At 70.1% G+C, this 57,671-nt stretch carries 43 protein-coding genes and 1 pseudogene (1 of these 44 only partly in view); 10 read left to right on the forward strand and 34 right to left on the reverse strand.

All coding sequences use genetic code 11. The features are described from left to right. From ABZ898_RS11300 to hypE, 6 genes are all read left to right on the forward strand, one after another. Positions 1 to 198, forward strand: partial view of a hydrogenase maturation protease gene (locus ABZ898_RS11300; protein WP_361655821.1) — the end only. Its footprint begins 405 nt before the window's first position; only the last 198 of its 603 coding nucleotides appear in the window; its start codon lies beyond the left edge, outside the window; the stop codon is at positions 196 to 198. A gap of 65 nt (positions 199 to 263) precedes the next feature. Further along, the gene (gene hypB / locus ABZ898_RS11305) at positions 264 to 1,067 is read left to right on the forward strand and encodes a hydrogenase nickel incorporation protein HypB (RefSeq protein ID WP_361655824.1); all 804 of its coding nucleotides are present in this window, start codon (positions 264 to 266) and stop codon (positions 1,065 to 1,067) included. Continuing rightward, entirely contained in the window at positions 1,064 to 3,415 is a 2,352-nt protein-coding gene (gene hypF, locus ABZ898_RS11310) for a carbamoyltransferase HypF (RefSeq protein WP_361655827.1), read from the forward strand. The genes hypB and hypF overlap by 4 nt, the downstream gene beginning before the upstream one ends. Before the next feature lie 47 nt (positions 3,416 to 3,462). Continuing rightward, on the forward strand, positions 3,463 to 3,753 hold the full coding sequence (locus tag ABZ898_RS11315; RefSeq protein WP_361655829.1) for a HypC/HybG/HupF family hydrogenase formation chaperone: 291 nt from the start codon (positions 3,463 to 3,465) through the stop codon (positions 3,751 to 3,753). Then, a complete protein-coding gene (hypD, locus tag ABZ898_RS11320) occupies positions 3,750 to 4,895 on the forward strand; it encodes a hydrogenase formation protein HypD (protein WP_361655832.1) in 1,146 nt (381 codons plus the stop codon). Before ABZ898_RS11315 ends, hypD begins: the two co-directional genes overlap by 4 nt. Next, a complete protein-coding gene (gene hypE / locus ABZ898_RS11325) occupies positions 4,888 to 5,958 on the forward strand; it encodes a hydrogenase expression/formation protein HypE (protein ID WP_361655834.1) in 1,071 nt (356 codons plus the stop codon). The genes hypD and hypE overlap by 8 nt, the downstream gene beginning before the upstream one ends. Positions 5,959 to 6,030: 72 nt before the next feature. Here hypE and ABZ898_RS11330 read toward each other — a convergent pair whose 3' ends face one another. The 9 genes from ABZ898_RS11330 to ABZ898_RS11370 form a co-directional block, all read right to left on the reverse strand. Next, positions 6,031 to 6,369, reverse strand: a complete 339-nt coding sequence (locus ABZ898_RS11330) for a hydrogenase maturation nickel metallochaperone HypA (protein WP_361655837.1) — start codon at positions 6,367 to 6,369, stop codon at positions 6,031 to 6,033. 7 nt (positions 6,370 to 6,376) lie between these two features. After that, entirely contained in the window at positions 6,377 to 6,568 is a 192-nt protein-coding gene (locus tag ABZ898_RS11335) for a hypothetical protein (RefSeq protein ID WP_361655840.1), read from the reverse strand. Positions 6,569 to 6,603: 35 nt separating this feature from the next. After that, complete coding sequence (locus tag ABZ898_RS11340) at positions 6,604 to 6,810, reverse strand: hypothetical protein (protein WP_361655843.1); 207 nt, start codon at positions 6,808 to 6,810, stop codon at positions 6,604 to 6,606. Between the two features lie 20 nt (positions 6,811 to 6,830). Continuing rightward, positions 6,831 to 7,421, reverse strand: a complete 591-nt coding sequence (locus ABZ898_RS11345) for a DUF5947 family protein (protein WP_361655846.1) — start codon at positions 7,419 to 7,421, stop codon at positions 6,831 to 6,833. Further along, positions 7,418 to 7,984 (reverse strand): NifU family protein, encoded by a 567-nt coding sequence (locus tag ABZ898_RS11350; protein WP_361655848.1) that lies wholly within the window; start codon positions 7,982 to 7,984, stop codon positions 7,418 to 7,420. Before ABZ898_RS11350 ends, ABZ898_RS11345 begins: the two co-directional genes overlap by 4 nt. Next, the gene (locus tag ABZ898_RS11355; protein WP_361655850.1) at positions 7,977 to 9,770 is read right to left on the reverse strand and encodes a nickel-dependent hydrogenase large subunit; all 1,794 of its coding nucleotides are present in this window, start codon (positions 9,768 to 9,770) and stop codon (positions 7,977 to 7,979) included. Before ABZ898_RS11355 ends, ABZ898_RS11350 begins: the two co-directional genes overlap by 8 nt. A gap of 69 nt (positions 9,771 to 9,839) precedes the next feature. Continuing rightward, on the reverse strand, positions 9,840 to 10,865 hold the full coding sequence (locus tag ABZ898_RS11360; protein ID WP_361656300.1) for a hydrogenase expression protein HypE: 1,026 nt from the start codon (positions 10,863 to 10,865) through the stop codon (positions 9,840 to 9,842). 152 nt (positions 10,866 to 11,017) lie between these two features. Continuing rightward, positions 11,018 to 12,487: a hypothetical protein gene (locus ABZ898_RS11365; protein WP_361655853.1), complete on the reverse strand. Its 1,470-nt coding sequence runs from the start codon at positions 12,485 to 12,487 to the stop codon at positions 11,018 to 11,020. 123 nt (positions 12,488 to 12,610) lie between these two features. Then, positions 12,611 to 13,267, reverse strand: a complete 657-nt coding sequence (locus tag ABZ898_RS11370; protein WP_361655855.1) for a DedA family protein — start codon at positions 13,265 to 13,267, stop codon at positions 12,611 to 12,613. 167 nt (positions 13,268 to 13,434) lie between these two features. On the opposite strand from ABZ898_RS11370, the gene ABZ898_RS11375 reads away from it, so the two are divergent. Beyond that, positions 13,435 to 14,994 (forward strand): hypothetical protein, encoded by a 1,560-nt coding sequence (locus tag ABZ898_RS11375; protein ID WP_361655858.1) that lies wholly within the window; start codon positions 13,435 to 13,437, stop codon positions 14,992 to 14,994. Here the strand turns inward: ABZ898_RS11375 and ABZ898_RS11380 are convergent. After that, positions 14,961 to 15,989, reverse strand: coding sequence for a LysR family transcriptional regulator (locus ABZ898_RS11380; protein ID WP_361655860.1), 1,029 nt, complete (start codon positions 15,987 to 15,989; stop codon positions 14,961 to 14,963). The genes ABZ898_RS11375 and ABZ898_RS11380 overlap by 34 nt on opposite strands. Positions 15,990 to 16,197: 208 nt before the next feature. Here ABZ898_RS11380 and snpA (ABZ898_RS11385) point away from each other — a divergent pair, with 208 nt between their 5' ends. Together snpA (ABZ898_RS11385) and snpA (ABZ898_RS11390) are read left to right on the forward strand one after the other, a co-directional pair. Continuing rightward, the gene (gene snpA / locus ABZ898_RS11385; protein WP_361655863.1) at positions 16,198 to 16,866 is read left to right on the forward strand and encodes a snapalysin; all 669 of its coding nucleotides are present in this window, start codon (positions 16,198 to 16,200) and stop codon (positions 16,864 to 16,866) included. A 271-nt stretch (positions 16,867 to 17,137) separates the two neighbouring features. Then, the gene (snpA, locus tag ABZ898_RS11390) at positions 17,138 to 17,809 is read left to right on the forward strand and encodes a snapalysin (RefSeq protein WP_361655866.1); all 672 of its coding nucleotides are present in this window, start codon (positions 17,138 to 17,140) and stop codon (positions 17,807 to 17,809) included. A gap of 70 nt (positions 17,810 to 17,879) precedes the next feature. Here snpA (ABZ898_RS11390) and ABZ898_RS11395 read toward each other — a convergent pair whose 3' ends face one another. Continuing rightward, a complete protein-coding gene (locus ABZ898_RS11395) occupies positions 17,880 to 18,749 on the reverse strand; it encodes a DMT family transporter (RefSeq protein WP_361655869.1) in 870 nt (289 codons plus the stop codon). A 218-nt stretch (positions 18,750 to 18,967) separates the two neighbouring features. Here ABZ898_RS11395 and ABZ898_RS11400 point away from each other — a divergent pair, with 218 nt between their 5' ends. Continuing rightward, positions 18,968 to 19,741 carry a beta-glucanase gene (locus ABZ898_RS11400; protein ID WP_361655872.1) on the forward strand — a complete coding sequence of 258 codons (774 nt, stop codon included), beginning with the start codon at positions 18,968 to 18,970 and terminating at the stop codon, positions 19,739 to 19,741. A gap of 117 nt (positions 19,742 to 19,858) precedes the next feature. Here the strand turns inward: ABZ898_RS11400 and ABZ898_RS11405 are convergent, their stop codons facing one another. From ABZ898_RS11405 to ABZ898_RS11515, 23 genes and pseudogenes are all read right to left on the reverse strand, one after another. Further along, a complete protein-coding gene (locus ABZ898_RS11405; protein WP_361655875.1) occupies positions 19,859 to 21,205 on the reverse strand; it encodes a site-specific integrase in 1,347 nt (448 codons plus the stop codon). A gap of 110 nt (positions 21,206 to 21,315) precedes the next feature. Beyond that, positions 21,316 to 21,585 (reverse strand): helix-turn-helix domain-containing protein, encoded by a 270-nt coding sequence (locus tag ABZ898_RS11410; RefSeq protein ID WP_361655878.1) that lies wholly within the window; start codon positions 21,583 to 21,585, stop codon positions 21,316 to 21,318. Between the two features lie 634 nt (positions 21,586 to 22,219). After that, positions 22,220 to 22,369, reverse strand: coding sequence for a hypothetical protein (locus ABZ898_RS11415; RefSeq protein ID WP_361655881.1), 150 nt, complete (start codon positions 22,367 to 22,369; stop codon positions 22,220 to 22,222). A 365-nt stretch (positions 22,370 to 22,734) separates the two neighbouring features. Then, positions 22,735 to 23,889: a TIGR02391 family protein gene (locus ABZ898_RS11420; RefSeq protein ID WP_361655884.1), complete on the reverse strand. Its 1,155-nt coding sequence runs from the start codon at positions 23,887 to 23,889 to the stop codon at positions 22,735 to 22,737. Positions 23,890 to 24,358: 469 nt separating this feature from the next. Beyond that, positions 24,359 to 24,685 carry a DUF6087 family protein gene (locus ABZ898_RS11425; protein ID WP_361655887.1) on the reverse strand — a complete coding sequence of 109 codons (327 nt, stop codon included), beginning with the start codon at positions 24,683 to 24,685 and terminating at the stop codon, positions 24,359 to 24,361. A 69-nt stretch (positions 24,686 to 24,754) separates the two neighbouring features. Then, complete coding sequence (locus ABZ898_RS11430) at positions 24,755 to 24,898, reverse strand: hypothetical protein (protein ID WP_361655889.1); 144 nt, start codon at positions 24,896 to 24,898, stop codon at positions 24,755 to 24,757. A gap of 5 nt (positions 24,899 to 24,903) precedes the next feature. Then, positions 24,904 to 25,884: a thiopeptide-type bacteriocin biosynthesis protein gene (locus tag ABZ898_RS11435; protein WP_361655891.1), complete on the reverse strand. Its 981-nt coding sequence runs from the start codon at positions 25,882 to 25,884 to the stop codon at positions 24,904 to 24,906. Continuing rightward, entirely contained in the window at positions 25,866 to 27,098 is a 1,233-nt protein-coding gene (locus tag ABZ898_RS11440) for a lanthionine synthetase C family protein (RefSeq protein ID WP_361655894.1), read from the reverse strand. The genes ABZ898_RS11435 and ABZ898_RS11440 overlap by 19 nt, the downstream gene beginning before the upstream one ends. Further along, the gene (locus ABZ898_RS11445; protein ID WP_361655897.1) at positions 27,095 to 29,827 is read right to left on the reverse strand and encodes a lantibiotic dehydratase; all 2,733 of its coding nucleotides are present in this window, start codon (positions 29,825 to 29,827) and stop codon (positions 27,095 to 27,097) included. Before ABZ898_RS11445 ends, ABZ898_RS11440 begins: the two co-directional genes overlap by 4 nt. After that, positions 29,824 to 30,159, reverse strand: coding sequence for a lantibiotic dehydratase (locus tag ABZ898_RS11450; protein ID WP_361655900.1), 336 nt, complete (start codon positions 30,157 to 30,159; stop codon positions 29,824 to 29,826). Before ABZ898_RS11450 ends, ABZ898_RS11445 begins: the two co-directional genes overlap by 4 nt. 93 nt (positions 30,160 to 30,252) lie before the next feature. Continuing rightward, positions 30,253 to 30,450: an FxLD family lanthipeptide gene (gene fxlA, locus ABZ898_RS11455; protein WP_361655903.1), complete on the reverse strand. Its 198-nt coding sequence runs from the start codon at positions 30,448 to 30,450 to the stop codon at positions 30,253 to 30,255. Positions 30,451 to 30,501: 51 nt separating this feature from the next. Then, positions 30,502 to 31,440 (reverse strand): annotated as a pseudogene (fxlM, locus tag ABZ898_RS11460) (methyltransferase, FxLD system); the annotation flags it as partial. A 238-nt stretch (positions 31,441 to 31,678) separates the two neighbouring features. Next, complete coding sequence (locus ABZ898_RS11465; protein WP_361655906.1) at positions 31,679 to 32,452, reverse strand: alpha/beta hydrolase; 774 nt, start codon at positions 32,450 to 32,452, stop codon at positions 31,679 to 31,681. A gap of 115 nt (positions 32,453 to 32,567) precedes the next feature. After that, complete coding sequence (locus tag ABZ898_RS11470) at positions 32,568 to 33,509, reverse strand: ornithine carbamoyltransferase (protein WP_361655909.1); 942 nt, start codon at positions 33,507 to 33,509, stop codon at positions 32,568 to 32,570. Between the two features lie 29 nt (positions 33,510 to 33,538). Then, positions 33,539 to 34,543, reverse strand: coding sequence for a 2,3-diaminopropionate biosynthesis protein SbnB (sbnB, locus tag ABZ898_RS11475; RefSeq protein ID WP_361655911.1), 1,005 nt, complete (start codon positions 34,541 to 34,543; stop codon positions 33,539 to 33,541). Beyond that, positions 34,537 to 35,568, reverse strand: coding sequence for a 2,3-diaminopropionate biosynthesis protein SbnA (gene sbnA, locus ABZ898_RS11480; RefSeq protein WP_361655912.1), 1,032 nt, complete (start codon positions 35,566 to 35,568; stop codon positions 34,537 to 34,539). Before sbnA ends, sbnB begins: the two co-directional genes overlap by 7 nt. Then, on the reverse strand, positions 35,561 to 36,772 hold the full coding sequence (locus tag ABZ898_RS11485) for an ATP-grasp domain-containing protein (protein ID WP_361655914.1): 1,212 nt from the start codon (positions 36,770 to 36,772) through the stop codon (positions 35,561 to 35,563). Before ABZ898_RS11485 ends, sbnA begins: the two co-directional genes overlap by 8 nt. A 93-nt stretch (positions 36,773 to 36,865) precedes the next feature. Then, the gene (locus ABZ898_RS11490) at positions 36,866 to 41,845 is read right to left on the reverse strand and encodes an amino acid adenylation domain-containing protein (RefSeq protein ID WP_361655916.1); all 4,980 of its coding nucleotides are present in this window, start codon (positions 41,843 to 41,845) and stop codon (positions 36,866 to 36,868) included. A gap of 10 nt (positions 41,846 to 41,855) precedes the next feature. Beyond that, the gene (locus ABZ898_RS11495) at positions 41,856 to 42,605 is read right to left on the reverse strand and encodes an alpha/beta fold hydrolase (protein ID WP_361655919.1); all 750 of its coding nucleotides are present in this window, start codon (positions 42,603 to 42,605) and stop codon (positions 41,856 to 41,858) included. Beyond that, entirely contained in the window at positions 42,592 to 43,926 is a 1,335-nt protein-coding gene (locus ABZ898_RS11500) for an MFS transporter (RefSeq protein ID WP_361655922.1), read from the reverse strand. Before ABZ898_RS11500 ends, ABZ898_RS11495 begins: the two co-directional genes overlap by 14 nt. Then, complete coding sequence (locus ABZ898_RS11505) at positions 43,859 to 48,247, reverse strand: amino acid adenylation domain-containing protein (protein WP_361655925.1); 4,389 nt, start codon at positions 48,245 to 48,247, stop codon at positions 43,859 to 43,861. Before ABZ898_RS11505 ends, ABZ898_RS11500 begins: the two co-directional genes overlap by 68 nt. Further along, the gene (locus ABZ898_RS11510) at positions 48,244 to 54,099 is read right to left on the reverse strand and encodes an amino acid adenylation domain-containing protein (protein WP_361655928.1); all 5,856 of its coding nucleotides are present in this window, start codon (positions 54,097 to 54,099) and stop codon (positions 48,244 to 48,246) included. Before ABZ898_RS11510 ends, ABZ898_RS11505 begins: the two co-directional genes overlap by 4 nt. 37 nt (positions 54,100 to 54,136) lie before the next feature. After that, complete coding sequence (locus ABZ898_RS11515) at positions 54,137 to 57,148, reverse strand: type I polyketide synthase (protein ID WP_361655930.1); 3,012 nt, start codon at positions 57,146 to 57,148, stop codon at positions 54,137 to 54,139. Positions 57,149 to 57,671: the final 523 nt, after the last annotated feature.

Consider the following 57,671-nt stretch of genomic DNA (forward strand, 5'->3'; position numbering starts at 1 on the left):
GAGGACATCGCCCCCGGACTCAGCGAAGCGGTGCGCGAGGCCGTCGGACGGGCCGTCGACACCCTGCACGCCCTCGTCCCCGTACTGCTGGCCGATCCGGCCGCGGTCCCGCCCGCGTTGGGCCGCCCGATGGAATCACGGCACCCGCACGCGGCTGCGCTGCCCGGCCCCGGCGGGGGCGCAGCCGAAGATCGGTGAGATCCCCGGGCCGTGCCCGGCACGGCCCGGGGCCCAGGCCCCCGATCTTCCGAGGAGCTGTGCCCATGTGCCGGTCCGACGTCAAGCAGGCCGTCCTGGCCAAGAACGACGACCTCGCCGCCCGCCTGCGTGAGGACCTCACGGAGCGGGGCGTCACGGTGGTCAACCTCCTGTCCAGCCCCGGCAGCGGCAAGACCGAACTCCTCGGCCGCGTCCTGGCCCGCGCCGTCCAGCGCGGTGTCCCCGTCGCCGCCCTCACCGCCGACCTGGCCACCGAGAACGACGCCCAGCGCCTCGCCCGCTCCGGCGCCCCCGTCCAGCAGCTCCTCACCGACGGCCTGTGCCACCTGGAGGCCGGCCAGGTCCGCGACCGGCTCGACGGCTGGCTCCCCGCCGGCACCGAGGTGCTGTTCGTCGAGAACGTCGGCAACCTCGTCTGCCCGGCCTCCTACGACCTCGGCGAGACCCTGAGGATCTCCCTGATGGCCGTCACCGAGGGCGAGGACAAGCCGCTGAAGTACCCCACCGCCTTCGGCTCCGCCCATCTGGTCGCCATCACCAAGACCGACCTCGCCCAGGCCGCCGGCTTCGACGAGGCCGCCTTCCGCGCCAACGTCCAGCGGGTCAACCCCGGCGTGGAGACCGTACGGACCTGCGCCCGCAGCGGCGACGGCGTCGACGCCCTGCTGGAGCGCGCCCTCGCCGTCCGCCACGCACCCCCCGCCCACCGCCCGCCGCTGGCCCCCGGCCCGCACAGCCACGACCACGGCCACGGCGGCCACAGCCACGACGACGGCCACGGCGGCCACAGCCACGACGACGGCGGCCACAGCCACGACCACGACCCGGCCGCAGCCCCCCTCGCATGACGGCCCCCGCGACGGGCCGGGTCCGCCGCCGCCTCACCGTGCGGGGCACGGTGCAGGGGGTCGGCTTCCGGCCCCATGTGCACCGGCTCGCCGCCGAGCACGGGCTCGCCGGGTTCGTCGGCAACACCGCCGACGGCGTCCTCGTCGAGGTCGAGGGCCCGCTGCCCGACGTGGAGCGGTTCTGCGCGCTGCTCGCCGAACGCCCGCCCCCGCTCGCCTCGGTCACCGGCATCACCCACGAGGACCTGCCGCCCACCGGAGCCCGCGGTGAGTTCGCCATCCAGGCCACCGAACACACCACCGGCCGGACCCAGTTGCCGCCCGACACCGCCCCCTGCGTGGACTGCCTGCGTGAACTCGCCGACCCCGCCGACCGCCGCCACCGGCACCCGTTCGTCACCTGCACCCACTGCGGCCCCCGCTTCACCATCGCCACCGCGATGCCCTACGACCGCACGGCCACCACCATGGCCCGCTTCCCGCTGTGCCCCGCCTGCGCCCGCGAGTACGCCGACCCGCTCGACCGTCGTTTCCACGCCCAGCCCGTCGCCTGCCCCGGCTGCGGCCCCGGTCTGAGCCTCATCCCCGCCGAGGGCACCGGAGCCCGGCCGGCCCGCGACGCCGACGCCCTCACCGCCGCGCGGGCCCTGCTCGCCCAGGGCCGGATCGTCGCCGTCAAGGGACTCGGCGGCTACCACCTGGCCTGCGACGCCACGGACCCGCGTGCCGTCGCCGCCCTGCGCGCCCGCAAGGAACGCGGCGGCAAGGCGTTCGCCGTGATGTGCGCCGACCTCGCCACCGCGGGACAGCTCGCCCACCTCACGGACGCCGGACGCGCCGCCCTCACCGGCCCCGACCGCCCCATCGTCCTGTTGCGCGCCCGTACCACCGGCGACGGACCACGCCTGGCCGCCGAGGTGGCGCCCGGCAGTCCGCACCTCGGCGTCATGCTGCCCTACACCCCCGTGCACACCCTGCTGTTCGGCCTGCCCGGCGATCCGCCGGGGCCCCGCGTGCTCGTCATGACCAGCGGCAACCGCTCCGGCGAGCCCATCGTCACCGACGACGCCGAGGCGCTGATCCGGCTCGCCGGTCTCGCCGACGCCTGGCTCACCCACGACCGGGAGATCGCCGCCCCCTGCGACGACTCCCTGCTGCGGGTCCGCGCCGACGGCACCACCCAGGTCCTGCGCCGCTCCCGCGGACACGTACCCCGCCCGCTGCCCCTCCCGGTGCCGGTGCGGGCGGCGCTCGCCGTCGGCGGCGACCTGAAGAACGCGCTCTGCCTCGGCGAGGACGACCAGGCGTGGCTCGGCCCGCACATCGGGGACATGGGCGACCTCGCCACCCTGGACGCCGCCCGCCGCGCCGAGACCCACCTCGGCAGCCTCACCGGCGTCACCCCCGGCCTGATCGCCGCCGACCGGCACCCCGGCTACCACTCCACGGCGTACGCCCGCCGCCGCGCCGCCGAAGCCGCCCTGCCCGAACCGGTGCTGGTCCAGCACCACCACGCCCACATCGCCTCCGCCATGGCCGAACACGGCCTCGACGGCACCACCCCCGTCATCGGCGTCGCCTTCGACGGCACCGGGTACGGCGACGACGGCACCGTCTGGGGCGGCGAGATCCTGCTCGCCGACCACACCGCGTACCGCCGCTTCGCCCACCTCAGCCCCGCCCCGCTGCCCGGCGGGGACGCGGGCGTCGCCAACCCCTGCCGCCAGGCGCTCGCCCGGCTCTGGGCGGCCGGCCTCGACTGGACACCCGGACTGCCCAGTGTCGCCGCCTGCACCGCCACGGAACTCTCGCTGCTCAAAGCCCAGTTGACCCGGCAGACCGCCTGCGTCCCCACCAGCAGCATGGGCCGCCTCTTCGACGCCGTGGCCTCCCTCACCGGCGTCTGCCACCGCGCGGGCCACGAGGCCGAGGCGGCGCTCGCCCTGGAGGCGCTGGCGCTCGAAGCACGGGACGCGGACACCGGCACGTATGCCTTCGGCCTCGGGACCGGACCGCTGGCCGACCCGGCCCCGGTGCTGCGCGCCCTCCTCGCCGACCAGCGTCGGGGCGTCCCCCCGGCCGTCCTCGCCGCCCGCTTCCACCGGGGCGTCGCCGACGCGGTCGCCGGGCTGTGCCGGCGCGCCCGCGAGGCCACCGGCCTGACCACCGTGGCCCTCACCGGCGGCGTCTTCGCCAACGCCCTGCTGGAGGACGACAGCACCGCGAGGCTCACCGCCGACGGCTTCACCGTGCTGCGCCACCACCAGGTACCGCCCAACGACGGCGGGCTGGCCCTCGGACAGCTCATGGTCGCCGCCCGCGCGCCGCGGCCGCCCCGAGCCCGCTGATCCGCCGACCCGGCCCTCAGCGCACCGACGACGAGACGGAGTGACCCATGTGTCTTGCAGTGCCCGGCAAGGTCGTGGCCATCGACGATGGCGCCGACCCGCGCACCGGGCTCATCGACTTCGGCGGAGTGCGGAAACAGGCGTGCCTGGAGTACCTGCCCGACGTCCACGTGGGGGAGTACGTCATCGTCCACGTCGGCTTCGCCCTCCAGAAGCTCGACGAGGAGTCGGCCCGCGCCTCGCTGGAACTGTTCGAGCAACTCGGACTGCTGGAGGAGGAGTTCGGCGACGCCTGGGAGCAGGCCGAGCGGCAGGGAAGCGGGAGCGAGAACCGGTGAAGTACATCGACGAGTTCAACGACCCCGCGCTGGCCCGCCGCCTGCTCGACGAGATCGGCGCCACCGCCACCCGGCCCTGGGCGCTGATGGAGGTCTGCGGCGGCCAGACCCACTCCATCATCCGGCACGGCATCGACCAGCTCCTGCCCGATGAGGTCGAGCTGATCCACGGCCCCGGCTGTCCGGTGTGCGTCACCCCCCTCGACGTCATCGACAAGGCGCTCGACATCGCCGCCCGGCCCGAGGTGATCTTCTGCTCCTTCGGCGACATGCTCCGGGTCCCCGGCACCGACCGCGACCTCTTCCGGGTCAAGGGCGAGGGCGGCGACGTACGCGTCGTGTACTCCCCGCTCGACGCGCTCGACCTGGCGCGCAAGAACCCCGACAAGCAGGTGGTGTTCTTCGCCATCGGCTTCGAGACCACCGCCCCCGCCAACGCCATGGCCGTCCACCAGGCCCGGCGGCTCGGCCTGGACAACTTCAGCCTGCTGGTCAGCCACGTCCGCGTGCCTCCGGCGATCGACGCCATCATGACCGCCCCCGAATGCCGCGTGCAGGGCTTCCTCGCCGCCGGGCACGTGTGCAGCGTGATGGGCACCGCCGAGTACCCGGAGCTCGCGGAACGGCACCGGGTGCCCATGGTGGTCACCGGGTTCGAACCGCTGGACATCCTGGAGGGCATCCGCCGCGCCGTGCACCAACTGGAGCGCGGCGAACACCGGGTGGAGAACGCCTACCCGCGTGCCGTCCGCGAGGAGGGCAACCCCGCCGCCCTGCGCATGCTCAGCGACGTCTTCGAGGTGGTCGACCGCAACTGGCGCGGCATCGGCCCCATCCCGGCCAGCGGCTGGCGCCTCGCCGAGGCGTACCGCGCCTACGACGCCGAGCACCGTTTCGACGTCACCGGCATCCGCACCGAGGAGCCTGCCGTGTGCCGGGCCGGAGAGGTGCTCCAGGGACTGATCAAGCCCACCGAGTGCGAGGCGTTCGGCACCGCCTGCACCCCGCGCACCCCGCTCGGCGCCACCATGGTCTCCAGCGAGGGCGCCTGCGCCGCCTACTACCTCTACCGCCGCATGGAAGGCGGCCCCGCACCCCGCGGATCGCGCGTCCCGCGAGAGGAGATGAACACCGTTGGCTGACCTCACCGACACCCCCGTCGACCCCGCCGGCTGGACCTGCCCCGCCCCCCTGCGCGACCAGGGTGTGGTGGTCATGGGCCACGGCGGAGGCGGCGCGCTGTCCGCCGAGCTGATCGACCAGGTCTTCGCCCCCGCCTACGGCAACCCCGCCCTGGCCGCGCTCACCGACTCCGCCGTGCTCGAACTCGGCGGCGCCCGGCTGGCGTTCTCCACCGACTCCTACGTGGTGCGCCCGCTGTTCTTCCCCGGCGGCTGCCTCGGCGACCTCGCCGTCAACGGCACCGTCAACGACCTGGCGATGAGCGGCGCCAGGCCCGCGTACCTCTCGACGGCGTTCGTCCTGGAGGAGGGCGTCGCACTCGACGTCGTCGGACGCGTCGCCCAGGCGCTCGGCGCCGCCGCCCGCGCGGCGGACGTCACCGTCGTCACCGGCGACACCAAGGTGGTCGAGTCCGGCCACGGCGACGGCGTGTACGTCACCACCGCGGGCGTCGGACTCGTCCCCGACGGCGTCGACATCCGCCCCCAGCGCGCCCGGCCCGGTGACGCCGTCATCGTCAGCGGACCGATCGGACTGCACGGGGTCGCGGTGATGAGCGTCCGGGAGGGGCTGGAGTTCGGCGTCCGGATCTCCTCCGACACCGCGCCGCTCGCCGGTCTCGTCGCCGCCATGCTCGCCGTCACCAAGGACGTGCACGTGCTGCGCGACCCCACCAGGGGCGGCCTCGGCGCCTCCCTCAACGAGATCGCCCGCGCCTCCGGCACCGGGGTCCGGCTCACCGAACGGGCCGTGCCGGTGCCCGAAGAGGTGGCGAACGCCTGCGGCTTCCTCGGCCTGGACCCGCTCTACGTCGCCAACGAGGGCAGGCTCGTCGCCTTCGTCCCCCGCGAGCACGCCGAGGCGATGCTCGCCGCGATGCGCGCCCACCCGCAGGGCGCCGGAGCCGCGCTGATCGGGGAGTGCGTGGCCGAGCACCCCGGCATGGTCACCGTAGCCACCGCGCTCGGCGGCACCCGCGTGCTGGACCTGCCGCTCGGCGAGCAACTGCCCCGCATCTGCTGACCGGGCCCCGCACGAACCGGCCCCGCCCTCCAGGAGGGCGGGGCCGGTCCGCGCGTACGGGGTTCAGGGCACTTACTCCACGGCGGTGATCTCCAGCTCCCGTCCGCTGCGCAGATCCCGCGAGGGCTCGTCGCAGGCCGGGCACCAGAAGAACGGCGGCATGCCCACCGCGAACTCCTCCGCGCACCCGCCGCACCAGGCGAGCGCCGTCACCCGCTCCACCACCAGCCGGGCCGAGGCGAGCGAGGTGCCCTCCCGGGCCACCTCGAACGCGAAGTCCAGCGCGTCGGGCACCACACCCGCCAGCTCGCCCACCCGGACGGTCACCGAGGAGACGTCCCCGCCGCCGTCCGCGCGGGCGATCTCCCCGGCCCGCTCCACGATCGCGGTCGCGATCGACAGCTCGTGCACCGGTGCCTCAGGGGTGCCGGCGGGCCGTGCGCAGGCCCCCGGTCATCCGGTAGATCTTGATCTCCCGGATCATGCCGGGAACCTCCTTCACCAGCAGCAGCAGCGTCAGGCCGGCCAGCACGGCGGCCTGGGCGAGAAGCACCCGCCGCCCCGACCACACGGTGCGCTCCGCCTCCTGAACGGCTCTCTCGACCTTCATGGCGCTCACTTCCTGCCCTCTCATCTCCCGCCCTCTCATCCCGGCGGGATGTTGGGCATGACGTCCAGGACGGCGTCGTGCCGTTTGCTGCGGATACCCGTGGAGCGGCTCGCGTCGGCGGTGCCGTCCTCGTGGTGCCCCTTCTGCCCCTGATAGGGGCCCTCGTTGCCCTCGTGCAGGCCCGGCACATGCGTCGGCGTGTCCGGCTTCACCTGGGGGCGGCCCACTCTGATCCTGCCCATGCTCGTCTCCTCTCTGGGCTTCACGAACGCTCGGTGAGCTCCGCGAAGAACCGTTCGACGGCCGGCCACACCCGGCCGCCGCCGGACAGCCCCCGCCACTCGGCGCGGACCAGGGCGACCATCCGGAAACAGTCGTCGACCGGCACGATCCAGTGCTCCTTCTGGCCGCGCACCGTGTTGATGAGCAGGGCCTCCACGTCGGGTACCACGGAGGCGAGCCGCGGACACGTGGCGGCCAGGCCGTGCCAGGCGCCGGAGTCCACCTCCCACCGCATGGCCCCGGCCGGGCTCGGCCCCTGCGCGGTCACCGTGCCGTCGGTGCGCGGACGGAAGAACACCAGACCCACCGGCACGCCCAGCGCGGCCGTGTCGACGGGCGCGAGCCGCACCCGGCGCCGGGGCACCGGCCGGTACCGGCCGCCGCCCGCCCCCTGCTCGGAGAAGAGCACCGAGCAGGGACCGCAGACACAGCGGACGTCGTCGGCCGCCGTCTCGAACAGATGCGGATGCTCCTCGGCCACCGGCGCCGCGCACAGCTCGCACACCTCGGGCCGCGCGGCCCCGGCCACGGCAGGGCCGGAGCGGATCAGCCGGGCCAGCGCCCCGCTCACCGCGCCTCCTGCGGCCGCCCGGCACCCCGCGTGGTGAGCGTGGCGAGCGGCACGAACGCGGGCGGCCTCGCCCGCTCCGCCGCGACCGCCTCCACCGCCCGCAGTTCCGGGGCCGCCGCCAGCACGGTCGCCCGCACCACCTCGGTGACGTCACCGCCGCCCCCGCCGCATCCCGCGCCGCAGCCGCCGCCGCCCGTGTCCACGCGGACCTTGGCCACCCCGTCCTCGACGCCCAGCCACAGCAGGTCACCGCCGCGCTCGCGCACCGCCGGGGCCAGCCGCTCCACCGCACGCTCGGCGCGCCGCTCGGGCGGCTCGGGGTGCAGGGAGTGCAGCACCATCAGGTGCGCCAGTAGCTCGTCGCCGGCCGCCCGCTCCAGCAGGGCGGGGCCGGCGCCGTCGAGCATCCGGGCCAGAGCCTCGCCGTAGACCTCGGTCAGGAGGCCGACCGTCTCCAGTGCCCCGTCCGGCCCGTCGCCGGACTCCAGCCGCTCCAGCAGCACGTCGAGCCGGGCGAGCCGGGCCTCGACGGCCGGGTCGGCGAGCCGGGCGCCGTCAGCCATGGTTCACCCCGAACGTGGGCGAGTGCACGACGTCCAGCGTCTTGCCCTTGCCCATGTACATGTGGACGCCGCACGGCAGACAGGGGTCGAAGCTGCGCACGGTGCGCATGATGTCGACGCCCTTGAAGTCGTCCGGCCCGTTCTCCTCGAAGATGGGCTGGCCCTGCACCGCGTCCTCGTACGGGCCGGGCGTGCCGTAGATGTCGCGCGGGCTCGCGTTCCACGGGGTCGGCGGGTACGGGTGGTAGTTGGCGATCTTCTTGTCCTTGATCACCAGGTGGTGCGAGAGCACGCCGCGCACGGCCTCGTGGAAGCCGCAGCCGATCGCCTCGTCCGGGACCTCGAAGTCCTGGAACACCTTGGTCTCGCCCGCCCGCAGCAGGTCCATGGACTCCTCCAGGAACTGCAGCGCCATCGCGGCCGCGTAGGCCACGAAGTACGGCCGGGCGCGGCCGCGTTCGATGGTGTTGCTCCACTGCGGGACGTGCCACTCCAGGGTGGTCTCCGGCAGCGACTCGCCCTTGGGGAGCTGGATGCGCACCTTGCCGTCGCCCGAGGTGACGTACTTGGTGTCGACCAGGCCGCTCAGCGCGGTCGACCACAGGCGGGCGAGCGGGCCGCCGCCGGTGTCGAGCGCGAGGTGCTTGTCCGTCTCCTGGTGGTACCAGCGCGGGCTCATCACCCAGCTGTAGTTGCCGTCGAACTCCCGCTTCTGCGGGACCGGGACGGTGGTCTGGTTCCACGGGTGGCGCATGTCCACCGGGTTGCCCAGCGGGTCGTGCGTGACGAAGGGCTGCTCGTTGACCCAGTCGTCGTAGTACGAACTGCCGAGCATGATCCGGAGGTTGAGGTTGATGTCGATCAGGTTGTTGGTGACGAGCTGGCCGTCGACGACGACGCCGGGGGTGACGTACATCGCCTTGCCCCACTCGTTCATCGTCTCGTAGCGGTAGTCCGCCACCGCCGGGTTCTGCCACGCGCCCCAGCAGCCCAGCAGGATGCGGCGCCGGCCGACCTCCTCGTAGCCCGGCAGGGCCTCGTAGAAGAAGTCGAAGATGTCGTCCGCCATCGCCACCGACTTCTTGACGAAGTCGATGATGTGCATCAGCCGGCTCAGGTAGTCGGTGAAGATGCCGGGCTGCGGCATCGTGCCGACGCCGCCGGGATACAGCGTCGAGGGGTGGACGTGGCGGCCCTCCATGAGACAGAACATCTCGCGGGTGACCCGGCTGATCTTCAGCGCCTCCTTGTACACCTTGCCCTCGAACGGGTTGTACGAGCGCATGATGTCGGCGATGGTCCGGTAGCCGTGGATGGCGCCGCGCGGCGCCTCGGTGCGCTCGGCGCGGGCGAGGACACCGGGGTTGGTGGCCTTGACCATCGCCTCGCAGTAGTCCACGAACAGCAGGTTGTCCTGGTAGATCGTGTGGTCGAACATGTACTCGGCGGCCTCGCCGAGGTTGGTGATGTGCTCCGCCATCGGCGGCGGCTTGATGCCGTACGCCATCTGCTGGGCGTAGTTGGAGCACGTGGTGTGGTTGTCCCCGCAGATACCGCAGATGCGCGAGGTGATGAAGCCCGCGTCACGCGGGTCCTTGCCCTTCATGAAGACCGAGTAGCCGCGGAACAGCGACGAGGTGCTGTGGCACTCCGTCACCTCCCGGTTGGCGAAGTCGATCTTCGTGTAGATGCCCAGGTTGCCGATGATCCGGGTGACCGGGTCCCACGACATGTCCACGATCTGGGCGGGTTTGCGTCCTGTGGGCCGGGATTCGGTGGTCGTCATCTGCGGTACTGCCCCTCGCTGTCGGGGTGGTGCGGACGGGGGTGGGTGCGGGGTGCGGCGGCCCCGGCGTCAGGGACGCCAGTACGGGTCGTAGCCGCTGGTCAGCTTGCGCTTGCGGTGCCGCCACTTGGGCTCGTGGTTGACCATCTCGTTGGTCACCCCGCGCAGCCGGCGCACGACCGCCCCGTACGGCTTGATGACCAGGGACGACAGGGTGCCGCCGGGCGGCTCGTCCATGAACGGCATGAACGCGTCCGGGAAACCGGGCATGGTGCACCCGATGCAGATGCCGCCGACGTTGGGGCAGCCGCCTATCCCGGCCATCCAGCCGCGCTTGGGCACGTTGCAGTTGACCACCGGACCCCAGCAGCCGGTCTTCACCAGGCACTTGGGGGAGTTGTAGTCGAGCCCGAAGTCGGCCTGCTCGTAGTACGAGCCGCGGTCGCAGCCCTCGTGGACCGTCTTGCCGAACAGCCACTGCGGACGCAGCATCTCGTCCAGCGGGGGCGGCGGGGCGCTGCCCGCGGCGTGCTGGAGCACCCAGACCAGGGTCTCCATGAAGTTCTCGGGCTGGATCGGGCAGCCGGGCACGTTGACGATGGGCAGCCCGGCCGTCGACCGGTAGTCCCAGCCCAGGTAGTCGCCCAGGCCCATGGAACCGGTCGGGTTGCCGGCCATGCCGTGGATGCCGCCGTAGGTGGCGCAGGTCCCGGCCGCGACGACCGCCCACGCCTTCGGGGCGAGCTGGTCGATCCACCAGTTGATCGTCTGCGGCTGCCCGGTCGCGGGGTCGTTGCCGAACGACGTCCAGAAGCCGTCGCCCTCGATGATGTCCTGGTTGGGCACCGAGCCCTCGATGACGAGGATGAACGGTGTCTCCAGCTCGCCGCGCGCCGCCTGCCGGTAGGGCGTGAGGAAGTCCTCGCCGCCCAGGCTCGGCGAGAGCACCTTGTTGACCAGGTTGACCTTGGGCAGGCCGGGGATCAGGCCGAGGACGACGTCCTCGATGGAGGGCTGCATGGCCGCCGTCAGGGAGACGGTGTCGCCGTCGCAGCTCATCCCCTCCGAGATCCACAGGATGGTGATCTCGTCCATCCCCGCTGCTTCCCCGGGTCGTCCGGCGCTTTCACCGGCCGCGGTGGTGTGGCTGTCGCTGGTCATGTCGCCTGCCCTTCGCTGCGGTCGGTCGGCCGCTGGGGAGTAGGGGTCGCCGTCAGGGACGTCCGGTCCTGGAATCCGGCGGGTTCTCAGGGGCGCGCTGCGGCGCCGTCGGTGAGGGGCTCGACCTCTTCGGGCCGGAAGTAATGGAAACGGCCGTACCAGCCGTGCAGTTCGGCGGCCGGATCGTCGTCCACGGTCACCGCCAGGCGCACACTGCCGTCCACGTCGTGGAAGACACCGGCCACCTCGGCCGTACGTCCCACCAGGAACATGTCCTGGGCGTCCGCGCCCCGCAGCTCGGGCCGCAGCCGCACCCGGTGGCCGGCCCCGAGCGGGACGCCGTCCACCGTCACCGTGTCCGTGGTCGGGGAGAGGCCCTCGTCGCCGCCCTCCTGCCACCAGGCGGGCCGGGCCGGGGCGGGCGCGGCGGCGGGCGCGGCCGGGGCCAGCGAGCGGATCGCGCCGTGCAGCCGGGCGAACATCTCGGGCGGCATCGTGTCGACCCGGTCGAGGATGCGGGCGGCCCGCGGGTCGGTCGCCCGTGCCTCCGCCTTCTCCTCGTCGGTCAGCAGCATCGTGCGCAGCGTCAGGATCTCGTCGATCTCCGCCGCGTCGTGCAGATCGCCCGGACTCTCCGGCGCCACCTGCGGATGGTCGGGGAGGATGATCGGCGCCGAGAGCAGCACGGGCCCGGTGGCCCCGTCCTCGCCCTCGGGGGCCGGTCCGCCGAGCACGGGGAAGGTGAAGGCGCTGCGGCACGCGCGCGCCCGCTCCCGCAGCGCGGCGGGCGGGTCGGTCTGCGACACGAACTCCAGTCCCTCGCCGCCGAGCAGGGTGTGCGCGGCGAGCAGCGCCCGCCGCAGCGCCTCGGCACGCCGGGAACGGACGTCGGGCGCCCGGCCCGTGTTCTCGGTGCGCACCCACACCCGGTACAGACCGCCCCCGAGGTCCTCGGCTCCGGCCGTGGTGCGCGCCGGCACCCGCTCCCGGCGGCGCACCACCCGTCCGGCGCCCAGGATCTCCGTCTCGACGGCGGGGGGAACGGACACCTCGGCCGCGCACGGGCCGCGCAGCAGCTCCGCCAGCGGCCACCGCAGGTCGGTCTCGTACGGGACCGCCTCGTCGAAGCTCAGGTGCGCGGTGCCGTCGTCCGCGCGCAGCGACTCGACCGGCCGGTGCCGTCCGTCGTCGCCCAGCGCCTCGACCTGCTTGCGCTGGAGCTGCAGACAGCGCACGCGCGCCCGCAGCACCGCACCGGGGACCGCCCGCACCAGGCACTCGGTGCGCTGGTACCAGGAGTCCGCCGAACCGGAGATGCCCTCGGTCACCGGACCGTCGGCCTCCACCCAGTCACGGGGCAGCAGCACCCCGAACTGCCAGCGGACCCGGTTCTTCGCCGAGGAGCGGCGGTAGGGGTAGAGCAGGTAGCCCTCGTACAGCACGGCGTCGGCGACCGCGCCCACCTGCGCGAACGGATCGCCGGACAGCCCCTCGGGGATGTCGCGGCCGGCCGTGACGACGCACGCCGCGCCGCCCTCGCCTTCCCTGTCGGCCATGCCGCCTCCTCGCCGGTGCCCGGAGCATTCCTCCCACCAAGGTCACACCGGGCACGCGGCTCCGCTCCCCGGGCGGACTTACGGTTGGGCCGGGCGGGTGACGCCCGGGGCGGGGAGACCCGCTCAGTCGCCCGTATCGCCCCTCCGCTCACGGTCCCGGCCGCGCCGGGAGCGGACCGCCTCCACGAGCAGCGGCAGCAGGGAGACCACGACGACCAGCGCGATCAGCGGCAGCAGGTAATCGTCCACGTGCTTCACCGACGAGCCCAGCGCCCAGCCCGCCAGGACCAGGCTCTGGGACCACAGCACCCCGGCGACCGTCTGCCAGATGGTGAAGGTCCGCACGGGCACCCCCAGCGCACCGGCTGCCGGATGCAGCACCGACCTCAGCATCGGCACGAACCGGCCGATCAGCAGCGCCTTGCGGTACCCGTACCGGGCCAGCAGCCGTTCCGCGCGTGCCGCGCCCTCCCTGACCCGGTGGCTGGAGGTGCGGGTCAGCAGCGCCCGGCCACCGTGCCGCCCGATCAGGAACCCCACCTGGGCGCCCACGACCGACCCCACGCCCGCGCACAGCATCACCTGCCACAGCACCAGCCGCGGCGGCTGCCCGCCCTGCTGGGCCGCGCAGAGCACCCCGGCCGGGAACAGCAGCGTGTCGCCCGGCAGGAAGAAGCCGATGACGAGGAGACCGGACTCGGCGAACGTCACCACCAGCACGCCCAGGGCACCGAAGGCGGACAGCAGCGACGCGCTGTCCGTTGGGTTGACGGCGTTCACCGCCCATCGCCTCCCGGCCGCCGATCGGTCGTCCGAGACCCAGTCTCACGTGAACCGGGCGCCCGCGCCCGCCCGTCGTGCCCGCCGCACACCCTCTGTCGCGCTCCGGCGACCCGCCGTAGACTGAAGGACTGCGGGAGCCGGGGCGGTTGACAGGGGGAGCCGACATGCCGGAAGCACCGTACGGTCCGGACCAGCACTTCACCGTTCCGCCGATGCCACCCGGCCCGCCGCCCGCGCCGCCGAGCGTGCCGCGCGCCGCGGCCATGGCCCTGCTCAACCTGAGCGGACTCGGCCTCGGCTACGCCCTGCTCCGAAGATGGGCGCCGCTCGCGCTCTGCCTGGTCGCCACCGCCGTCCTGCTCTTCGTGGCCCTGCCCGCCGACGCCGACGGCGTGCCCGCGGGGGTGCTCGTCGGCTACGGCGTCGTCCTGCTGCTCGCCGCCGCCCACGGCGCCCACGCGGGCCTGCGCACCCCGGTGACGGTACGCGCGCCCCTCGCCCTGCTGCTGGGCCTGGTGCTGCTCGCCGTGCCGGCGGGCGGCGCGCTCTGGTACGACGGCGCCCGCGAGGAGGCCCGGCAACAGGCCCTGCTCGACCGGCTGCAGAAGGCCGACGACATGGTGGCGGCGGCGGGGCGGCACACCTTCGCCGCCTCCCGCTCCGACTACCGCTCGGCCCTCGCCGTCTACCGCGACCTCGCGGTCGACCACCCCGGCTCGCGCGCCGCCGACCGCGTCCCCGCCCGGATGCGCGCCTACTACACCTCCGTCGGTGCCGCGTACGGCAGGGGGGAGTACTGCGTGGCCGTCGAACCCCTGCGGTTCCTGCGCACGGTGCCCCGCACCCTTCCCGCGGAGCGGCTCGGCACCCTCACCCACTGGCCCGACGACCGCCTGGCCACCTCGCTCTACGAGTGCGGCGCGGCCGACCTCACCGACGGCGGGGAGGCGTGGGTCGCCCACTTCCGCGAGCTGCTCACCACCTTCCCCGGCGCACCGGCGGCCGCCAAGGTGGCTCCGGCCGTCGACAAGGCCGTGAGCACCGCGGCCGGCGGCGTCCGCGGGGACGCGCCCTGCACCGCCGTGGACCGGCTGCACGGCCTCGGCACCCGCGCCACCGACCTCTCCGCCTCGGCCGGTGCGGCATCCGCCGCGCTCACCGCCGCAGCCGCCCGCGCCGAGCGCGGCGGCGACGCGGGCGCGTACGAGTGCGGGGTCGACCAGTTCGAGGACGGCGACTTCGCCGGGGCGCGCAAGAGCATGCAGAGCTATGTGTCCGACAACGGCGGGGGAGGGAAGAGGGACCGGGCCAAGAAGATCGCCATAGGCGCCGAGGTCGCCCAGACCCTGCCGGAGGCGGGCCGGAAGCTGCCCACCACCGCCTCCGGCGGCAGCATCTCGGTCACGGTGAAGAACGACAGCCCCCACGACATCACCGTCCTCTACACCGGCCCGGTCACCGGCAGCTTCACCCTGAAGGCGTGCGGCGGCTGCACGGCGTACTCCCTGGCCGCGACCATCACGACCGGGTTCAAGCCGTGCTCCGACAGCGGACGCGACTACCCGCAGCGCAGCATCCGGCTGCCCGTCGGCACCACGTACTTCGTGCACCGGCCGGACGGCACCGGCTCCGGGGCACCCGCCTCCGACACCGCCCGGCTCAGGTCGGGCTACATCTACACCGAATGCGCCTACACCACGCGGACGTTCGGGTCCGGGACCTGACCGGGCCGGTGCGCGGGGCCCGGCAGGGTCCGGGTCATGGGCCCGAAGCGGGCCGCCGGTGACGGCTCGGGAACGCGTCCGAGCCAGTCCCGGTAGGCCGGCGACTGGTGGGCCACCTCCCAGTAGGCGTCCGCCAGTTCCGGGAAACCCCGGTCGAGGTCGGTGTCGGTGCGCGCCGCGAGCAGCAGCCGCACGCCGATCGGGTCGCCGTGCAGGGGCCGGATGGCGAGGTCGGAGCGGGGCCCCGCGGTGGGCTGGCTGACCGTGACGACCTCACCGGTGGCGGCCAGGGAGTAGGCGGTGAGGTAGTCGCCGTGCAGCATGTCCGGCTCGATCCCGGCCTCGCGCAGCACCCGGCACAGCGCGTCCCACTCGCCGTCCACCGTGGAGTCGACCATCCACCGCTCCTCGGCCAGCTCCGCCAGCCGCACCTCGGTCCGGGCGGCCGCCGGATGGTCGGGGGCCAGCGAGACGAACTGCGGCTCGCGCTCCACCAGCACCCGCAGGCGCAGCCCGGCGGGGACCCGCAGCGGGCTGCCCTCCACCTCGTGCACGAAGGCCAGGTCGAGCGCGCCCTCGGCGACCAGGCGCAGCAGCGCGTTCGCGGACGCGTCCATCTGGAGCGAGGGCTCGGCCGCCGGGACGCGTGAGCGCAGCCGGCGCAGCCACCCCGGCAGCGCGCGGCTGGCGGTGGCACCGATGCGCAGCCGAGGCCCGGCGGAGGCGTGGGAGGCGGCCGCGCGGGCCTCGGTGACCAGCGCGGAGAGTTCCCCGATGAGCGGCCGGGCGCGGCCGAGCACCAGCCGGCCGAGCGGCGTGGGCCGGCAGCCGGTGTGGCCGCGGGTGAAGAGGCGGCCGCCGAGGGCCTGCTCGATGCGGCGCAACTGGGTGCTCAACGAGGGCTGGGCCAGACCGAGTTCGCGCGCCGCCTGATGCAGGCTGCCCGCATCGGCGATGGCGCACAGAACCCGGAAGTGCCTCACCTCTAGCTCCATGACGGGAGCCTAGGTGGGTTCTGCATGCTCACGCCAGACGCATAAATCGCCGCGCACCGGCACGAGTCGCCGGTGATAGCCCGGCGCTATCGCAACTTGCCATTATCCGTGGGCTGTTGATCTATCCAAGACTCGGGGGCAGCCAGCCGTTCACCCCCACTCGAACGACAGGCCACCCCCACACGCATCGAAAAGAGGAGCCCCCCACATGACTTCCTCCGCCATGCCCGCCAAGACCACCAGAATCCTCGCCGCCCTCGGCCTCGGTGTCGCCGCCACCGCGCTCGGCACCGCCACCCCGGCATCCGCCCAGCCCGCCCCCGTCGCCGCCCACACCGGCTACACCGGCTCGGCCCAGGAAGCGGCGAACAACAAGGCGTTCTTCGACGCGGTCATGAAGTCGGTCGCCGAGAAGCAGGCCGCCAACCCGGGCCTGCAGTCGGTCACCGTCACCTACAACGCCTCGGCGGCGCCGAGCTTCAGCTCGCAGATATCGAGCTCCGCCTCGATCTGGAACAGCTCGGTCTCCAACGTCAAGCTGGCGGCCACCTCCGGCACCGGCGACTTCTCCTACCGCGAGGGCGACGACTCGCGCGGCTCGTACGCCTCCACCGACGGCCACGGCAGCGGCTACGTCTTCCTCGACTACGCCCAGAACCAGCAGTACGACTCGGTGCGCGTCACCACGCACGAGACCGGCCACGTGCTCGGCCTGCCCGACCACTACGAGGGTCCGTGCAGCGAGCTGATGTCCGGCGGCGGCCCCGGCCCGTCCTGCACCAACTCCAGCCCGGACGCCAACGAGCGCGCCCGGGTCGACCAGCTGTGGGCGAACGGCTTCGCCAAGGCGCTGGCCAAGGTGAACCAGGCCCGCTGACCTCCCGGCCCGTTCGGCCGGACACCACGGAACCGCGGACCGTCGCCCCTGTGCGGCGGTCCGCGGTTTTGTCGTGTCCGGACCCGCGGTCCGTCGCGTCCGGGGTCCGCGCGACGGCGGGGCGACAGCACCGTGACAGCCCGGCGATAGCCCTGTGTTATCCCAACTTGCCATCATCCGGCGGCCGTTGACCTGCCCGAGACTCAGGGGCAACCGGTCGTCCACCCCCATACGGACGGCCCACCCCACACGTACGAAACGAGGACCCCACATGACGTCGTCCCGTACGTCCGCCAAGACCGTCAGATCCTTCCTCGCCCTCGGTCTCGGCGTGGCCGCCGCCGCCCTCGGCGCCGCCACCCCCGCGACCGCCCAGCCCGCCCCCGTCGCCGCCCCGCAGGCCGGCTACACCGGGTCGGCCCAGGAGTCGGCGAACAGCAAGGCGTTCTTCGACGCGGTGCTGAAGTCCGTCGCCGAGCAGCGGGCCGAGAACCCGAGCCTCAAGGCGGTCACCGTCTACTACAACGCCTCGGCGGCGCCGAGCTTCCGCTCGCAGATATCGAGCTCCACGTCCATCTGGAACAGCTCGGTCTCCAACGTCAAGCTCGCCTCGACCACCGGCACCGGCAACTTCTCCTACCGCGAGGGCAACGACTCGCGCGGCTCGTACGCCTCGACCGACGGCCACGGGCGGGGCTACATCTTCCTCGACTACGCGCAGAACCAGCAGTACGACTCGATCCGGGTCACCGCGCACGAGACCGGACACGTGCTGGGCCTGCCCGACCACTACAGCGGCCCCTGCAGCGAGCTGATGTCCGGCGGCGGCCCCGGCACCTCCTGCACCAACCGCTACCCGAACGCGACCGAGCGGTCCCGCGTCAACCAGCTCTGGGCCAACGGGCTCGCCAAGGCGCTGGCCAAGGTGAACCAGGGCGGCTGACACCCCCCCGAACGCCTGCGGGCCGTCGTCCCGGACGACGGCCCGCAGTGCTGTCCGGGAGGACCCCGGCTCAGTCGTCCGAGCCGGGCGGCGGGCGCTCGATCAGGTTCTGCACCGCCCGGCTCAGCACCAGCACACCCCCGATGATCAGGACGGCCCCCAGCGCCTCGGGCACCAGCCACCAGCCGGTGCGGATCCGCTCCTTGAAGAGGAACACCCCGAGGGCCAGGCTGACCACCGCGTCCCCGATGGTCAGCGCGGGCTGGGCGGCGGCCAGCGGGCCCGCCTGGAGCGCGTTCTCCAGCAGCAGCACCGCCGCCGTGCCCGCCAGCGCGAACCCGTACGTCTGCCAGGACGTGAGGAACGCGACGAAGCCCTCGTCGGCGAACGTCCCCGTGGCCGACTTCAGCAAGGCCGCGGTCAGCGCGTTGGCGATCGCCGACCCCGAGGCCAGCAGGGCGGCACGGCCGGCGGCCGGACGCTCGTGGCGAGCCAGCAGCGTCACCACGACCACCGCCCCGACGCACAGCACCAGCGCGGGGATCCAGCGGGCCATCGGCGCCTGGTCGCCCGCTCCGTGCGGCGCGGCCGCCGCGAGCAGCACGGCCAGGCCCAGCACCACCCCGCCGACCCCCCACCAGCCGTAGCGGGGCAGATGCCGGTGCAGCAGGGGGCCGACGATCAGCAGCGCGAACGGCAGCTCCAGGATGAACAGCGGCTGTACCAGGGCCAGCGGTCCGTTGACCAGCGCCAGGCTCTGGAACACCGCGGCGCCGATCACCCCGGCCATGCCCAGCACCCAGGCCGGGCGGCGCACCAGCTCCGCCAGCAGCTTCAGTCCGGTGCGCTCGCTGGTGGAGGCCGCCTTGCGCTGGAACGCGGTCCCCATGGCGTTGCTCGCGGCACCCGCGACGGCGAAGGCCGCGGCCAGTTCGATCACTGATGTCTCCCGCCTGCGGAACACCGTCCCAGAGGAGCTTCGGGCACGTCTCAGCCTACGAAAGCCCTGGCCCCCGCGCCGCCGCACGGACCCCGGGCGCACCCGTCCGCGCGCCTGCGCGGCCGTACCCCCGTCCCGGATTCACTCGTTCGGGTACTTTCTGTGCTGATGTCCGGGTCCGGGTGCATGGCGGGTCGCAGGACGGAGAGAAAACGGACATGCACGAACCGAATCCGGGCGCCCCCCTCCCCGGTCCGCGTTCCGCCGCCGCTTCCGACGTGGTGTTCACCGCCGACTTCACGTCCGAAGAGCAGTGGGTGGCGGGCCGCTCCTGGGCCTATCCCGACGGCGGCCCGGTCAACCCGGGCGACGACAAACTCGACCACCTGGTGGCCGATCCCGCCTACAGCCGCTCGGGCGTCTTCCGGGCCAGACGCAGACCGGACGGCCGGTGGAACGCCGGACTGCTGACCACCGAGGGCAGCCCGGACGGCTTCCAGGTCCGGGCCGGCGACATCCTGGAGGCCCGCGTCCGCCTGCCCCGCGAGATCGGCGCCTGGCCCGCCATCTGGACCTGGCGGGACGGCGGCCAGGAGGTCGACGTCTTCGAGTACCACCCGGACAACCCCGACCTGCTGGAGTTCACCAACCACGTGCGCGGCGGCAACCGCTACCACCGCGACGAGATGATCGGCCCCGGCGCCTGGGTCGACCTGCGCACCGAGTTCGGCGCCCGCTCGGTGGACTGGTGGGTCAACGGCAGACGCGTCTTCTCCGACCGGCGCGGCACCGGACGCGGCTGGCACGCCTACCTCATCGTCAACCTGTCGGTCTGCGGCGGCCGTTACCACCCGCCGCCCCGCCGCGAGACCACCGAGATGTCGTACACCGTGAGCCGGCTCGTGGTGCGCCGCCCGGAGACCGGCCGCCCCGTCCTGCCGGAGGAAGCCGCCGCCGAAACGGGGACCGGCGAACAGAGAGCGGGGTCCTGACCGGGCCGCCCGGCCCGCGTGCCCTCTTCCCGCCTCAGTCCACCGGCCAGGTGTGCACCGGGGCGTTGAGGTGCATGTAGTCGATGTACATGTTGTCGGCGTGCGCGATTGCCGCTCTCACCTGCGACTTCGTGGCGTGCTCTGAGCCTGTGAGGCGCCCAGGGACTTCTCAGGGACATTCGGTTGTGGATCTTGATCGAACCACTCGTCCATGGCGGCGAGGCCCCGCCTTCCCGCGCCGGGCATGAAGTGAGCGTAGTGCGTCAGCGTGGTCTGCGGCGAGGCGTGCCCGAGCCACGCCGACACGCTCATGATCGACTCGCCGGCCTCAAGCTGGGTACTCGCGTACGTGTGTCGGAGGACGTGGAACATGTCCTCGCGAGAGAGTTCGTAGACGGGGTACCGACGGCTGCGGCCTCCGTACGTCTTGGCTTCCTCGCCGACCTTCTTCACGACGCCGGCCGCCGCGAGTGCGGGCCGCCAGCTCAGCTCGTTCCACTTCGAGTAGTTGATTCGATTCTCCTGCGAAGTGATCAGGACCAGTCGGACGCTGATCGGTTTGCGCTGTCGCGCTTCCAACTCGGTCGTCGGCGGTTCAGGGTTGCGCCACGGGAGCGTGCAGGCGACCGAAGGGAAGCGGTGCAGGTGGTCCTGGACACGCCTGGCGAGGTTGGGGGAGAGGGGAACCTCTCGCGTCTTGCCGCCCTTGGGCAGGCAGAAGTACGGCCTTCCCTTGGAGTCCCACCGCAGCTGTCGGCGGACGTGTACGACACCGGCATCGAAGTCCAAGTCATCCTCGCCGAGGCCGAACGCCTCGCCTTGGCGTAGGCCGAGTCCGACACCGAGGTCCACCGCGATGCGGTATCGATCGTGGAGGCCCGCCCGGACGGCATCCACGGTCGGCCTGGTCCATGCCTTGGCCTTCCTCTTCGCAGGTTTGGGGGCCTTGACAGTCCGGCTGGCCTTGCAGGGGTTCTTGACAAGGCGGCCGTCGTCGACGGCGGCTTCGAGGATCGTGGAGAGGTGGATCCAGATGACCTGGGCCGTGGACGACTCGACCCGTGTCAACAACTGGGTCTTCCAAGCGCGTAGCACGGCAGCGTCGATGTCCCGGAGTGCCGTTGCGCCCAGGAACGGGATGATGTGGTTCCAGATCTTGCTGCGCATGGGGGCGGCGGTCGACGGTTCGTCCGATCGGCTCGGCCACCAGTGCTTCTCGATGTACTGGGCGAGGGGAATCGCGCCGTCACGGGGGTCGACGAATTCACCACGCGTGGTGTCGGTCTGCGCCTTGGCGAGCCACTGCTTCGCGTCCTCGCTCGTCTCGAACGAGCGGTCCCGGACACCCGGAATGCCCTTCACTCGATAGCGCTTGCCCTGGCCCCACAGGGCAGTTCGCTCCCGCTTGCCGGTGTCCCTGTTGGGCTTCTTCTTGAGCCAACGGTCTTCTATGTACCCCGCCAAGGGAATGTTCTCCTATGAACTCAGTTGGGTGTGGTCGTACGGCATTGTCGGTAGTTGTGCGCCTAGACTCCGAGTGATCGACGCACCGCTTTCGGGTCCGTGGGTAGCGTTCAAGGAGTGCGTACGGAGCGCTTTATCGGCTTCTGAGTGAGAGGATTGAGAGAAGCGTTGGAACGTGGATCCGCCTGCTCCTGCGCTATGACCCACTCATTGAGCGCCGAGATCCTGTACATGACGCGGCGGCCCATGCGGAAGCTCGGCGGGCCCTGTCGTCGATGACGCCAGACATATAGGGTGTTTGACGAAATGCCAAGGTATTCGGCTGCCTTGTTCAGATTCAAGAACGCGGCTTCATGTGTGGGTGCGATCTCGTCGTGCATCTCCGGCCTCCAGGCTGAGAAACGTTGATGCACCCACGATCTGGAGAAGTCTGGGCTTGGTGCAGCCGGGAGATTCTGGTAGTGAACGTATTGGCTGCCTCATGGAGAGCTGAGGTGCGACGTCGATCCCGGGCTCAGCAGTCCATGGCGCTGAATCTTCCTCTCGTTGAGCTGCGGTTTTGCCAGCATCCGTACGATGGCATGGTGTTCGCGCGGTCTCAAGTCATGGGTGTCTGCCGTAGGCGAACTGCCGTGAGCGTAAGGGGCGGGTGAAGCAGTAGTGGACTGATAGCCGCGACATTGCCGTAACGGCGCGCGCCGACCGTTCCCCGTGTTTTCCGCGCAAGCGGAGGTGATCCCCCCGGGCGCGGAATCTGCTGACCGTAGAGGCGGAGATTGCTCGAATTTTCATTTGTGCGGCCAATTTCTTGTGGGGGAGGGTGAACTGAACTGTCCTCCCTCGGCTTCGACAGGAAGAGCGTGGGAGAGAGCCACTGGCGTGGGATCGATATCGGTGACCTCCACACGGAGCCCGTTCTCCGGCAGCTGTCGCTCCTGGCGATCTGCCGTTCCAGGCCGGTGAGGTTGGCGGACTGGTCGAGGTGGCGACCCCGTTCACGGTCAGCTGCAGCGGCTAAGCCAGCAGCTTCGCCCGCCGCTCGTACAGCACCTCCAGCGCGACGCTCCGCGCGGTGCCGAACCGCGCGGAGCGGGCCTGCAGGTCGGGCTGGTCGGTGGCGGGGCCGAGCTGCGCAAGGAGCCAGGCCAGGACTGCTGCGTCCACGAGGCTCTCCTTCCGGGTAGCGGTCCGGCCCGACACCCCCGCGCGTGGGGTGTGCCGGGCCGGGCTAGGCTGGGCTACTGCTCGTCGGCCTGCTTGCGCGTCGACGTACGGGGCTTCGGCTTGGCCTTCGCCTCCGCGTCGGCACCGCCGTCTGTAGGCGGCCAGCCGTCGCAGATCCTCGGACGGAACCCACGAGGCGTTCAGCTCAGGGAACGGGTGATGGCCCGGCCGACTGGGGTGGGCCGTCGCCTGCTGGTAGTTGAGCCACGACCATGCGTCGATCAGCAGTTCACGCAGGTGCCTCACGGCTGCCCCTCCAGGCGTGCGGGCCCCGCGCCCGCAGCCAGCTTAGAGGCAGCGTGCGGTCACGACTCCAATGCGGCGGCCTTGCGCTTGTCGTCCTCGATGTCGAGGCGTCGCATCAGGAAGCTGGCGAAGGCCAGCATCTCCGCGGCCTCGTCGCGGTCGTCCTTCTCGTCCGGCCCGTGCATGCGGGGGTTGCGCAGCGCGCCTGCTGCGCCTTTGAAGAGGAACTGCATGCCGGTCTGTTCGCCGCCCAGGTTGCTGCCCGTGGACCGGGTGACCGTGAGCTTCGGCGGGCCTGAGTTGGTGTTGAAGGCGAAGCCCATGAGCGACACGCCGGTCTGATCACAGTCGGCCAGCTCCTGCACACGGTGCTCGACCGCCTGGAATGCGCGACTTACCGCGTCGCGGTAGAAGCCGGTGTCGAACCGTTCGGCGGCCACCTTGGCGATCAGTGGATGGAAGACGCAGGTGACAGACATGGACTCCTGCGGCTTCGTTGGGGCAGCCACGGTGGCCGGAGGCGCCGCCACTGCTGCTGGCATGGGCGCCGTGACGAAGTCCGTTCGCCGGCTGGGGAAGGGGCGTTTGGCTGCCTCCGTGTTCACCGGCCCCTCCACCTGCTCCCTTTGCTGCCAGTAGTCCTCTAGCCGGCCCACGGCAGTGAACGGCCGAATTGTCCGGTCGAAGTTCAACGACCAGCCCAGGTCCTCCGGGTTGATGCTGCCGCCACGGAAGGGGGGCTCGTTTTGTGCGAGCGCGGCCGCAGCGAACATGGACTCCTTGGTCTGCAAGCTCGGGTCCCAGTCCGGCGCAGGCCTCAGGTCCACGGGCCGCAGTACCGGCTGCTCACCGGGCTGCGAGGGCCGGAAGTGGGCCTCCATGAGGGCCGCTGTCCGCACCATGTGCAGGAAGAGTTTGATAGCGCCACTGGTACCGCTGCAGTTCGCAGCGCCAGCGATGGTCAGCTGCAGCGGATCTGCGGCGCGCGGCACCATGTGGGGGTTGGTGGAGACCCCCCGTAGTAGTGCCGGGCACAGTTGCTGCACGGCATCTTCGAAGTCCAGGCCGGCCGCGTACAGCTTCCGATCAACGTCATCGAAGGTCGGCCACCGGCGGTTCCCTATGAAGAACAGCCAGATCGTGTCGAGCAGTAGATGCCCGTCGTTCCCCATGGGGCGCGGCATGCTCTTCGGCGCGAGAGTCCGAACGTTCACGTGTGTTCCCCCAGCGTCCAGGCCTGAACGGTGCCCGCAGGCTACAACTGAGCAGGGAATCTTACGGCGTTGCGGCGAGCCTCCCGGCTCGAGGGGCCGTCCATAATGCTGAAGACGGGGGAAACCGTGAACAGACCACTGTTGTTCTTCGACGTGGACAGGCCACTCAACCCTTACGCGGTCAAGCCGGAGAAACGTCCCCACGGCTACATCACACGATGAGCGCGCTTGAACATCACCCGACACCGCAGCCGGCCCCGTCCTGCGCGTGGTCGGTGACTCCTGGCGGCCTGCCGTCGATGGTGATGTCGAGGGCGTTCAGAGCGCTCTTCCAGCGCAGGGCCCAGCGGGCCTGGCCTTTGCCCGTCCGCGTCGAGGGACATGATCGCCATGCAGCCGTACTTCAGGGCGGCCACCCCGCCCGCACGATTCGGGAGAGATGCGCGCGGACGGGGTTGATCAAGCAGGCTCAGGAGCCAGGACGGTGGAAGGGGATCGTCGGCCAGTATGGCTCGGGCATCTTGGGGAGACGCCCGAACACTGGCAGCGGTACCCGCTCGGCACGCGCCGTCGTGTCCCCGCCGGTTTCGGCGGTCGCCGCATGACGGTCCAATGCCGCTCCGGACGGCACCCACGCCTGCCCGTCCCACACCTCGACACCGCGGGGCGCGTCCGGGGCGACGTGCGCGCCCCGCAGTTCGCCCGCGAGAGGCGCCGGACGCTGCTCCCCGACGCGGGGGCGCCGCGCGTCCCGCCGGGCGGCCCAGTTCTCCAGGGGTTCGTCCTGCTCGGCCATGCCGTGCCCTTCTCTTCCTCGTCCGCCGGTTCAGTCTGCCCGTATCCGGCTGCCCGGAGACCGGCGCCGTCAGAACGGCGCAGTCCACCCCTCCCGGCTCAACGTGGTCTCTCCTCCCGGCGCGATGGTGACCTGCGCCCCGTACGCGGGGAGTTCGCCGCGCTCCAGCCACCGCCAGCGGATGTTGCCGTCGACAATGGGAATCCTGTGCATGGGCTCTATTCTCCTTCGCCGCCGTGCAGGATCGCAGCTCTCGCTGCCCAAGCCAGGATGCTCTGCCCGCGCATGGAAAATCCGAGCCGGTTCCAATGGAAGATCACGTGGTAGCTGAGCACCTGTCGCAGCCCGCGATCCAGTGCCCCGTTCTGGATGCCGTGGGCGAGTGCTTGGCCGGCGCTACGGAACGCGGCGGCCCATTCGGTAACGGATTCCAGCGGCCCCCCGTAGCGCAGCAGGGCGTCGCTATCGGCGAGAAGGAGGGTACGGATCTCGCAGGCTCGGGCGTCGAGTCGTTCCGCTGGAACGTCGCTGATGGCCGAGCGGTGTTCCGTCGTGATGACGCGGTCCCAGACATCGCCCTGCTCGTACCACTCCAGCCGGGCGGCGCGCATCATGATCGTGCACAGCAGGACGGAGAGTTCCCTGGGCCCGACGGTGAGATCGTGGCGCTGGCGCGACTGCTGGATCTCGCGGCTGTCGGTGACGAACAGGGCGTGCGCGGCCGTCATGCTGGTCTTCCCGCCAAACGCAGGAGTCTCGGGTTCGTAGATGCTGGGCCACCAGCGCTGAAGGTGTCCGTCGGAGACGAGGCGGTCGAAGCCGTCGCCGATGGCCAGCTTGGTGCCGCCTACGGGCTGGACCCGGAGACGCAGACGCCAGCAGGGGTGCTTTCTGGTGTACCACCAGCCGTCGGTGGCCGCTTCGCGCAGGATGGGCAGGACGTGCGTGGTGAAGGTGGTGTCGGCGTTCTGCCAGTCGGTGAAGTGGAGGTATGTCTGCCACCAGTCGGTGGTGGCCGCGTGGCGGGCCAGCGCTTCCCGGCCAGCCTGGTCATAGACAGCGATCGCGTCGGAGAGGACCACGGGGTCCATCCGGTACTGCTGGGATGCGTCGGCGAGCGACAGGCCGGTGAGGACGGCGAGGACGGCGTGCTGCGTCGGGCTTGACTCGGTTGCCTCAGTCAGTTGATCAAGAGACATGCGTCCCATCCAGTGGTCGGTGCCTGCTGAGAGGCGAAGGTGGTGAGGGCGAGCGCGGTGCCGGCGGCGCCGTTGATCAGGCCGGGAGCCGATGAGGAGCAGGGCTGGCCGGATGCGATGAGGGCGTCACCAAGGCGTTTAGCGAGGTTGTGCAGCCGCGGGTCGAGCGCGTCTGCGGCTGCTCGGTGAGCGGTCTGACAGATGCCCGCCCATCCGTGGCAGAGGCCGTTGTCGATGACCAGGGCGAGTTGCGCGGGATCCGACAAAGCCCTGTGCAGGGCGTCCTCGTAGAACTTCTGGAGCGTGGGTGAGCGCAGGGCGATCCCCGCGAGCTGGCCAGCCCGTGCGATGCCTGTCGTGCCGTAGCACCAGCTCGGACGGGTGGGGGCGTCATGGTGGGGGTGTCCGCGGTCGAGATCGCGCCGCGAGATGTGTTCAGGCCACCAAGGGCCGGATTCATCGTGCTGGCACCAGGCGTCGAGGTGCTCGCAGATGGTGAACATGGCGTCCCGGTGGCCATGGACGGTGATGCCGTGGCGCATGGCCTGGGCCAGGAGGAGGAGCGGGCCGGTAATGCCATGCGCGGCACCGAAGTTGCCGTGTCCGCCGGGGAAGTGGAGGGACTCGCCGCGCCCCGGGTCGTGACGGACCCACCAGCCGGGAAGCCCCCGGCCGGTGAGGGCGAGCGGCCGGGTCAGGGCGACGAGGTACTGCAAGATCCTCTGCAGGGCTGGGCCTTCGGGCTCGGTGCGCAGGAGGTAGGCGCCGATCCCCGTGAGGCCGTAGAAGAGGTCGTACTCCGCGAAGGACGGCAAGTCCCCCCTGCCGATGCGGGCGAGCGCGGCGTCCGCCCGGCGGTTGGCGAGGTCTGTGATGTGCTGGTGCAGGATCGTGCGCGCTGAGGCGTACAGATGCTGGTAGGCCGGAGGGACGGCGCTAAGGAGGAAGCCGACGGCCGGGGCGCCGAGGAACAGGCCCGTCTGGTCGGCCGCGCTGATGGGCCTGGAGGCCGCGCTCGTGATCCACCGGTGGGCGGAAAGCCAGGAACCGCCGTACCGGCTGGCCGTCTCGATGTGCAGCAGGCTGATTCCGGCGGCGCCGTCGGCGAGCGATTGCACCGCCCAGGGCTCCTCCGGGGGCGGGGGAGGGGGTTCTGCCAGATGAGCGGTGTACTGCTCCAGGAACGCTGCGGCGGTGGTGGCCGGTGTGGTCATCGGGCCCCCATCCGGTGCTGGAGGGCCGCCGTTCGCACGAGCCGGATCGTGGTTTCCTCGGCGCGTGGATCGACGCCCAGAGCCCGGACGTGGTGCTGGTGCAGCAGCGATCGGGCGACGTCGAGCGGCTCACGCTCACTGGTCAAGACCGTCCGGTAGGTGTGCACGGCCGCGGTGCGGGACCGCCACGCTTCGGTGACCTGTGGGCCGCCGGGGAGGGCCGCGAGCGCGTAGGTACCGTTCTGCGAGGCAAGTTCCAGTACCTGGCTGCGCAGGGTCCGGTCTAACCGTCCGGTGCCCTGAGGGAGGTTGCGCACCAGCCACTCTTCCGTCGCCGCAGAGTCCGGTGCCAGAGGGGTGACTAGGCGCAGGGCGCTGGCGGCGGCGAGAGCCTGCGGTACGAAGTCGTCGGTGCGCTCGGTGAGCTGGATCTGCGCAAGAGCAGCGGCGGAGTCCGCAGCGAACACCTGGTGTGCGGCGTCCATGGTTGCCTCGCTGCCGAAGCGCCCCGTCTGCGGCTGGTACGGGGCCAGGACGAGCCCGGACGCCAGACCAGTCCTGTGCAGGCTGCCCGCCCAGGTGCGGACGCGCCGTGCGACGGCCCCGTACGTGCCTGGCGGCAGGTGGAAGGTGAGGCCGAGGTGCTGGTCGGCGTCCGGCCGGGCCATCTCCCGGTGGCGGGTGAACCACCAGGTCGGCGGCTCATCTCCGAACGCGGCGAGCAGGTGGGGGAGGTGGTGGCTCAGGATCTCGTCGTAGCGGCGCGGATGGGCGTGGAGCTGCGCGAGAAGGACGTCGCCGGCCCCCGGGAAGTGTCTCCCGGTTGCCGTTGCCGCCGCCGGGCGCGGCCGGGGCACGTAGGGGGTGTCCGGCTCGGTCCGGCCCAGGGAGAGCCAGATCTCGTGTGCCCGCCCGATCCAGCCGTGGGCGTTAGTGTCCGGGACCTCGCGCAGCTCCACGCGCCGGGCGTTGTCGAGGTGGGCGCGTAGGACCCGCAGGTGGACCGGGTGGGACAGATCGAGGGGGAGGCGCTGGTCGTACTCGATCACGGCGACCTGCATCGGGATTCGCAGCCGCTCCCGCCAGGTGGTGAAGGCGTCCTCCCACTCCTGCCGCGGAGCTTTGCGGCCGGGCAGGTCGTCAGCCATCAGCAGCCATCGGGCTTGCGTGAGGATGGTGCGGCGGTAGCGGACCCGGGGGAGGAAGGGGAGCCGGGAGCCCGCGCCGAAGTCGAACGGTTTGTAGGCGGCGTACCGCCCGTGTGCAACCTCGGCGAGGAACCGTGCCAGCGGCGGGGTCTGGGTTCCGCCTTCCAGGGCGTGCACGACCCGCACGTCGATGCGCTGGCCGGTGGAGAGCTGCACGAGGTGGAAGCTGCGTGGGTCGGCGGTGACGGCGATGTCGGCCAGCCGGATTGTTGTCTTGTGGCTCTCTTGGTGGCCAGACAGCTCGATGATGTGCGGCAGCAGTTGCGGTGTGCGGGTGACGTTCTCGTTGCGGTGCCGGCGCGGCGGGAACACGAGCTGCGCCGTCAGGCCGTCCGGTGCCCCGCTGTAGGTGGCGGCGAGGGCGTCTCGGTACTCGGGCGGCAGGATGTGGGCGAACCGGCCCGCCATGCTGCTGCCGGGGCGGGGCGCCGCGGTGAGCAGGAGGTTGAAGGTGCCGTTGGACAGCGCCCGGGTGCTGGGGGAGTGGACCTCGAAGGCGATCTCCACTCGGGGCACGAACAGCCGTTCGTCCGTTCCGGCGGCCTTCTCCAATGCGTGCACCATGTCGTCGGTCAGCCGTAGTTCGTCGCGGCCGTCGAGGAGGACTTGCTGCATCAGCGCGAGCAGCAGTTCGTCGCGGTCGGTGCGTACCTTCATAACGCCGCCGCGTTCGGAGCCGACGTATCCGGCGGGCAGCCCGAGACCGCTGTCGGCGACCAGGTCCATCACCGGCACCAGGGCGCCGACGCCGTACCGGGCCCGGAAGCGGCGGTGGTAGTCGCGCCAGTGCTGGTAGCCGTAGGGCTGTGGGGTGGTCCGGTAGAGGGCCGACACGGCTGCCTGCGCTTCCGCGATTACGGCCTGCGGGAGCTGGGTCTCGCAGTCAAGGGCGGTGTCAATGAGCAGCGGTGTCGGCGTGACGGCGGTGAGGGTGCGCATCCGCGCGGCGACGGCACTCACGCTGGCGTCGGAGAGTGTCGGCTGGTGGGCGGACAGGTCGTCGCGCAGGGCGTACAGCGCGTGGACCAAGTCCCGCACCTCGGGGACACTGTCCGCCTGGTGCCGTTCCAGTTCGCGGCACAGGTGCTGGAAGGTGTCCACGGTGGTCATGGGCGCCCAGAGGCTAGTTACGAGGAACTGCTGCTCGACCAGGCTGTTGAGCAGTGCGTCGATCTTCTCCGGGGTGGCCCGCGAGAAGCAGTGGCGCAGGTGGCTGTGGAGGTCACCGTAGAGGATGAGGGCGCGGGCCGCGTCCAGGGTGGCGACCACCGGTCGGGCGTTGCGGACGGATATCTCGACCGGGGCCAGGAGGACGGCGTGGCCGTCGGAGGGCGGGCCTGGCGCCACGAGCCGATCACCGCGGGCGCGGGCGGCGTTGTTGGCGACGAGCCGAAGCCGCTGCAGTAACGCGGGGGTGCGCTGAAGCCGGAGGACGATGTCGGTGACCCACTCGGAGTCCGGCCGGATCAGCACGCGGTGCTTGTCGCGCCACCGCGCGCTTGTCCGGGGCCCGACCGTCACCGGGGCGGTGCCGGCGAACAGGCCGAGCGGGGTCGGCCGGTGCTGCCACGAAGGAGGTAGGAGACGGTCGACAGCGCGGTGCGGCGGACGTGGCGAGGCTCCGTCTGCCTGCCCTGGACGGCTGCCTCGATGGCGTCGGATAGGACGGGGGTGGCCAGCTCCAGCGCGCTGCGGAAGTCCTCGCGCTGCCAGATGCGGTTCAGCCATCCGCGGGTGACGGCCACGTTGTCCAGGTCGAGGGTGCGGGGGATGTCTGCCGGCCCGGGGCTGGTGGTGGCGCGCAGCATCGCAACGCCTTGCCACAGGTATCCGGCGGCTGCTCGGGAAGCCATGAGGCCCTTCCATGAGACGGCGCGGGAGGGGAGAGGGGCCTGTGGGCCGGGCGAAGCGCTTCGCCCGGCCCACAGGTGAGGAGTCGGCCTGGATCAGGCCGGGTCCTCGGTGAAGGAACCGCAGGCGGAGGCACCGGTCGCGCACGTGGTGCCGCAGCCGTCGCCCGTGGAGCACATGAGATGGCCGTAGGAGTGCTCGGCGATGACGACCTTCACGTCCAGAGGGGCGAAGTCGTCGTCCAGGTCCGCCGACGGCGTGCCCGGGGGCGGGGCGAGAGTGGCGCTCGTCATGATGTGCCCTTCTTCTTGTTGGGGTGGTGCGGGATGACCTGGCTCCCGGCGTTACGCCGACGGCCAGGAGAGCGAGATCCGGCTGTACACCTTGTCGATGACCAGGTCGGACGGGATTTGGTCATCGGGGGTGCTGGCCGGATAGACCCGGATCACCGGGTTGGGGCCGCCGCGTCGGTTGGCCTCCCAGTCGCGCAGCATGTCGGCGACCTTGTCGGCGAGCTGCTTCGCGTTCGGGCCGAGGGCGTGCACGCCGTACTCGATGCGCTTGTCGTCCTCGGTACGGCGGGTGACGAGGTAGGCGAAGGTGTCGTCCTCGACGGCGGCGAGGGAGAACCGCTTGTTCACGGGGGCGACCAGACCCGTGTCCAGGCCCTCATCGACCGCCATCGTGCAGAAGCCGGGCAGGCTGATCGCCATCGCCATCTGAAGGGTGTCGATGAGTTCCGAGAGGCCGATGATGACGCCGGTCCACAGCTCATGGCGCGGGAACGTGACCGCGTTGTCCAGCCGGTGCGGATCGGCCGGCAAACCGTCATCGAACTTCAGCCCGATCTCCGGCGTGCCGTTGACCAGCAGGAGTTCTTCGCGGTGCGCGGTGGATCCCTGCATCGGGACGAAGCCGCAGATCCGCGCCGACTCGCTCTCCAGGTAGGGGCCGTGCTCGCCCGTGACCTGGGTGAAGGCGACCGACCGGGTCAGGCCACGCATCCGCAGCGGCACCACGAGTCGGCCGCCCTGCTTGAGCTGTGCCATCCACGCCGGGGCGATGTCCCAGGCCCCGGCGGTCACCAGGACGACATCGACCTCCTCGACGGGGAGGGGTTCGGCTGCGTCGGCGGTGAGGACGCGGACCTTGTCGTACCCGTGCTCCTCCAGCAGTCGCGACGCGCGGTCGGGGACGGAGGGGTCGATGTCCACGGTGATGACTTCGCCGGCCGGGCCGACGAGTTCGGCGAGGTATGCCGCGTTCAGGCCGCCCGAGCCGAGAAACCGATGGGTTCGCAGAATCTCGAGGGGGAAGTTGCGGGAACCCGAGGGGTAGCCAGGCAATTTTTGCCTCAGGCATGCGGGTTCGCTGCTGGATCCTGTTTGCGGGGCACATGGTTAGCGCGCGATGCCTTGCTCAACTCGCACGTCGGGCGAGGTCCTCTTATCCCACCCTGCAGCGCAGGCCCTGCCGCGAGGAGCTGACCCGTACGCGAACAGCGCCGCCTACTGCCTGTCCTCAAAGCGTGTCACTGCGCGAGTACGTCAGAATGGTGTCGGCGACCAGATCAGGAACACGCAGCGGCGGGAGATGATCGACGCCAGGCATCCTCATCAGGCGGCAGCTAGGGATCCGTGCGGCCACCTCCTCGTTGCATGCGATCAGCGTCGGCCGGTCCAGGTCCCCCACCATGACCACTGCTGGGGTGCTGAGCTCTCCGAGCCGGTCGAACACGGGCGGGTCCCCTCGTTGGTACTCGTCCTCAGTGAGCCATGCCGGCGCGGCAGCCCGCAACTGCGCCACGGCAGCCTCGTCGGCACCGGTTGCCGCCCACTCGCGCAGCCCGAGCGTCACCAGCCCTTCGACGTCTCCTGCCTCGATCAACGCGTCGTACTCCGCGTCGAACTTCGGTTCCTCGGGCCATGGGTAGCCGGTGATGCCTGGACACAGCAGCACGAGCGCGGTCACCCTGTCCGGGTAGGCCAGCGCAAGGCTCATCGCCGTACCTCCGCCCATACTGCATCCGACCAGCGAGGCCCGGCGCAGCCGGAAGTAGTCAAGCACGGCAACCAGGTCATCGAGCAGCGAGTAAGACGCGGTCGGCTGCGGCGAGCGCCCATAGCCCCGCACGTCATAGCGGATCACCCGGTGATGCTCGGCAAGCTGCGGCAGGACCGGGTCCCATATCCGTGAATCCCCGACGCCCGGGTGCAGCAGCACCACTGGAGGGCCGTCCCCTCCCGTGTCATCGGCCCATACCGCGCCACCACTGACCGGCACTGTGAGTTCCATGGCGGCAATCCTGTCGTCGTCCCAAGCACACCGTCAAACGGTTCCCACGTTGGACGGCAACCTCCGGAGGTGGGATGCGGGTGCCGTGGCGACAGCGGCGTCCTGCAACTGCGTCTCAGGCGTTAGGCAAGCCCACTCGGCACCATTCGAGAACGGCCATCGCGGTGTGCATCTTGTTCTCCGCCTGTCTGAACGCCACGCTCGCCGGGCCGTCGAGCACCTCCGCTGTCACCTCTTCACCACGATGGGCCGGCAGATCATGGAGGAACAGCGCCTTCGGACTCGTCTCCCACAGTGCGGCAGTTACCTGGAAAGGCGCGAAGACGTCCCGCCAGGCGGGATCCGGCTTGGTGGTGCCGGTGGTCTGCCAGCGTGTGGTGTAGATGGCGTCGAAGTCGGGTGGCAGAGCCGCCATGTCGTGGCGCTCGACGATCCGGGCTCCGTGTCGCTCGGCCTGTTCGCCGGCCCGTGCCAGAACGTCGTCGGCGAGCCCATAGCCGGGCGGTGTGCGCAGTTCCAGTGTGGCGCCCGGGCACCGGGTGAGCGCGAGGGCGAGCGCGGCCGCGGAGTTGTTTCCCTCACCCACGTAAAGCAGGGCGAAATCCCGAGTCCGCCCCAAATGTTGCTGAAGCGTGACCAGGTCCGTAAGGGCCTGAGTGGGGTGTTCATCCGCGGTCATCGCGTTCACGACCGCCATCGTGCCGGGTGCCGCCATGGCCCTGAGATCGCCCGGATCCTCGGCCGTCCGCGCAACGAGTACGTTGAGCATGCCTGCCAGCACCCTGCCAGTGTCGGCGATGGTCTCGCCCGTATTCACCTGGAGGTCCCCGGGGCCGTAGGCAATGATCTGTGCGCCGAGGCGGAGAGCACCGGAAGAGAATGCGGTGCGGGTGCGGGTGGATGTCTTCTGGAAATAGATGCCCACGACGTCACCTTCCAGTGGCGCGCCAATTACGCCGCCAGCGGCGAACTCCGTTCCTCTGCGGACGATGTGTCTCAGGTCCGCGTCGCTCAGATTGTCAAGGGAAATCAGGCTGCGCACACGACGGTTCTGCACTTGGGTCCTCCTTGCAAGGATCGTGGGGTTCAACGGATGGCCGGAGCCAGTGAGAAGTCGTCGATGGCGATGCCCAGGCCGCTCTCCGCTGCCCTGCGCCGGACGTACTCAGCGACGGCGAGGTCGAGAATGCCGAGTCCGAACGGCGAGAACAGCAGCGGCCTCTCCGGCCGGCGCCGCAGCTTCGCCGGGTCGCACAGCACCTGGCCCACCGTCGCGTCGATGAACTCCCTGCCTCCGGACAGATGCTGGGCGAGGTCCAGAGCAGTGCGCTCGCGGCAGACGTGGTCGATGTCGTCGACGACATTCTGGGATGCCAGTACGGCCTCGGGGGTGAAGTCGCGCAGCGAGAGGTGGAGACACACCGAACCTGGACGCAGTGCCTCCGGGCCGAGGTGTGGTGTGAGGGCATTCGTGGCGACACAGCTGAGTTCGTGGGCGGCCAGTGCGGTCACGGCGTCCGGGGCCACCTTCACGGTGAGTCCCGGAACCATGTCACGGCACCTGGCCTGAAACGCCTCCGTTCTGTCCGGAGACGGGTCGTACACTGTGACGACCTTCACATCGGGGATAATGGCTGTCACGAACCGCAGGACTTCCGCGTTGATGACCCCGCATCCGAGCAGTGCGAGCCCCTGGGCGGAGCCCTCCGGCAGCAGCGCGCGGGCGGCTGCCGCAGCCGAGGCCGCGGTGCGCCTGGCGGAGATGAGCGACCCCTCGATCAGTGCGGTGGGCCGCCCGTCCACCATGGAGTTGGTGATGATCGCGGCGCTGGCTCGCTGCAGGCCACGGGAGATGTTCTCGGGAAAGGACGCTATCCACTTGATCCCCGCGGCGGGCTGTTCGCCGCCCAGGTGGGCGGGGAGGCCGATGATGCGGTCGCGCTGGTTGCCGGGGAAACGGAGGAAGGTCGAGTGGGGCAGGGCGCTGCGCCCCTGTTCGTGACTGATGTAGGTCTCCTCGACCAGGTCGACGAGTTCACTTTCTCGTCCTTCGAGGAGCTTGGCAACGTCGTCGTGCCGGATGACTAGCATGGGGCGTCTTCCTTTGAGGGGGGGGTTTTCCAAAGGTGTCCGATGTCGCCGAAGTTCCTTCGGACCCAGGCATCGGAGTAGATCGTTTCCAGGTACCGGTCTCCGCCGTCCGGGAAGACGAGCACACAAAGGGAGCCGGGCGGGATCCGGTCGGCCATCGCCTCGAGTGCGGCGAACACCGCGCCGGACGAGCCACCCGCGAGCAGCCCTTCGCCGACCGTGAGGCGCCGGCAGGCCACCACCGTCTCCATGTCCGAGACCCGCACGACCTCATGGGCGCGGATGACGTTTCCGTCGAGCAGTGGCGGCTTCGCGGAGGCGCCATGTCCCGGGAGCAGACGCTCACCCAGCGGTGGGCCGAAGATCGCGCTGCCCTCCGCGTCGACGGCGACCAGGGTTGTGGACAAACCAGCCTCGCGTATGTACTCCGCGCACCCACGCAGCGTTCCGCCGGTACTGGTGGCGCAGAACATGTAGTCGACGTTTCCGTCGAGCGCCGTGGCGATCTCGTGCATGGTCTGCCGGTGTGCGGCGGGGTTCAGCGGGTTGGCGTACTGATTGGGCCAGTAGGCGTGGGGGATCGACCGTACGAGTTCACTCACCCGGCGGAGGCGGGCCGAGAGGAAGTCCCCGTCGGGTGCCTCTGCTCGGCCGATTACCTCGACCTGGGCCTGGAAGGCGCGAAGAATCGCGATGTTCTGCTCGGTGGTGCGGGCATCCACAACGCAGACGAAGCGCAGACCGAAGTAGGCGCACAACTGCGCTAGGCCGACGCCGAGATTGCCGGAACTCGACTCGACCACCACCGATCGCCCGGGGACGAGCTCCCCGGACCTGATCCGCTGTGCGAGCATGCTCAGCGCCGTACGGTCCTTGATGCTGCCGCCGGGGTTGAAGCGCTCCAGTTTTGCCCATATGCGGAACGGATACGTGTGCACCCTGCGCAGCTCGATCAGCGGGGTCCGGCCGATGGCGCCGATCACACCGTCGCACAGGACGCCGCCGGGGCTGTGCGGCTCAGACACAGGACTCACGGGCGGCCTGCTCGGTCTGGCTGATCAGCGAGAGCACCTCGTCGTGGGTCGACGCCGTGGCGTGCAGGATCGCCAGCATGTCGTGGGTGCCGTGGCGCCAGTCGACGGACTGCCCGGGCGTGGCGAGGATGTCCAGCGACTGGACACCGGGCAGCGCGGCGAGTTTTTCGAGGGGAGCGACGGAGATGACGCGGCTCGCCTCCATCGGCGGCAGCACGAATCGTGACCAGTACAGCTGGTTCCAGTGCAGAACCGGTATGTCGACACGGCGGCCCAGAGCGAGTTCCAGCACGGCCTCGGTGAGGTTGAAGCCGGTGGCCCGGTGGAGGAGGTGGCTGGCATAGCCGGCCATCCGGCCGTTGACCTCAATAATCCGCGGCCCGTCTGCGGTGAGCTTGATCTCGGTGTGGCAGACGCCGTGCCGTACCCCCAAGGCGCGCAAGGCGTCGCCGGTGAGGCGGACGATGCGATCCTCCAGCGCCGTCGGCACCGTACTGGGCATGAGGTCGCCCGTCTCCCGGAAGGGCGGGGCAAGAGGCTGCTTTCCTGTGACGCAGACGTGTTGGACGTCCCCGTCGTGAACAAGGGATTCCACGGAGACGAAGTCGCCCCACTCGGGGCCGGCCGCCAGCGGGTCACCGACCAGCAGTTGTTCCAAGACGAATACCGAATCCGGATGGTCGGCGAAGTCGGCGACCGCCGCTAGGCACTGCTCCAGGGAATCCACTCTGCAGGTGCGGGCGGCCGCCGCTCCGCGCCGGGGTTTGAGGACGGCAGGAAAGCCGACGATCTCCGCTGCCTGTTCGACGTCGTCGACACTTGCGACAAGAGCCACCCGGGTCACCTGTGTTCCGGCGGTGGCGAGGGCCTGTCGTTGCCGGAACTTGTCGGTGAGTAGCTGCGCGGTTTCGACGCTGTGACCGATGAAACCGCATTCTGCTGCCAGCTCGGCAACGCGTCGCTGCTGAAATTCACTGAACGTGGTGATTCCGTCCGTCGGCAGCATGCGAATCCTCTGGGCCACCTCGGTGGTACTAAGGCCCGTGATGTCCATGACATCGGCGATGTCCGTCATGGCCCGGTAGTCTTCGGCCACTTGCCTGGTGGAACGGTCCGCCAGGAAGGTGATGTCGCACAGCTTCCGCGCGGCGGCGGCAACCTTGATCGGAGCGGCACTGCCGGTGTCGTGCAACACGCACACCATGGGTCGATTTCTGCGCATCATTCCTCACCTTCGTAGAAATTGAGCTACCGCCGGGAATGGCCGTCCGGGAATTCCCACAGCTGGTCATTCGCTGTCCAGTTGTCCCGTCCGCTGGAAAAGCGATCGGTTGCGCTGCCCCATAGTCGGCGGTGCGTCAGCCGTGCGCCGGACGGCATCCACATGTGCCGCCAGGTCGCTCAGGACCGGCCTGGCGAAGAGGTCCTTCAGTTCGAGCCTCGCTCCGATCCGGTCGCGCACTCGGGTGAGGACGCGCATGGCCGACAGGGAGTGACCTCCTACGTGGAAGAAGTCGTCGTTCCTGCTCACGTGGACGACGTTCAGCACGTCGCGCCAGATGGCGGCGATGGCCGTCTCCATGGGCGTGGCGGGCGCTTCGGAGGCCGTCGAGCCGTGGCGGACCGGCTCGGGCAGGGCAGCCCGGTCGATCTTGCCGTTCGCGGTGAGGGGGAAGTCCTCGACGGCCATCCACGCCGAGGGAACCATGTAGGTAGGCACCATCCCTGCGAGTGCGGTGCGGACGTCGTCCAGCAGCCCTTCGTCCGGTTGGCTGGCGGGCACGACATAGCACACCAGTTCCTGCTCTCCGTCGGCGCCGGCGGCGGCCACGGTGAGAGCGTCCTGGACGCCAGGGTGTGCGCGTACCAGCGAGTCGATCTCACCGAGTTCGATGCGGTGGCCGCGGATCTTCACCTGGTGATCGAGGCGCCCCAGGTAGTGGAGCGATCCGTCTGCTCCCCACCGCACAAGGTCACCCGTCCGGTAGGCCCGGCCGCCGTCCGGGGCGGTGACGAACCGCTCGTCGGTGAGGTCGGGGCGTCCCAGGTATCCTCGGGCGACGCCGTCCCCGGCGACAAGCAACTCACCCGGCACTCCGCGCGGTACAAGCCAGCCGGCCCTGTCGACGACGAACACACGAGTGTTGGCCACGGGACACCCGATCGATCCCCGGTCTCCCGGACGGACCTCCGTCATGGTGGACCAGATCGTGGTCTCGGTGGGGCCGTAGACGTTCCACACCCGCGCCACGCCCAGACCGGTCAGCGCCGTACCCAGGCGCTCCGACATCTCCTCACCGCCGCACCAGATCTGTCTCAGCGCGAAGGGCGCCAGGCGGCCCCGGTGCTCGGTGTACAGCTTCCACGTGGAGGGCGTCGCCTGTACCACGGTGATTCCGTGCCGTTCGAGAAGGCGGTGCAGGAGTTCCGGGTCGGCGCCCGCTCCGGAGGGAGCGACGACGAGGCGCCCGCCCGTGACCAGCGGCAGGAACAATTCCAGGCCCGCTATGTCGAAGGAAAGTGAGGTCAGTGCCAGCATCCGGTCCTCGGCGCGGAAACCCGGATCTTCCGCGAAGGACTCGATGAGGTTCGCCAGATTGCGGTGATCGACCACCACGCCCTTGGGGCGGCCCGTCGATCCTGACGTGTAGATCACGTAGGCGGGGTCGTCGGGTGTGGCGGCGGGGGCGGCACCGGCGAAGCCGTCGGCCGTTTCGAGGGCTTCCCCATCCGTCAGGACCACGGCCGCGTCGCCGCCGACGGCCACGTGCCCCTCCAACTCCCGGGTGGTCAGCAGGACGCTCACCGCACTGTCCCGCACCATGTACTCCAGGCGTGCCCGGGGGTAGTCGGGGTCGAGCGGAACGTACGCCGCTCCCGTTGCCCAGACGGCCAACAGCGCGGCCACCATCCCGCGGTCGCGCGGCAGGCAGACTCCGACGAGCTGTCCCCGCTCGACACCGTGCCGCCGCATTGCGGCCGCCAGTGTCCTGGTGTGATCGGAGAGTTCGCGGAAGGTCCAGCTGCCGGAGTCGTCCACGACGGCCGTCTGCTCCGGGCGGTGGCGTGACATCTGGTGGATGCGGTCGGCCACGGTGAGCGGTTCGCGACGGTGCCGGGGGCCCGTGCCCAAGGCCGTAAGTTCGGCGTGCTCGGCCTCGCTGAGCAGGTCCACGCAGCCGATGGACCGGTACGGATCCTTCACCAGGCAGCGCAGTACCTCTAGGAGGTGCCCGGTGAAGCGTCGCATCGTGTCGTCGGAGAACCGCTCCGTGGAGTACTGGAGCGAGCCGGTGAGCCCGTCGGTCCCCGGCACGAGGGAGAGCGTCAGGTCGAACTGGGATGTACCCGAGGGAACGTGCACCCGCTCCAGCCGGGCACCGGGCAGCTCCAGGGGCGCAGTGGGCGCGCTCTGCAGGATGAACAGGACCTGGACGAGGGGGCTGTAGGCGAGGTTGCGTTCCGCGACCACGTTCTCGACGAGCTGCTCGAAGGGCACGTCCTGGCGTGCGAAGGCGGCGAGGCAGTGGTCACGGACCCGCTCGATCAGCTCCCCGAACGTCGGATTTCCCGACAGATCGGCGGGCAGGACCAGGGTGTTGACGAAGAAGCCGATCAACTGCTCGGTCTCGGTACGGGTCCGGCCCGCGGTGGGCGAGCCGACGAGAAACCTCTCCTGGCCCGACCACCGGCCCAGCACCACCTGAACGGCTGACAGCAGCGTCATGAACAAGGTCGCCCCGTGCTCACGGCCGACCCGCTCGAGTTCGGTGACGAGGTCCGCCGGAACCCGCAGGCCCAGCTCCGCGCCGGCGAAGGTGCGCTCCACGGGTCGGGGCCGGTCTCCGGGCAGTTCCAGCAGGTGCGGGTAGCCGGCGAGTTCGGCGAGCCACTCCTCGCGCTGTGCGACCAAGGTCTTCGACCGCACCCACTCGCGCTGCCATACCGCGAAGTCCCGGTACCGGATCGGTGGTTCGGGAGGCAGTGGCTCGGTGCTCCCCAGGCGGTACCGGTAGAAACGGCCGACCTCGGACAGCAGCACGCCTGTTGACCAGGCATCCACCACAATGTGGTGGAGGACGAACACCAGGGCCCACTCGGTCTCTCCGTGCACCAGTGCCGCCCGCATGAGGGGAGCCTCGGTGAGATCGAACGGTGCGGTGACCAGATCCGCCATGGCGCTGTCGAGGCCCGTGGCCCCGTCGGGCACAATCACGGTCAAGGTGACTGCTGCGTCCTCGTCGACCGTCTGCACCGGCACGCCGTCCACCAGGGTGAAACGCGTACGCAGCACCTCATGGCGGCGGACGACCTCAAGCACGGCCCAGCGCAGCGCGTCAACGTCCACCTCTCCGGTGCCCTTGTGGACGATCGGCACATTGAAGACGGGCGCTCGGCCGGTGAGCTGGTCGAGGAACCACAACTGCTGCTGTGTGGAGGACAATATCGCGGGCCCGTCCTCGTCGGGCCGGCGCACGAGTGCGGGGACGTCCGCCGGCGCGGCACCCGGCGCGTCGGCGTCGGCCGAGTCGTGGACCAGGTCCGCGAGCAGCCGGGGAGTCGAGGCGCCGAGAACGTCGCGGAACCTCAGTTCGACGCCGAAGTGATCGCGCAGCCTCGTCAGCAGCATGGTCAGCTGTACCGAGTGGCCCCCGAGGTCAAAGAAGTCACTGTCGGCCTCGACGCCCGGGTGGTTCAGCACTTCCGCGAAGATGCGGGTCAGTTCAGCCAACACCGGGTCATCGGACGCCGGGTGCGACGGCTCGGCCGGCCCGTCCGGTGCGGTAAATCCCTCCGGGTCAGGCAGGGCTTCGTGGTCGATCTTGCCGTGCACCGTCAAGGGGAGTTCGGCGAGCGGCACGATCACCTCGGGCACCATGGCCGCGGTCAGCTCCCGCGCCAGGGCGGCTCGTATGTCCCGTGGTGTGTGACGAACAGCGTCGGCGACGACGTAGGAGACGAGCTGCCGGTGGCCGGGAATCGCCTCCCGGACGACGGTGACGCAGTCCTTGACCTGCGGGAGCCTCAGCAAAGCGGCGTCGATCTCGCCCAGTTCAATGCGCTGGCCGCGCACCTTCACCTGCCGATCCTCCCGGCCCAGGAAGCGCAGCGTGCCGTCGGAGTTCCACGCGACCAGGTCCCCGGTGCGGTAGGCCCGGGAGGCGAACGGCGCCGACACGAACCGTTCACGAGTCAGTTCCGGACGTCCCAGATAGCCCCGGGCCACACCGGCTCCCGCAACCCACAGCTCGCCGGGCTCTCCCGGCCCGGCGAGCTTGCCGTCGGGTGCGACAACGAACACCTCGGCGCCGTCGATCGGCCGACCGATCGACGGAGGCGCCGCGTCAGTCGTCGCCGCGCCCAGGGACGGCGCGACGACCGTCGAGGTGGTCACGACGGTGCACTCCGTCGGCCCGTAGTTGTTGACGAGCGTGTACGTGTGCTCCGACGGCCGCGTGCGCAGTTCGTCGCCGCCGGTCAGCAGCAGGCGCAGTGCGGTGCCGCTTCCCGTGGTGGCGCGGAGGAAGTGCTCGCCGAGCGCGGTCGGCATGAAGGCGACGGTGATCTGTTCGGTCCGGCACCATTCGACGACCTCGTCGAAGGACTGCCGGATGTCCTCCGGTATCACGCACAGACACGCTCCGTGGGCCAGAGCCGGCCACATCTCCCACACGGCCGCGTCGAAGCCGGCGGACGCGATGTGGGAGCAGCGGTCGCTCTCCGACACGCCGAAAGCGGTCCCGTGCCAGGCGACCAGGTTCGTCAGATTCCGGTGCTCCACCATCACGCCCTTCGGCTGTCCGGTGGACCCCGAGGTGTAAATGACGTAGGCGAGGCCCGTTTGCGTCGCTCGCACCGGCGGCCGCACGGCCACCTGGCCGGGGCCGCCGATCAGGTCGGTGCGGATGACACTCAGCTTGTCGACCGCCGGCAGACCGTCCGCCAGGCCGGTCGTTGTAACCAGTGCGGTCAGGTCGCTGTCGCGGACCATGAAGTCGATTCGGGACGCGGGGTAAGCGACGTCCAGCGGGATATAGGCACCGCCGACCGTCCACACGGCGAGCAGGGCGGCCACTGCCTCACGACCACGCGGCAGGTGCACCCCGACGAGGGATCCGCTCTCGACGCCCTGCTCGGACAGTGCGGTGGCCAACCCGCCGGCCCGGTCGGCGAGTTCTCGGTAGGTCCACGCACCGGCGTCGTCGCACACCGCGATGCGGTCTGGGTGCTCCTTGGCCCGGGCCCAGATCTGTTCTGGCACCGTCACCAGTGGGTGGCTAGAGCTCATGAGCCTCTCCCGTGAAAATGAAGTCTTCCAGGATTGAGTCGACGACCTGGGCAGTCGCGTCGCCGAACGGGAAGAAGTGACCGCCGGGGAAGGAACGGACCACGCTGGGACCGGTCACGGCACGCTGCCAGGCCTCGGCCTCCGAGGCCGGAACCGACGTGTCGGACCGGCCGACGTACACGCCCAGCGGACACCGCAGCGCCGCGGACCAGCCGTGCCGGTACTGTTCGGACATGGCCAGCTCGCTGCGCAGCCGGTCCAGCACCGTCGTGAGCAGCTCCTCGTCGTCGAAGACCTCGGGAGGGGTGCCGCCCATGTCAGCGAGGAAGCGCCGCAGGAGATCGGTGCCGCCCCGGCTCACCAAGTGGGTGGGGGCCGATACCGGAGCCCGGTGGGCGAGGGCGATCAGTGCCGAGACCTGCTCTCCGTGGCCTGCCGCGGTCAGCTGCTGTGCGACCTCGTAGGCGACGAGGGAACCACGGCTGTGTCCGACGAGCACGGCAGGTCGCTCCAGCGCGGCGAGTTCGGAGACCAGTAACGACGCGACGTCGTCGAGCCGCGTGAGGCCTTCCCGCTCCTGTGCGAAGTGGAGCATCCACGGGTCGACCACACTGAGCCGGACCCGGGGTCCCAGCAGACCGTCCCAGGCCGCGAAGTGGGCGCGGGACCCTCCGGCGCCGGGGAAACCGACCAGGTGCAGATGGGCGTCCGGCTTCTCACTGACACTACGAATGAACATCTGCCTCTTCCAGCCCTGTCTGCGCCTGCGTGTTCCAAGCGCGTCGCGGCAGCAGCCACACCGCGGCCAGGACGTGACCCAGCGCTCCGACAACCAGCGTCTCCCGCATGCCGATCCAGTCACCGACCAGCCCGCCCATCAACGCCCCTGCCGCGTAACTGCCGTAGGTGAGCATGTGGTTGCCGGCGTGCACTCGGCCCTGCATGTACTCCGGCGTCACCGATTGGCGGTAGGTCAGCTGGGTGATGGTGAAGGCGACCATCCCGATGACGAACACGCTGTGGGACACCACGAGCAGAACGGACTTGACGCCCATGGATCCGCCCGTGGCGGGCAGTACCAGGCAGCCAGCCGCCATCACCAGCTGTCCGGCGACCAGGGTCCCGCGGACTCCCAGACGCCGAGTGCTCTGCGCGGTGACGGTATTGGCCACCAGCGCAATGCCGCTGGCCACCGTCAGGATCACACCGACCACGCCCGGAGCGAACCCCAGAGCCTGGGTGGCGTAGAGGAGGTACAGAGCCACCATCATGGCGCTGAAGAAATTGCTGGTGGCGTTGCACAGGGAGATGTATCTGAGCCGGGCGTCCCTGAAGAGAAACAGGAATCCGTCCAGCGCCTGCGGGGCTTCCGCACCGTCCGCTGCCGGAACGGGAGCACCGGCTTCGCGTACCCGTCCCAAGGTGACCGCCGAGGCGAGGAAGCTGACGGCGTCCACCAGCAGGGCCAGCGGCGGTGTCAGCGCCTGCACCAAGAGGCCGGCCAGCGAGTTGCCGGACACTTCGGCGAAAGTGGTCACCTTCTGGAGCTTGCCGTTGGCGTCCATCAGCCGGGGTTCGGGCACCAGCTTGGGAATGAACGACTGCCCCCCGACCGCGGCGAGCACGTCGAACGCACCGAGCAGGAACGCTATGAACATCAGCGCCCACAGGGAGAGCTGATCCACCGCGTACAGCAGGACCACACTTGTGACCAGCAGCGCGCGCATGACATCCGCCATGACGAGCAGCCGTCGCTTCGTGAAGCGGTCCACGATCGTCCCGACCTGGAGGCCGAAGAGGAGCGCGGGCAGGTACTGGCAGAAGAACAGGAGTCCCTGGTCCACCTCGTCGGCGTCCAGGATGATGATGGCCGTCAGCGGCAGCGCCATCATGGTCACCTGGCTGCCGATCAGCGAAACACTCTGTCCCGTCCAGAACCGGGCGAAGTCCGGTTCCTCGCGCAGGCGGAACGCGCCCTCACGACGTGCCACGTCACTCACCGCGCCGTCGTCCGCGGCGGCGGCGCGCCACGTCACTATGGGCCTGTCTGCGCTGGGCACCGCGTCGCTCCCGCTCTTCCCGCGCGGACGGTCCATCGGCGAGATGCGCCGCCAGTGACGCGATCGTCGGGTGGGCGAAGAACGCCGTCATGGGCAGATCGATGCCGTGCCGCTTGCGCAACTCCTGCCGTACGCGGACCACCGACATCGAGGTGCCGCCGGCATCGAAGAAGTTCTCCGTCACTCCCACCCGGGACAGCCCCAGCACGTCGCACCAGACGGAGTGGATCCGGCCCTCCAACTCACCGGTGGGAAGCGCGGGTGCGGAGGATGGCACGTGGTCGGTGATCATGGCTAGGAGTGCGTTCCGATCCATTTTTCCATTGGGGGTCAGGGGAAGGGCGGGCAGTGCCCGTACCAGTTGGGGAATCATGTGCTCGGGGAGGGCGGAGCGCGCCCAGGAGCGAGCGGCGAGCGGGAGCGAGCGCAGCAGCGCCGCGCGTCCGGGACTGTTGACCACTGGTTCGATCACCGGCGGACGACTGTCCAGGAACGGACGAGCGGCCGGCGGCTCGGCGGTACGACGGTGGAAGAGGGTGCGGATGCGCCCTTCGCCGGTGCCGTGGACGGACCACTCGTGGTGGGTCCGCAGGCCGTGTGCGGCAGCCACGGTCGTCAGGTCCTCGGGCAGGACGCCTGGAGCTTCCTCGGCGGCGCCCAGCGGGTGCAGCAGGCGGGCGAAGCGGGCCACTCTGGCGTTCGGTATGCCGTCGACGACGAGTTCGCCGTCGGTGGCAGCGAGGATGTCGGCGAGGCGTGACAGGGAACCGACCTCGCGGTCCCAGTCGAGACCCGGTCCGGACACCGGCGCGGGCACGGGCTCGTTCACACGCAGCAGTACGTCATAGCGGAAGCGGGTGAGCTCGTTGTCGGGGCCGCCTGGCTTGAGTGTGATTTGCACTCCGGTGACAGCCGGGTTCTTCTCACGCAGGCGAGTGAAGTAGCCGGGGTCCACGAGGAGTTCCTCCTCCTCGGCCGCCCGTGCCGCGGCCCGCAGGGCCAGCGTCCGGTCGGCCACTCCCTGGTGGTGCAGCACGCTCGTGTGGAACGCCTGGGCCAGGCCGCGGTGGCGCAGGTCACCGACGAACACGTGACCGCCTGGACGTACCAGGGACACGGCGGTGGTCAGGGTGCGGGTGAGGTAGTCCTCGTCGGGGAAGTACTGAGCGACCGAGTTGATGACCACACAGTCGAAGCGACGGTTGCCGGCGATGGCGGGGAGGTCCTCGGCGCCGCCCAACACCAGGTCCGCACGGTCGTCGAGCCCTCGGAGCTTGACCTGCTGCGTGACGTGGGCGACGGCCTCCGCGGCGAGGTCGATGCCCAAATAGTGGGTGCTGTCCTGGGCGAGGCGCAGCAGCAGCAGCCCGGTGCCGCAGCCGATTTCGCAGTACGTCCGGGCCCCCGTCGCGGCGATGGCATCGACGGTGGCGTCGACCCAGTGCCGCATCTCCTTGTCCGTCAGCGGCTCTTTGGTGTAGCTGCTGGTCCAGCCCTTGAGGTTCAGATCGCCCTGCTCGGGTTCGCTGCCCTGCTGGTAAATCTCGTCCCACAGGCCGCGCCAGGTCTCCACGGCCTGGGCCGCGGTCGGCGTCCCGGCCTCCGCGTCGGGGGCCGCGTCGGAGTCCGGCACGAGGAAGGTGACCAGCTGGCCGTCCTCGCCACCGGCGAGCTTGCGGACCACGGTCAGGCTGTCGCGGATCTGCGGGTGATCGCGCATCGTGGTGTCGATCTCGGCGAGCTCGATCCGGTAACCGCGCACCTTGACCTGGTGGTCCATGCGGCCCATGAAGCGCAGTCCCCCGTCGGAGGCCCAGCGCACGAGATCACCGGTGCGATAGGCCCGGGTGCCGTCCGGGCCCTCGACGAACCGCTCAGCGGTCAGCTCGGGAAGCCCGAGGTACCCGCGGCCCACACCGCTTCCCGCGATCCACAGTTCCCCCGGCACCCCGGTCGGTACGGGGCGTCCCGCACCGTCGACGACGAAGAGACGGGTGCCGACCACGGGTGAGCCGATGGACGGCTGAGTGCCGGCAGTCATCTCGGTACAGGTCGACCAGATCGTCGTCTCGGTCGGGCCGTACACATTCCACAGGCGCACGCCGAGAGTCAGGAGCCGATCTGCGAGTTCAAGGGACACCTCCTCGCCGCCACACCAGATCTGGCGCAATGTCCTGGGAGCTGCGTCCACGTGCCCGGCATACGCCTTCCAGGTCGCCGGAGTCGCCTGGGCGACGGTGATTGCGTGCTGCGCCAAGAGCCGGTGCAGACGCTCCGGGTCGCCTCCCACCCCGGCCTCCGCGACGACCAGCCGGCCACCCGCCACCAGCGGAGCGAACAGTTCCAGGCCGGCGATGTCGAAGGACAGTGAGGTGACGGCGAGCATGCGGTCTTCGGCCCCGAGACCAGGCTGTTCGACGAAGCCGTGCACGACATTCGCCAGGTTCCCGTGCTCGATCATCACTCCCTTCGGACGTCCCGTGGACCCCGAGGTGTAGATGACGTACGCGAGCGCGTCCGGCGCGGTCGGTGCGGCTTCCGGGCGGGGCCCGTCATGCGGTGCCACGTCGTCGATGAAGGCGACCCGCACCGTGTCGTCAAGCGGTACGACCGCCGCGAGCGCACGCGTGGTCAGCAGGACGGTGAGGCCGCTCTGCCGGATCATGTACTCCAGCCGTGCCCGTGGATAGTCGGGGTCCAGCGGTACATAGGCGGCGCCGGCGCCCCACACGCCCAGCAGAGCGGAGACCATCTCCGGCCCTCTCGGAAGACACACTCCCGCCAGGTCGCCGGGGGCCACCCCGAGACCGCTGAGCGCCCCGGCGACCGCGCCGGCGTGTCCCAGCAGCTCCCGGTAGGTCCATCGGGTCTCACCCGCCACCACCGCGATCCGCTCCGGGTGCTCCGCGGCGATGCGACGCAGGGCGTCCGGCACTGTCTCGCGACCCGATGGGGCGTCGGGCCCCGTCCCGAGGGCGGCGAGGCGCGCCCGCTCGGCATCACCCAACAGATCGATGGCGTCGAGCCGGACCGAAGGGTCCTCGGCCACGGCGTGGAGCACCGCAAGGTAGTAGTCGGCGAATCGCTCGACGGTCGACGGATCGAAGAGTTCCGTGGAGAACTGGAGGAGTGCGGTCAAGCCTCCTTCCTCCGGTGTCAGGTTAAGGGTCAGGTCGAACTGCGAGGTACCTGTGTCGATCTCGACGGGTTCCAGTACGACCCCGGGCAACCGCAGTGTCTGCGCGGGCGCGTTCTGCAGGATGAACATCGCCTGCACAAGGGGGTTGCGGTCGAGCGTCCGTTCCGGCGAGAGGTCTTCCACCAGGTGCTCGAAAGGCACCTCCTGGTGCGTGAACGCGGTCAGGCAGCATTCGCGCACGTGCTTCAGGTACTCGTCGAAGGCGAGTTCGTCCGAGGGTTGCGAGCGCAGGACCAGTGTGTTGGCGAAGAAGCCGATCAACTGCTCGGTCTCGACCTGGGTACGGCCTGCCGTCGGCGAGGCCACCAGCAGGTCACGCTCTCCACTGAGCCGGGCGAGAACCACGAAGTAGGCGGCCAGCAAGGTCATGAATGTGGTGGCCCCGGTGGCATCGGAGACCCTGTCGAGCCGCCGCTTCAGATCCGGGGGGACCTCGAAGGTCACCGAGCCGCCCGCGAAGGTCTGGACCGGCGGGCGTGGCCGGTCGAATGGCAGGTCGAGCGACTGCGGAGCACCCCGCAGCATGTCGGCCCAGGCCCTTCGGTACCCGGCGTACTCCGTGGTGTCCGTGCGCTCGCGCTGCCACTGCGTGAAATCGACGTACTGCACGGAGAGTTCCGGAAGGTCTGCAACGCCGCCGGCCAGTCGTGTCCGGTAGGACTCGGCGACCTCACTAGCGAGGATGCCGACCGACCAGGCGTCGGAGATGATGTGGTGCACCACGAAGACCAGGACTGTGCGGGACGGCCCCCGGACCAGCGCCACGCGGAGCAGCGGCGGACGCGCCAGATCGAACGGCTTGCGGACAAGCTCGGTCACGAGCGTGTCGACGTCGGAGTCGGACTCCACGGCGAACGTGTCGACACCCACGGCGCCTTCCGCGGCGACGACCTGGACCGGGCTGCCGTCGATGGTGCCGAACCGGGTCCGCAGGGCCTCGTGCCGGGCGACCGTGCGGTTCACGCTCCACGCCAGGGCGTCGACGTCGATAGTGCCGGTGACGCGGAACTGCATGCCGAGGTGGTGTTGGGCGGTCCCCGGGACCAGTTGTTCCACGAACCACAGACGCTGTTGGGCGAAGGAGCTGGGAAAGGCTGATTCGGGAGAGGCGGAGGCGTTCACCGGGTCTCCTCGGCTCGGTGCGGAATGGGGGTGTCGTGTGCAAGGGCTTGGAGGCAGTCCCGCAGCGTCACGACCCGGGGGGCGTCGCGTGGTTCCGGAGCGGCGAGCAGTTCGGCCATGCGCACCGTTCCCTCGGCGTCCGAGGCGTTGACAAAGAGGTCACGCAGCGTCGTCAGGTAGGCGTGAAGCCGGTACTCCGGTTCGTAGCCGGACAGCAGCACGTCGAGGTACCCGTCGGCGTTCGGATAGATGTCGACGCGCAGCCTGTGTTCCTGCTGGGCGACGGCGATGGGGGACTCGTCGACGAGGGAGAAGCCCGAGGGGGCGGTCTCGTCCGTCGAGACCGAGGGGGTGTTCTGATATACGACGTAGGTGTCGAACAGCGTCGTGTGCTCGTCGGTCCCGGCCAGCTCCTCCAACTCGGGCAGACCGATCATGTCGTGTTCGATCAGGTCCAGGACTGCGGACGAGGCGCGGTCCAGCCAGAGCTGGAGTGGATCCTCCAGACTCGCCTGCCAGCGCACCGGCAGGGTGTTCATGAACATGCCCATCGCATGCTCGATGCCCCGGACCTCAGGAGAGCGGCCCGACGTGGTCACGCCGAACTGGGGCGCGTCCCGACCGTCGACGTGCTGGAGCGTGGCACCCCACAGTGCCTGTAGCGCGGCGGCCTGAGTGGTTCTGGCGCGGCGGCACGCGGCACCGAAACGCCGTACGTCCTTTGGACCGAAGCGGATCTGGGCAACTTCGAACGCGTCCGAGGTCCGGCCCCGAAGCGGCCCGGCCGGCAGCCGGTCGAATCCCTGGACACGCTCGCGCCACCACGCGGACACGCTTCCGTCCCGAAGCCGCTCCGCGCGCCAGGCGAGGTAATCCGCGTAGTCGAACGACGGAGCCGGGGTGTTCCCGGCGGCGTCCGCGTACCGGGTGAGGAAGCGCTCCAGATAGAGAGGGAAGCTCCAGCCGTCCAAGCGCCGGTAGTCCATGGTGAGCACCCACACCCCGCGCCGATCGTCGATCCGTATGAACGCGAACCGCGTCGGCAGCGCCCGGGCCGCGTCGAAACCCGCCGCGCGGTCCGCGCGTAGGAAGGCATCTAGGAGACCGATCTGTTCGGCAGCGCCCCTGGAGGACCAGTCCAGGAAGGTGACTGCGGTCGGCAGTTCCTCGGCGGGGACATCAGCCACCTGCGTCACCTCGCTGCCTGCCTCGCGTAGGACGGTGCGCAGGAAGGGAGTCTCCCGTACCGTGGCCGCCCAGGCTTGGTCCGCCGCCTCCGGTGAGATCTCTCCCTCGTACCGCAGGATGCGCTGGACGACGTAGAGCCCGTCGTCGCCGCGCTCGGGCAGCAGACGCAGCATGTGTTCCTGCAAGGGCGAGAGGGGGTAGCGGTGATCGCTGGCCGCGCTGCCGGACGTGTTCGGGGAGGCGCCGTCGGGCCCTGCCGTGTCACCGACGGCCTGCGCGTCGAGGAACTCGGCGAGCCGCTCCACGGTCTGGTGACTGAAGATTGACCGAATCAGCACCGGCCGTCCGGCGTCCCTGAGGCGGGCGGCGACCTGTGTGCTCTTGATGCTGTCACCGCCGAGGTCGAAGAAGTTGTCCTGAGCCGTCACCACGGGAAGGTTCAGGACGTCGCGCCAGACCTCGGCGACAAGTCGTTCGGTGGCAGTCCGTGGGGCAGTGGACTGAAGCCCGACATAGCGTTCCTCGGCGATGTCCATCAGCGCCTTGCGGTCGACTTTGCCACTTGAGGTGGTGGGCAGTTCGGGAAGCACCACGATGGATCCGGGCACCATGTAGTCGGGCAGCCTCTCCCGCAACCGGCCCCGCAGCAGGTGCGGCAGCGCGCGCAGCGCCACCCCTCGGGCGGGATCGTTGGTGACCTCTCCCCGGGGCGTATGGGGTATGTACGGCCGTACGTTCCTGCGGTGGAACACGGCCGCCATGCGCCCCGCCGTGGCATTGCCAGGGGACCAGGTCAGCTGGAGGTCGAGACCGTGCGTCTGGGCCAGCTCCCACAACTGCTCGGGATGCACGGCCTGACCCGAGGCGGGGTTGGGCAGGTGGTTCTGCAGCCGGGCGTTGGGAATGCCATCCACTGCCAGCCAGTCCTCGCTCAGTTCGGCAAGGCGCTTCTCCAACCGGGCGACGCCGTCGATCTCGGCGTCCCAGTCCGTGTACGAGGCGACCGGCTCACCGGCCGTGCCACCGCGCTCGATGATCACGTCGTAGCGGAAGTCGTTGAGCTCGTTGGCACCGAGGCCGCGTTTCAGTGCGGTCTCGACCCGGTCGACGCCGGGGATCCGGCCCAACAGGCCGGTGAAGTAGGCGGGATCGACGAGCAGCTCGGTCTCCTCCGCGGCCCGGCGAGCCGCGCGGTCCAGGAGGCGCTCGCGGGCGGTATCGGGGGCACCGAACCGCGCCACTGAGTAGTGCAGGGTCTCCGCCAGAGCCAACGGCCGCACATCGCCCACGAACACCTTCCCGCCCGGTGCCAGCAGGGCCACAGCCTGGCGCAGTACCGCGTCCAGGTAGGCGCGGTCCGGGAAGTACTGGATCACCGAGTTGATGACGACACTGTCGAACGTCAGGCCCTTCAGCGCGTCCAGGTCGTGGGCCGGCAGGCGCCGCAACTCCACACGGTCGGTGAGTCCCAGCCGCTCGGCCTCCTCAGCGATGTAGTCCAGCCCCTTCTGAGCGATGTCCACGCCGATGTACCGGTCGCAGTCCGCGGCCAGGCGCAGGGCGAACAGGCCGGTACCGCAGCCGATCTCCAGAACCGTCCGGGGCTTGGACGCTGTGATCCTGTCCACGGCGGCGTCGAGCCACTCGACCATGTCGTCGCGGGGGATGGGGCGGCTGGTGTAGCTGCTGACCCAGCCCTTGAGGTTGAGCCCGGCCTCCTGGGGCTCCGGATCGTCCCCGTTGTCATAGGCCTGGTCGAAGACCGCCGACCACCCACCGACGCGTTCGCCGTCATCGCCCGGATCCGGGGCGAGTCGTTCCACGTCGGCGACGAGATAGGCCAACAGCTGTTTGTCCCCGGCGGGGTCGGTACGGCACACGACGGCCGCGTCGAGCACACCAGGCGCCTCGCGCAGGGCCGCCTCGACCTCGCCGAGTTCGATGCGAAAGCCGCGCACCTTGACCTGGTTGTCGATCCGTCCCAGGAACTCCAGGTCGCCGTCGGGGCGGCGGCGCACGAGGTCACCCGTCCGGTAGATCCGGTCGCCGGCCACAACGGAGAAGGGGTCGGGCAGGAAGCGCTCTTCCGTGAGATCGGGGCGGTTGAGGTAGCCGCGGGCTACCTGGACACCGCCGACCCACAACTCGCCGGCCACGCCGACGGGCAGTTCGTGGCCTGCCGCGTCGACGACATGGGTCCGCGTGTTGGCGACCGGGCGGCCGATCGGAGGCTGGCCGCTTGCTTGGGGGTGCCAGCTCCAGTAGGTGACGTCGATTGCGCATTCCGTCGGCCCGTAGAGGTTGTCGACGGCGACGGAGCAGTCCGCATACACCCGCTCGCACAGTTCGGCAGGCAGGACGTCACCGCTGCAGAAAATCCTTCGCACGGAGGTGTCACCGAGGCTGCCGTGCGTCAGCAACGCCGACAGGGCCGTGGGGACGAAATGGATGTGGGTGACCTGTTGACGGCGGATTTCGTCAAGGAGCGTCGCCGGCTCCCGGTGCGCGTCCGGACTGGCCAGCACGATCGCGGCACCGTGCATCAGGGGCCAAAGGAACTCCCACACGGAGACGTCGAACGTATGGACGGTCTTCTGCATCACCCGGTCACCGGGACGCAGCCCGTACTGGGCCTGCATCCAGTTGATCCGGTTGACGACGGACCGGTGCTCGACCATCACGCCCTTCGGGGTCCCCGTGGACCCCGACGTGTAGATCACGTAGGCGAGGTGGCTGGGGGCGGGCCGAGCGGCGGGCCACGTCTCCTCCTGCTCCGAGAGCAGGTCCCGGACGGACGCTTCGTCGAGCCGCAGGACGTTCACCCCTTCGGGTATGTCCGCCAGCGCGGAGACGCAGTCCGCGGTTGTCAGCACGATGTCGACGCCGCCCTCCCGCACCATGCGGGCGATGCGTTCGGCTGGCTGGCTCGGATCGAACGGCACGTACGCGCCACCCGCGACAAGTGTGCCAACGAGGGCGAAGACCAGCTCAGGGCCACGACTCAGACACAGGCCGACCCGGGTGTCCGGGCCCACGCCACACGTTCGCAGTAGATTCGCCACCCGACCACCGCGTGCCGCGAGCTCCCGGTACGTGAACCGTGTGCCGTCGGCGGCGACCAGCGCGACGTCCTCGCCGCGGGCCGCGACCTGGCGGGCGATCCAGTCCGGTACGCAGGACTCGTACGCGGTGTCCGCCTCGGTGGCGTTCCACGTGCTCAGGTGGTCGCGTTCCGCCTCCGTCAGCATCGGGGCGGACAACACCTCCGTGGTGGGAGCGTCCACCATGGCCTCTAGCAGCCGGACGTAGTGACGCCCGAAACGCTTGACCGTCGTCTCGTCGAAGAGGTCGCTGGCGTATTCGACGACGGCATCGAATCCCTGGTCGGTGGGGGTGAGTTCCAGGGAGAGGTCGAACTTCGAGGTGCCCGTGTCCATGGGCATCGACTCAAGGAGCAACCCGGGCAATTCCATCGCGGTGGACGGCGCGCTCTGCAAGATGAACATGACCTGGGCGAGGGGGTTGTGCGAGGGCTCGCGGCCCAGCTTCAGCTCGTCCACGAGCTGCTCGAAGGGCAGTTCCTGGTGGTCGAGGGAGCCGACACAGGTGTCGCGCACCTGGTCGAGGAGGTCCTGGAAGGTGGGACTCCCGCTGAGGTCCGCCGGCAGCACCACCGTGTTGACGAAGAAGCCGATCAGCGCCTCCGTTTCGACCGTCGTGCGGTTGGCCACGGGTGTCGCGCAGGCGAGCTGGCTCTGTCCGCTCCATCGGTGCAGGAGGGCGTAGTAGGCAGTGAGCAGCGCCATGTACGGAGTGGCGCCCCGGGAGCGCGCCAGTTCCTCCACACGACGCCGCAGCGGGCCCGGGATCGAGAAGGAGACGCGTGCCCCGTTGAAGGACTGGACCGGGGGGCGCGGCTCGTCCGTGGGCAGATCGATCAGACGCGGGGAGTCGGCCAGGCGCTCCGTCCAGTACCGGAGGTGCTCCGCGTTGCGCCGGCTGCTCTCCGGTCCCCGCAGCCATAGTGAATAGTCCACATAGCTGATCGCGGGTTCTGCGAGGGTGACGGACGAACCGGTGGCGAACGCGCTGTACAGGGCCACGAACTCCCGTATGAACACACCCAATGACCAGCCGTCGGCGACGATGTGATGGATCACGATCGACAGCACGGACTCCGTCTCGCCCGTTCGGGCGACGAGCATCCGCAGCAAGGGGCCCGACTCCAGGTCGAACGGCCGACGCGAGAAATCGGTCAGCTCGGCGGCCAGTTTCTCCGGTGACACGTCGCGCACTGCCACCGTGATCCGGGTGTCGGGGTCCACCTGCTGTACGGGCAGTTCGTTCACCACGGTGAAGCATGTGCGCAGCGACGGGTGCCGTTGCACCAGGGCATCGACCGCTCGTTGCAGCCCGTCGACGGACAGCCGCCCGGTGAGCCGGTAACTGCCGGCGATGTTGTACACGCTCTCGTCGGGCAGGAACCTGTTCAGGAACCATATGCGCTGCTGCCCCGGAGAAAGCGGTGCCTCAGTGCGCCCCGTGCGCGGGATCGCAGTGCCGCGTGGGGCTACCGCGCGACTTCCACCCTGCCGCAGTGCCGCCAGACGGGCGCGCTGCTCGGCGGTGAGGGATGTGACGGTGCTGTTCTCGTGCTGGTTCACGAAGAAAACGCCTCCGTTAGCGATGGGACGACGCTCCTCAGCCAGTTGTGACACTGCTGATGAGGAGGTCGTCCAAGGACTGCGCGATGGCCTTCGGGGTACGCGCGGTGAGCGGCAGGTGCACGGGGACGTCGACGGGGAAGAGCGCCCGCAGCCGCACGGCGAGTTGCCCGGCGCTGATGGAGTCACCCCCCTGGGAGATGAAGTCGTCGTCCGGAGCCGGCGTCGCGCCGAGCACCTCGGCCCAGCAGCGGGCCACCGCGTCCACCAAGGACTGGAGTTCCTCGTCGGTGTCCTGGGGCGGCACCGGCGCGGGCGAGTGGGCGGAAGCCGGGGTACCGAGCAGGACCGGATCGATGGCAGGGGTCTTACCGGCGAGTCGGGGGTGCAACACGGGCGTGCGCCGGAAGATGCGGGGCGGCCCCGGAACCCGCAGCCCGCGGTCATGCTCCGCGTACGCGGACCAGTCGACCGGGACACCTCGCTCCCAGAGCCGTCCCACCACGGACAGCAGGCTCTGATGCGCGTCGGCGTCCTCGCCCGGCATGAGGGCCATGCAGCGCCCGGGGTCGGCTCCGCCGAGTTGCAGTGCCCGGATCAGACTGGTTCCCGCGCCCAGCTGTACGAAGACCGCCCCGGGCCGTTCCTTGATGACGGTCCGTACCGCCCGGGCAAACTCCACCCGGTCACGCAGCTGGCTGCCCCAGTAGGCGGGGTCCGTGGCCTCGAACCCGGTGAGCCAGGCACCACTTCTGCAAGACATCAGCGGAGTACCGGGCGCCGCCAGATCGATCCGCTCCAGACGGCGTGCGAAACGGGCAGCGGCCTCGGTCATGCTCGGGTGGTGGAAGGCGTGGGACGTGTCCAGCCGTCGGTGCTCGACGGCCTGCTCGTCCAGCCAGGCGGTGAGAGCGGGGACGGCATCGAGTGAACTCGACACGACGCAGGCTCGGGGTGCGTTGACGGCCGCGACGACGCATTCCTCGGGCAGCCCGCGCAGGTCTTCGGCGGCCGCGCGGACCGCGAACATCGTGCCGGGCGGCATGTCGGCCATGGCCGCAGCACGCTGGCACACCGCGCGGGTGGCATCCTCGAAGGACATGATGCCGCTCAGGCAGGCGCCGGTGACCTCGCCCACGCTGTGGCCTAGGATCGCGGCGGGCCGCACCCCGAGCCGGTCCAGTACGGCATGGACACCGAGGCCGGTCAGGTGCAGCACCGGTTGGGCGACCTGGGTGTCGGCCGTGTGGCTGCCGTCCTCGAAGGCGGCGCGGATACGCGCGTAGGTGTCATCGTCGACGACCGCCCGCGCCACGTCGAGCCCACGGTCCACGGTGAGGCGGAACCACGGCTCTCCCGCGTACAACTGACGTGCGGCCTCGGCTGCCCTGCCGCCCTGACCGGGCAGCAGGTAGACGACGTCGGGTGCCGGTCCCTCCACGCTGACGAACGATTCCGCGTCGGGCCATCGCACGGCTGTCCGGGTCGCTTCAGCTGGGACGACCACACTGGTCCGGACGGCGAGCGGAACTCGTCCGGTGCGGAGGGTGTGACCGACGTCGTGACGCTGGTCGCCGGACGCCGTGTCGACCAGGAGCCGGGTCGCCTTCACTGTTTCCGCCAGGCGGGAGGTGTCGTCCGCAGACAAGGGAAGCAGCTGCCAGGCGCGGCGTTCACCCCTGCGCGCGAGGTCGTCGATGTCGAACTCGCCGAGAACCAGGTGGGCATTGGTGCCACCGAGGCCGAACGAGCTGACGGCGGCGTACCGGGGCGTCGAGCCTCTCCGCCATGGCTGGGCCCGGTCCGACAGGGAGAACGGTGTCGAGCTCAAGTCGACCGGTTGGCCACCCCTGAGCAGCGGCTCATTGGGGGGTATCTCCTCGTGCAGCAGGGCCAGTACAGCGGCGATCACCCCGGCGGCGCCGGCGGCGGCCGACATGTGCCCCACGTTGGCCTTGACGGACGTGAGCCGGCACCCGCCGAGGGGGGCGCCGTGCGCAAGGTAGGCGTGACTCGCGGCCTCGATCTCCAGCGCGTCACCGATGCGCGTGCCTGTTCCATGCGCCTCGAACATGCCAATGTCCTGGGCCTTGAGTTCCGCGATGTCGAGGGCTTCCTCGATGACGGCAGTCTGTCCTTCGACCCCCGGGGCGCTGAAGCCCGCGCGGGTCCGGCCGTCGTTGTTGACCACGGTTGCCGTGAGCACGGCGAGAATGCGGTCGCCATCGGCGAGGGCGTCGTCCAAGCGCCTCAGATAGAGGACGGCGACCCCGTTGCCCTCAACCGTGCCGTCGGCCGAGGTCATGAAGGGTTCACAGCGTCCCCGGCGGGAGTAGATCCCGGATTCCGCGTACAGGTAACCGGCATCCTGGAGGTCGATCGCGGCTCCGCCCGCGATCGCCGAATCGCACTCGCCGGCCAGTATGGCCTGAGCTGCCAGATGGATCGCCACCGCGGACGTCGAGCACGCCGTCTGGACGGTGATGGCAGGACCGGTGAGGCCGAACTTGTAGGCCAGGCGACTCGCCAGATAGTCGGGGTGATTGCCCACGGCCAGTCGGGTCATCGCCAGCATGTCTTGTTCGTCCACCAGCGCCTGCTCAAGGAGCGGTCCGTGACTGCTGGACTTGGCGCCGAGATATACGCCGACAGTGCCGGGCAGCATACTGATGGAATGGCCTGAATGCTCGACGGCTCGATAGCAAGCCTCTAGCATCAGCCGGTGCTGAGGGTCGGTGAATTCTGCTTCCAGCGCACTGAACCGGAAAGCCTCGGCGTCAAATTCGAGGCACTCTTCCAAGGGGTACGTGACGGGAACGAAATCTGGATGGGTGTACCTTCGGTATGGGATTTCACGGCGCGCGAGTTCATCGTGACTGAGCCACCTGCGTCCGCTCATCCCTTTCCGGACGAGATTCCAGTATTCATCGATGTTACGTGCACCGGATGCCTTTATGGACATGCCTACGATGGCGACTCGGTCTTGCATGACTTCACTCCCCAAGATTATCTCTCGCCGGCCGGGAACACTGAAATGCGCAACAGGCATCGGTATGCCCGGAGCTGCTCGTGAATCGATTAGGATATGGCATTCGACCTGGGGGATCTCAGGGGGAATCCACTAAGGTGGGTGCAGTGCCCGATGATGTCATTGCTGACTTACTCGGCAGGAGGAATGAAGCGGGCCTGCCACTCGCGCGACCGCGAGGCGAGGCGGCGGGCATTGACGGAGGTGTCGATGCCCGCAGGTGAATACCTCTACGGTCCGAGTACGCTCGAATAGGCGGACGGGGCGTCGCTATTTGCCCCAGGGCACGACACGATGCCATCCTGAGTGACCAGCTCCAGCGGAGCGTCCTCTTTCCTGGGGATTTCCTGGGGTGTGTGCCGAGCGGGTTTACTGCCAGTCTTCTTCAAAATGAACATTTCCGTTCGCAGCGGACACTGTCGTAGAAAGATCAATCCCTTAACTGGGTCGATTTTGCGAGCGTATGCGACAGCTCAACGTGGCAGCTTCAGAGGTTGAGGCAACTGGAATTCGTTTTCCAGCCCGAAGTATCCGCGACGTTCCA

The sequence above is a fragment of the Streptomyces sp. NPDC046860 genome, from assembly GCF_040645115.1.
Lineage (GTDB): Bacteria > Actinomycetota > Actinomycetes > Streptomycetales > Streptomycetaceae > Streptomyces.

What these genes read in the sequence shown, in the direction of transcription:
- hypB (WP_361655824.1), top strand. Translation starts at nt 264, where the DNA reads ATGTGCCGGTCCGACGTCAAGCAGGCCGTCCTGGCCAAGAACGACGAC.
- hypF (WP_361655827.1), top strand. Translation starts at nt 1,064, where the DNA reads ATGACGGCCCCCGCGACGGGCCGGGTCCGCCGCCGCCTCACCGTGCGG.
- ABZ898_RS11315 (WP_361655829.1), top strand. Translation starts at nt 3,463, where the DNA reads ATGTGTCTTGCAGTGCCCGGCAAGGTCGTGGCCATCGACGATGGCGCC.
- ABZ898_RS11335 (WP_361655840.1), bottom strand. Translation starts at nt 6,568, where the DNA reads ATGAAGGTCGAGAGAGCCGTTCAGGAGGCGGAGCGCACCGTGTGGTCG.
- ABZ898_RS11340 (WP_361655843.1), bottom strand. Translation starts at nt 6,810, where the DNA reads ATGGGCAGGATCAGAGTGGGCCGCCCCCAGGTGAAGCCGGACACGCCG.
- ABZ898_RS11350 (WP_361655848.1), bottom strand. Translation starts at nt 7,984, where the DNA reads ATGGCTGACGGCGCCCGGCTCGCCGACCCGGCCGTCGAGGCCCGGCTC.
- ABZ898_RS11355 (WP_361655850.1), bottom strand. Translation starts at nt 9,770, where the DNA reads ATGACGACCACCGAATCCCGGCCCACAGGACGCAAACCCGCCCAGATC.
- ABZ898_RS11360 (WP_361656300.1), bottom strand. Translation starts at nt 10,865, where the DNA reads ATGGACGAGATCACCATCCTGTGGATCTCGGAGGGGATGAGCTGCGAC.
- ABZ898_RS11365 (WP_361655853.1), bottom strand. Translation starts at nt 12,487, where the DNA reads ATGGCCGACAGGGAAGGCGAGGGCGGCGCGGCGTGCGTCGTCACGGCC.
- ABZ898_RS11375 (WP_361655858.1), top strand. Translation starts at nt 13,435, where the DNA reads ATGCCGGAAGCACCGTACGGTCCGGACCAGCACTTCACCGTTCCGCCG.
- ABZ898_RS11380 (WP_361655860.1), bottom strand. Translation starts at nt 15,989, where the DNA reads ATGGAGCTAGAGGTGAGGCACTTCCGGGTTCTGTGCGCCATCGCCGAT.
- snpA (WP_361655863.1), top strand. Translation starts at nt 16,198, where the DNA reads ATGACTTCCTCCGCCATGCCCGCCAAGACCACCAGAATCCTCGCCGCC.
- snpA (WP_361655866.1), top strand. Translation starts at nt 17,138, where the DNA reads ATGACGTCGTCCCGTACGTCCGCCAAGACCGTCAGATCCTTCCTCGCC.
- ABZ898_RS11400 (WP_361655872.1), top strand. Translation starts at nt 18,968, where the DNA reads ATGCACGAACCGAATCCGGGCGCCCCCCTCCCCGGTCCGCGTTCCGCC.
- ABZ898_RS11410 (WP_361655878.1), bottom strand. Translation starts at nt 21,585, where the DNA reads ATGCACGACGAGATCGCACCCACACATGAAGCCGCGTTCTTGAATCTG.
- ABZ898_RS11425 (WP_361655887.1), bottom strand. Translation starts at nt 24,685, where the DNA reads ATGGCCGAGCAGGACGAACCCCTGGAGAACTGGGCCGCCCGGCGGGAC.
- ABZ898_RS11430 (WP_361655889.1), bottom strand. Translation starts at nt 24,898, where the DNA reads ATGCACAGGATTCCCATTGTCGACGGCAACATCCGCTGGCGGTGGCTG.
- ABZ898_RS11435 (WP_361655891.1), bottom strand. Translation starts at nt 25,884, where the DNA reads ATGTCTCTTGATCAACTGACTGAGGCAACCGAGTCAAGCCCGACGCAG.
- ABZ898_RS11440 (WP_361655894.1), bottom strand. Translation starts at nt 27,098, where the DNA reads ATGACCACACCGGCCACCACCGCCGCAGCGTTCCTGGAGCAGTACACC.
- ABZ898_RS11450 (WP_361655900.1), bottom strand. Translation starts at nt 30,159, where the DNA reads ATGGCTTCCCGAGCAGCCGCCGGATACCTGTGGCAAGGCGTTGCGATG.
- fxlA (WP_361655903.1), bottom strand. Translation starts at nt 30,450, where the DNA reads ATGACGAGCGCCACTCTCGCCCCGCCCCCGGGCACGCCGTCGGCGGAC.
- ABZ898_RS11465 (WP_361655906.1), bottom strand. Translation starts at nt 32,452, where the DNA reads ATGGAACTCACAGTGCCGGTCAGTGGTGGCGCGGTATGGGCCGATGAC.
- sbnB (WP_361655911.1), bottom strand. Translation starts at nt 34,543, where the DNA reads ATGCTAGTCATCCGGCACGACGACGTTGCCAAGCTCCTCGAAGGACGA.
- ABZ898_RS11495 (WP_361655919.1), bottom strand. Translation starts at nt 42,605, where the DNA reads ATGTTCATTCGTAGTGTCAGTGAGAAGCCGGACGCCCATCTGCACCTG.
- ABZ898_RS11515 (WP_361655930.1), bottom strand. Translation starts at nt 57,148, where the DNA reads ATGCCTGTTGCGCATTTCAGTGTTCCCGGCCGGCGAGAGATAATCTTG.